The sequence below is a fragment of the Polaromonas sp. P1_F9 genome (assembly GCF_056405615.1).
Genome location: NZ_JBFUBT010000007.1, coordinates 113077 through 168126 on the forward strand (window position 1 = coordinate 113077; position 55050 = coordinate 168126).

The following is a 55050-nucleotide window of genomic DNA, read 5'->3' on the forward strand; positions in this document are numbered from 1 at the left end:
TCAACTACGTCAATCAGGGCGGCTTCTGGTTTTCCTGATCGCATTTTTTGCGCTTTCATGGTTCACTTATGGTTACATCATTTCACCCCGGATGGAAACACTGTGAACAACATGAACAAACTCAGCCGATGGTGCGCCGCCATCGCGATGGTGGCCGTGGCCCAGGCCAGCCATGCACAACTCCTTGTCGGGCAGACCGCGGGATTCACCGGCCCCGTGGGCGCCGGCGTCAAGGAAACCACGGAAGGCGCCAAGCTCTACATCGACGCCGTCAATGCCAAGGGCGGTGTGGGCGGGCAAAAGATTGAGCTGGTGTCGCTCGACGACAAGTTCGATCCCAAGCTGGCAGTCGAAAACGCACGCAAGCTGATCGAAGAACAAAACGTGCTGGCCATGTTCCTCACCCGCGGCACACCGCACACCGAAGCCATCATCCCGCTGCTCGACAAGAACGGCGTGCCGCTGGTTGGCCCCTCTACCGGCGCCATGGTGCTGCACCAGCCCGTCAAAAAAAATGTGTTCAACGTACGCGCCACCTACCAGCGTGAAGCCGAAAAAGCGATCACCCACCTGCATTCCATGGGCATCACGCGTATCGGCATCGTGTATGCCGACGACAGCTTCGGCGCTGACGGCGTAATGGGCGCGCAAAAAGGGCTTGCGACTGCCAAGCTGCAGCCCGCAGTACTGGAAAAATTCGACCGATCCAAACCCGATTTCGGACCCATCGCACCCAAGGTCTACCAGTCCAATGCGCAGGCCGTCATCATGGTGGCCTCGGGGCAGGCGGTGGTCGACGGCATCAAGGCCTTCCGCGCGGGCGGCTCCACGGCGCAGATCGTGACGCTTTCGAACAATGCCTCGGGCGGCTTTGTGAAAAGCCTGGGCGACAATGCACGCGGCGTGATCGTCACGCAGGTGTTTCCGTATGAGCGCTCCATCGCCTTCCCCATGGTGAAGGAGGCGCAGGAGCTGTCCAAGGCCAAGGGGCAAGCCGACGTGAGCCCCGCGATGCTGGAGGGTTTTGCCGCTGCCAAGGTGTTGGTGGAGGGCTTGCGCCGGGCCGGCGCCAAACCCACGCGCGAGAAAATCCAGGCCGCACTGGAAGGCATGCGCAAGCTGGATATCGGCGGGCTTGAGGTGAGCTACAGCCCCGAGGACCATACCGGGCTTGACTTTGCCGATCTGTCCATCATCGGCACCGACGGGAAATTCAAGAGGTAAATAGCACCCCCCTGCCGACGCTCACTTCGTGTAGCGTCACCTCCCCCCAGGGGGACAGGCGCCTTGCGCCCGGCGTAGCCGGATCGCGGCCCCTGCTTGGGAAGAGAATCCCCCCTGCCGACGCCACTTCGTGTAGCGTCACCTCCCCCAAGGGGGACAGGCGCCTCGCGCCCGGCGTAGCCGGATCGCGGCCCCTGCTTGGGAAGAGAATCCCCCCTGCCGACGCCACTTCGTGTAGCGTCACCTCCCCCAAGGGGGACAGGCGCCTTGCGCCCGGCTTAGCCGGATCGCGGCCCCTGCTTGCGAATTCGCAAACCTGCGGCGCCAAGCCGTACGGTTTGCTCAGCCGTAAAGCGCGCTTTCGAGTTCCTTGAACTTCTCGGGGCCGACAGCTTCCTTGATCTTGGGCGCCAGCTCCTTGAGCTTGTCAATGTCGCCTGCGGCTTCCACCGCCAGGTTCAACCTGAAACCCCGAAGGCCCAAGGCGGCCGTCAACCGTGTGGCGATGGGATAGGCCCTTGAATAATGCTCTTGGGCATTCAGGGTGGGACTGCCGTCGGCGTTGTGCGCCGACACCTCAGGGGCTGGCTCGGCAGGCGGCTGCACTGCCAGCGGCGCCAGCAGGCCCAGCGAAATCAAGTGGTTGATGTCTTCTGCGGTTACGCCGAATCCCGAGGTGGCCTTGACCACATCCTCCAGGCTGCGTTTGCCGTCAAACATGATGAAGGCAGAGCGCTGCCGGGGGGTCAATGCGACGGTTCGGTTCTGCACGGCGGTCTGGCCGGCTTCCGTCTTGGTGTAAATCATCGGCTGGTCTCCAAATAAATGCGCGAGGGTGCCACCATGAGGTGCTTGATTTCCAGAGACGCTGTGATCGTTGTTTTTGTCTCTGTTAAATCAATTTAACTCATTTTCACCGGCAACGCACCTTTTCTGGGCATGATCGCGGCGACGTCCTGCACGCGAAAGCGCCACTCGCTGTCAGCCTGACCCCTTCACTCAACCATGCGTACGCGCTTCCAGAGCAGCGACAACAACAGGCGCGGCCAGCCGCGAAGCACCATGCTTTTCACCGCCCAGATCAATATCACCACCCTTGTTCAACAGAAATAATGCCAGCCCGGCAATCACGATAAACCCCACAACAAGTTTCCACATCTTTCTTTCTCCCAAAAAAAAGCCCCCGGCAAATCGATGACGAGGGCCCGAAAAAAACACCAGGCTTTTCAGCCTGAAGAGCCGGTGCGGGCTCCTGGCCCGCACCGGCGCAAATACCCATCAGTCGTTGGCGTAAATATCCACGTCCTTGGTTTCCTTGATGAACAAGGTGCCCACCACCAGCGTCATGCCGGCGATGATGATCGGGTACCAGAGGCCGTTGTACATATTGCCGGTCTGCGCCACGATGGCAAACGCCGTGGTGGGCAGCAGGCCGCCGAACCAGCCGTTACCGATGTGGTACGGCAGGCTCATGGAGGTATAACGGATGCGGGTCGGGAACAACTCCACCAGCATGGCGGCGATCGGGCCGTACACCATGGTGACCAGAACCACCAGATAGAACAGGATGGCCGTGACCATGACCTTGTCAACCTTGGCAGGATCTGCCTTGGTGGGATAACCGGCAGTCTTCAGGTCATCAGCCACCAGCTTCTTGAACTCGGCGTCCTTTTTCTTGGCGTCGTCGGCGCTCAGGCCTTTGGCGGTGTAGCTGGGGATGGCGGTTTCACCGATCTTGATGGTGGCCACGGTGCCGGCGGGTGCGGCGACGTTTTCATAGCTCACCGAAGCGCCTGCCAGCACTTGCTTGGCGATGTCGCAGGAGCTGGTGAACTTGACGGTGCCGGTCGGGTTGAACTGGAACGAGCACTCATTCGGGTCAGCAGTCACCACCACCTTGTTCTTGGCTTGTGCCGCGGCCAGGTCAGGGTTGGCGGCTTTGGTCAGCGCGGTGAACACGGGGAAGTAGGTCACCACAGCCAGCAGGCAGCCGGCCATGATGATGGGCTTGCGGCCGATCTTGTCGGACAGCGTTCCGAAGATCACGAAGAAAGGCGTACCCAGGATCAGCGAATAAGCCACCAGGATGTTGGCCGTGGGGCCGTCGACCTTGAGCGCCTGCGTCAGGAAGAACAGGGCGTAGAACTGGCCGGAATACCACACCACAGCCTGGCCGGCGGTCAGGCCGATCAGCGCCAGGATCACGATCTTCAGATTTTTCCACTGGCCGAAAGATTCGGACAACGGTGCCTTGGAGGTCTTGCCCTCAGCCTTCATTTTCTGGAAGGCAGGAGATTCGTTCATCGACAGCCGGATGTAGACCGACACGGCCAGCAGCAGGATGGACACGATGAAAGGAACGCGCCAGCCCCAGTCGGCAAATGCGACTTCGCCCATGGCGGTACGCACACCCAGGATGACCAGCAGGCTCAGGAACAGGCCCAGCGTGGCTGTGGTCTGGATCCAGGAGGTGTAGGCGCCGCGCTTGCCCTGCGGCGAGTGCTCGGCCACATAGACAGCTGCACCGCCGTATTCACCGCCGAGCGCCAGGCCTTGCAGCATGCGCAGGGCAATCAGGATCACCGGAGCGGCAACACCGATGGATGCGTAGTTGGGCAAGAGGCCCACGATGAAGGTCGACAAGCCCATGATCACGATGGTGACCAGGAAGGTGTACTTGCGGCCGATCATGTCGCCCAGGCGGCCGAACACCAGCGCGCCAAAGGGGCGCACGATGAAACCGGCTGCAAAAGCGAGCAGCGCAAAGATGAAGGCAGAGCCTGCATCCAGTCCGCTGAAGAACTGCTTGGCGATGATGGCGGCCAATGAACCGTAGAGATAGAAGTCGTACCACTCAAATACGGTGCCGAGTGAGGAGGCGAAAATCACCTTCTTCTGCTCGGCTGTCATCGGCCTGTTGTCGACGGCTGTTGCCATGATGTTGTCTCCAAAATAATGAGACTTCCGGTATGGAAGCTACCTTCATTATTTGGGTTGTGCCTGACCTAGCTCTGACGTGAAACTAACAGGAGCTTTCACGAAACTTATGCGTGGCTGACAAGTCAAGGGGAAACCCTTGAAGAACTTTTCAGCATGCGAAGCACCTCAGGGAAAACGCTTAAAACCTTCTTAGGCCCCGCGTCGAATGCCCGTCGCAACCTTACACGCGGCATTCCAGCCATCACCATCAAACCACGGGCTGCCGAGCAGGTACTCGCGCAGCATCGGCAACGCATCCAGGCCCCAGAAAATTTTGCCATCGACCTCAAACGCCGGCACGCCAAAAGCGCCTTTGGCAATCGCCGTTTCGGTATTGCTTTTGAGCTGCGCCTTGACGCTCTCGCCCTGCACATCGCGTGCTGGCGCTAGCTGCTTGACAAGCGCTTCGTAACGGGCCGCATCGCCGGCTTCACCGCCTTCGCCCCAGACATGGCGAAAGATGGTTTCGCACGCATAGCGGTTGGGCGTGCCGCCCTGCCCTTCGGGGCCGCAGGCCACGGCCAGACGCAGCAGGGGCAACGGGTTGAAGGGGTGGCTGGCCGGCATCTTCATTGCGATACCCAGGCTGTGCGCCAGCCACAGCACCTGCCGGTAGGTCCAGTCGCGTTTGGGGGCGATCTCCGCAGGGCCCAGCTGGCCATAGTGCTTGAGCATGCCCGCGAACAGCACCGGCGTGTACGCCACGCTGTAGCTCACACCCTTCAGCGCTTCTGGGAGGCACTCAAAAGCCAAAAAGGCATAGGGCGAAATGACGTCGAAGTAGCATGTGATGTGCTTGATCAGGGGTGCGTCACCGGCTGCCGGCTTCATCGTCGTGTCCTCGCCGGTCATGGCTGCATCGCAGCCATGCGCTGCCCTATGGATGTCCAGATATGGCGCTTTGCGGTGTCGTCGGCCCCACTCCACTGCGCGATTTCATCGCGCGTGCGAAAGCAGCCCTCGCACAGGCCCGAAGCCGCGTTCATGCGGCACACGGAAATGCAGGGCGACGGCGCGTCCGGCTCATCATCGAGTGTGGCCGCGCGCAGAGAGACCAGTTCGATCGCGTGCTTGCGTGCCAGTTTGTCTTCGTCCACATTCACCGCAAAGTCCGCCACCGGCGCGCCCGTCAGCAGCTCAAGCTCCTGTGGCGACAGCTGGAACACCGCATGCGGATGGCCCGCAGCCGCCCACACGGTTTCAAAGCGGAACAGCGAGCGGTCAATCAGCGTCACGGAGGGCGTGGCATGCGCCAGCGGCGACACACCGCCTATGGAGAACCCCGTGCGCGCCTTCACAAATTCCGCATCGGCCCGAGCCAGCCGCTTGCCATCGATACACACCATGGCCTCGACCTTTTTCTCATCGACCCGCTGGTCGCCTGACGTGACCACCAGCACGGCGGCATCGTCAGACTTGCGGCGAAAAATAATGCTCTTGGCAATCTGGCCCACCTGCACACCCAGTGCATCGGCCGCCTGCTGCGCGGTGCGCGCGGCATCGTCGAGCATGACGGGTGCATGCATATGGCCACTGTCCAGCAGCACAGCGGCAACCCGCCGCACACCCTCTGGCAACGTCTTCAATTCGGATCCACACATTTCAATTCATTCGTTTGTTAAGAAGCGCGGTTGCCGCGCGGGAGTTCGGCTTGCGCCCCAGGAAATCGCTGATGAATTTTCCCGCATCAATGAGCTTGTCCAGGTCAATGCCCGTCTCAATGCCCATGCCATGCAGCATGTACACGACATCTTCGGTCGCCACATTGCCGGTAGCGCCCTTGGCAAACGGGCAGCCGCCCAGGCCCGCCGACGAGGTATCGTATTGCCACACGCCCATCTGCAATGCCATCAGCGTATTGCCCAGCGCCTGGCCGTAGGTGTCGTGGAAATGCCCCGAGACATCGTTGATGTCGAAATGTTTGAGCGTCGCCTCCATGGCGCGCCGCACCTTGAGCGGCGTGCCCACACCAATCGTGTCGGCCACACCCACATGCTGCACACCAATGCCCTTCATCAGGCCGGCGAGCATGTCCACACGTTCAGGTGAAATTTCACCTTCATAAGGGCAGCCCACGGTGCAAGACATCGCGCCCCGCACATAAATACCTTTTTCTCGCGCGGCCTCGACCACGGGGCGAAAGCGCTCAATGCTTTCGGCAATCGAGCAGTTGATGTTCTTCTGGCTGAAAGCCTCGCTGGCCGCGCCGAACACCACGATCTCGTCGGGCCACAGCTCGCGCGGCGGCGCAATTGCGGCTTCAAAGCCTTTCATGTTGGGCGTCAGCACCGAATAGCGCACACCCGGCTTGCGCTTGATGCCGGCCATCACCTCGGCGTTGTCGGCCATCTGCGGCACCCACTTGGGCGACACATAACTTGTGACTTCGATCTCGGTCAGCCCCGCGTCCTGCAGGCGGTGCACCAGCTCAATCTTCACCGCGGCCGGCACCTGGGCTTTTTCATTTTGCAAGCCGTCGCGCGGGCCAACATCGACAATTTTGACTTTGGAGGGCAAAGACATGGTTTTTTCCGTATTCGATTTCAAGTGTCAGGCGGCCGCAGGTGCCGCGCCGCGCGGGCGCAACCACAAAAGCAGCCAGCCGGCCAGCACACCCAGCGCACTGAACAACAAAAGAACCCCACCGATAAAGCCCTGCACCAGCACCGACCCCACAATCTGGGCCTGCACCGGGTCTGCCACCGGGTAACGCACCTTCACGGTTTCGCCGACTTTGTGAACGGCGCCGCCCTGGCGCACCAAGGGGTCAGCCACACGCAGGGTACGGCCATCGTGCGCGGAAAATTCAACAATGCTTTTCTGGCCCGTGCTGAGCTTCAGGTGGGAAGCTTCATGTCCCACCACCCGCCCGACTACCGTGCGGGTGTCGCTGCCAAGGCCCAGGCTTGAGGCCAGCAGCCAGAGAGCTCCCAGGGCTGTCAGCCCGCTGGGCACCAGCAACAGCCAGCCAAAAACACTGAGCAGGCGGTGAGATATGGACGATGGCATCAATGAAACTCCGGGGCCTGCGCTTCAACAGCCACTTCAACAACCACTTCAATAGCCACGCAGTGGATCAACAATACCAGCAACCCGCTCCCCGCGTTCGACGGCACGCACCTTGCCCGCAATCTGGGCAATGCTTTCCTCACGCAGCGTGCGGGCCGAGGTGTGCGGGGTTACCGTGACTTTCGGGTGTTTCCAGAAAGGGTGATCTGCCGGTAACGGTTCGGTATGAAACACATCCAGCGTGGCGCCCGCCAGGTGGCCGTTGTCGATCAGCGTGATCAGGTCGCCATCGACCAGGTGGCTGCCGCGCGCCACGTTGATGACATAGCCGCCGGGCCGCAACCGCGACAGGGTGTCCAGGTTCATGATGCCCCGCGTTTCAGACGTCAGCGGCAGCAGGCATACCAGGATGCGGCTGGCCGCCAGGAAATCCTGAAACCCCTGCCCACCCGCATCGCCCGAAAAACACCGCACACCCTCAATCGTCTTGGGCGACCGGCTCCAGCCATTGACCGGAAAGTCGAACTGCGCCAATGCACGTCCGACGCGCTCGCCCAGCACGCCCAGACCCATCACGCCAACGGGATAGTCGGTGCGCAGGCGCGGCTTGCGGTACGACCACTTGCCTTCGGCAATATCGGCCTCATAGCCATCGAGCTCGCGAAAGTGGCGAATGACCGCATGGCACACAAACTCGGCCATCTGCACGGACATGCCGGCATCGTCCAGCCGCACCACCGGTACGCCGGCTGGAAGCCGCAGCTTCATCAGCGCATCGACACCGGCGCCAATGTTGAAGATGCCCTTGAGCTTTGGCTGCTCGTCAAAGAACTGCTGGGGCGGCGCCCAGACCACCGCGTAGTCGGCCGGCGCCGCGCCGGCGGACCACAGCTCCACCTGCGCATCGGGGAACTCGGCTTTCAGGCCGTCTACCCAAGGCTGGGGTTTGATATCGGAACAACAAAAACTGATGCGCATGAAGAAAATCCCGTTTGAATCAAAGCAAAGTAAAAATCAAACGGCTATTTTCAACAATTCCGAGCCCTCGCTCACCTGGTCGCCCGGCGCATACAGCAACTCCTGCACCACGCCATCGGCCGGCGCGGCAATGGTGTGCTCCATCTTCATGGCTTCCATCACTGCCAGCGGCTGGCCCTTGCTCACCTTGTCGCCCGCCTTGACGGCAAACGACACCACCTTGCCGGGCATGGGCGCCGTGAGGCGGCCGCCTTCGGCCTGTGCTTCGCCCGCATGGGCCAACAGGTCGATGGAAAGGATTTGCGTGGCGCCTTTGGCCGTGAACACATGGTCCAGCTCGCCCTGGGCATACACGGCGGCCGTCATGCGCTGGCCTGCAAACTGCACGTCAATGCCCTGGGCGGTTTCAGCAAACACCAGCGGGCCCGATGCCTCGCCAATCGTGAGGTGCAGCGCACCGTCGTGCAGATAGGCAAGCGTTGCCTTGGCGGGTTCGCCGTGAAATTCAAACTCAAAGCGGCGTTCCATCACACCATGCGAGCGCCAGCCGTCGCGGCGGCTGAAAGGGTCTGCGCCCTCCATGGCCCGCTCATCCAGCAACGCCCTGGCCACCGCTGCCGCGCCCGCCATAGCCAGGCCCACCGGCTCCTGCCTGAAGAGCACGGCTTCTTCGCGCTGGATCAGCGCGGTGTCGAGGTTGGCTTTGGCAAACGACGGGCTGCGCACCACATAGCGCAAGAACTGCACATTGGTGCTCAGGCCCACGATGCGGGTCTGCGCCAGCGCATCATCAAGCCGGGCAAGCGCTTCTTCGCGCGTGGCGCCATGCACAATGAGCTTGGCCACCATGGAGTCGTAATAAGGCGAGATCGCATCGCCTTCACGCACGCCGTCATCCACGCGGACCTGTCCTCTTTCAAACGCCGTATGCAGCGGCTTCTTGTAGACGTGCAGCGTGCCGGTGGCGGGCAGGAAGTTGTTGTCGGGCGTTTCGGCGCAGATGCGCGCTTCGATGGCATGGCCGTGGATTCGCAGTTGCTCTTGCGCCAGCGGCAGTTTTTCACCCGAAGCCACGCGCAGTTGCCACTCGACCAGGTCCAGCCCGGTAATCGCTTCGGTCACCGGGTGCTCCACCTGCAGGCGGGTGTTCATCTCCATAAAGAAGAAATTCATGGAACCATCCGCGCGCTGCTCAACAATGAATTCCACGGTGCCTGCGCCCACGTAATTCACGGCACGCGCAGCGGCCACCGCCGCCTCACCCATCTGCTTGCGCATGGCTTCCGTCATGCCGGGGGCAGGCGCCTCTTCCAGCACCTTCTGGTGGCGGCGCTGCACCGAACAGTCGCGCTCAAACAGGTAAACGTAATTGCCGTGCGTGTCGCCAAACACCTGGATCTCGATGTGGCGCGGGCGCTGGGCATACTTTTCAACCAGCACCGCGTCGTCGCCAAAGCTATTGATGGCCTCGCGCTTGCATGAGGCCAGCGCCGCGTCGAAGTCTTCCGTCTTGTCGACCGCGCGCATGCCCTTGCCGCCGCCGCCCGCGCTGGCCTTGATGAGTACCGGGTAACCAATGCGGTCAGCCTCGCGCTTGAGCAATGCCGGGTCCTGGTCGCTGCCGTGGTAGCCGGGCACCAGCGGCACGCCGGCTTTTTCCATCAGCTGTTTGGACTCGGCCTTCAGGCCCATGGCCTTGATGGCAGACGCCGGTGGGCCAATGAACACCAGCCCGGCGTCGGCACAGGCCTGGGCAAATTCCTCGTTCTCGCTCAGGAAACCATAGCCGGGGTGAATCGCCTCGGCGCCGGTGGCTTTGGCGGCTTCGATGATGCGCTCCCAACGCAGATAGCTGTCTTTGGGCGCGCTGCCGCCTATATGAATGGCCTCATCGCAAAAGCCGACATGCTTGGCGCCCGCGTCGGCGTCGGAATACACCGCAACGGATTGAATGGCCATGCGCCTTGCAGTAGCAGCTACCCGGCAGGCGATCTCGCCCCTGTTAGCGATAAGAATTTTTTTAAACATGATCGTTCTTTGAGAAAGGAGACTTCAAGGTAAATGCCGAGGTGGTGCCCGGGTCGGGCCGGCCACTGAAGATGCGGGCCACACGGGTGAACAGCTGGCGCAAAAAACGCCAGCAGATGCGGATCAGCCAGATGCTGAGCGCCAGCACCAGGGCCAGCACCACCACAAACACCAGCGGGTGCGCAATCGCCAGCCACAGGCCGGCCGGCACCAGCGAGTCTTCGACCAGCGAGGCGCCGATGTTGCTGAAAGGCTCGGGCGAGGTGTTGATGGCTGCCCGCGTGGTGGCCTTGGCGGCAAAGCTGGTAGCGGCCAATGTGCCGCCCAGCAGGGCCGCCACCAGCGCGCCCAGGCCGTTGTCGGCGCCAAACACCGCCGCCGCAAGCGCCGCACCCGCGGGGATGCGGATCACGCCGTGCACCACATCCCACAGCGAATCAAGACCCGGAATCTTGTCGGCAAAAAATTCAATGAATACCATGAAGCCGCTGACACCCAGCACCACCGGGTTGGACAGCAGGTGCAGGCCCTGGGGAAGCTCTACCCAGCCCATGAAACCGGCCAGCCCGGTCAGCAGCACCACAAGGTACAGACGCACACCGCTGGCCCAGCCCAGCGCGCCGGCCAGGGCAATCAGTTGTGCGGTGTCCAGACTCATGGAGCCCCCACGCTTTTCACTTCGTGTAATACGCTGCCCCCCGAGGGGGCGCGAGCTTGCTTGGGGCGGCCCGGCGCGGCGCTCATCCGCTGTTCATGCGAGGCACTGCTCAAAAACCAGCGAACGCCGCGGGACCGGCTTTGCCGGACCGCTGGTGTTGCCCCCTCGAGGGGGGAGGCGGCTACACGAAGTGAGCAAGAAACGGGGGGGAGTGTCATATTTGCCACGAGGGTTTGCGTTTTTGCAGGAAGGATTGAACGCCCTCACGCCCTTCCGGGCTCACGCGCACATCGGCAATACTTTCCACCGTCATCTGCACGAGTTCCGGCGTGATGGGCTGGCTGGCCACGTCCTGCACCAGCTGTTTGCAAAGCTTCACGGCTTCAGGCCCTGAATTGACAAGGGCCTTCACTAGCTCGGCCACCTTGGCGTCCAGCGCCTCGGCCGTCACCACTTCATGAACAAAACCAATGCGCAAGGCCTCGGCCGCATCAAAACGTTCAGCCGTGAGGAAGTAGCGATGCGCCGCCCGCGTACCCATCGCGCGAATCACATACGGGCTGATGGTGGCGGGTATCAGGCCCAGCTTCACCTCGCTCAGGCAATACCCTGCCGTGTCCACCGACACAGCCATGTCGCAAGCCGCCACCAGGCCGATGCCGCCGGCATACACGTCGCCCTGTATGCGGGCAATAACGGGCTTGGGGCATTCATAAACGGCCTGCAGCATGGTCGCCAGGCGGCCCGCGTCTTCCAGGTTCTGCGCATGGGTGTAGTCGGCCATGCTGCGCATCCAGTTCAGGTCGGCGCCGGCACAAAAGGCCGGGCCGTTGGCCGCCAGCACAACGCAGCGCACCTCGTCGTGCATGCCCAGCTCGACAAAAGCCTGCGTCATCTCGGCGATGACCTCCTGGTTGAAGGCATTGCGCACGTCAGGCCGGTTCAGCGTGACGGTGGCGAGCGGCCCGCTCAAAGTGATGGTGAGGTGATTCATGGCTGTGTCCAGACGACGTCATCGTCGACGGCGTAAAGTTTGCATTTTTCCGGCGATTTGCGGTTGCAGCTGTCAAGCGCCCGTTTGACCGGGTCGTCGCCGCCCTCGGCCCAGCCCCAGCCGCCGGTGGGCCCTATGGCAAACGCGCGGGGAGCATCCTTGGAAAGAAAAACCTTGTAGCCATTCTTGCCCGACGCCGACAGGAAAGGCAACTTTGGCTCTTCAGTAATCGCGGCGAAATCTGTTTTGGGCGGCCGTTCAGTTTTCGGGCTAGCGCCAAACCGGGCAAAAACCGGTGAGGGCTGGCTGGGCAGGCCGATTTCATCAAGGAAACGCGTCACTTCCGGCTGCCAGATGGTTTGACCTTTGGTGGCGCCGAACATGCTGTGCGAATCACTGCCGAAAGTGCCAAACGCCACCACACGCGCCTTGCCGCCGCCCGCGTTGTAACGCGCAGCCATCTCCTGCCAGGTGGTGGGCGCGAAGTAGCTGTCGTTATCGCCGTAAAACCAGAGCGAAGGAACGCGTGTGTCTGCCGCATAACCGGCAGCGCCCCTGGCGAGCCCCGTTTCCCATCCAGCGCAGGTCTCCTGCCGCAAGCCGCCCGCGAAATTCACGAGCCCCTTCACGCCGGGGTAATTGAGCGCGCCAAAGGCCAGCGTTGTCCAGCCGCCATGCGATTGGCCCACGATCAAAATACGGCTCTTGTCTGCATACGGCTGCTCAAGCGCATAGTCCAGCACGGTCTTGACGTCTTCAGCCTGTGTGCGGCCATTGCTTTCCACATTGCAGCCGCCATTGATATAACTTCCGCTGGATTTCGAAAACCCCTGACGCATGGGAACCAGCACCACGTAGCCGCGCTGCAAAAAATACCGCGCCGCAATGGCCGGCCGATAGCGCGACTGAAAGCGCGGGTCACCATAGGCCTTGCCATGGTTGATGATCACCACCGGAAAAGGCCCGGGGCCGTCGGGCTTGTAGATCGTGGTTTCCAGCTCCGTGCTGCCCACAAAGGCTTTTTTGGACACCAGCACGACGGACTCATTGAGCGCCGCATTCAGCTCGGGCTCCTGTGCATGCACCTGGGGCGCGAAGCTGCCGCAGAGCCCCGCCAACAAAAAGGCCGATGCAGCTCTGCGCCATACGTGCGAAGAAAAGGTGATGTCAGTCATGGCGTTCGCCCCCTTTGTTCGCATGGCTTCTTTCCGCTTGCCAGCCCGATAGAAGCCGGCCCCCTCCGCAATGACTCATGATTGAAGCCCGGTAACTGCTTCATGGCTGAGTCCATACGACTTTGTCATCCACCGCGTACAAGCGGCAGGGATTCTTGAATTTTTCGCAATTGCGGACGGCTCTTTCCATCGCATCGGTACCGTATGCGCGTGCGATTGCGCCTTTGTCAGAGAGGGCAACAGCCCTGGGAAAAGGCTCGGTTAACCATTCAAGGTACAAAGTTCGGCCCCTTGGGCTCACGCGGGGCAAAGCGTCCGCATTGGCCAGGTCCGCAAAGCTCGTGGAAGGTGGAACAGGCCCGGCATGCACACGGGCAACGGGCGACGCACCAGTCACCTCAGAAGCGGCGGTTTCGGCCACCGGTTCAGTTTGCGGTGCTGGCTGCTTTTGCCCAGCAGCACTCGCTGAAAAGACACTTGCCGGATCCGAATACACCTGTTTCGCGCGCCGCGTCACCTCCTGCTCCAGCAGTCTGTCCTCGGCATGGGCAGGGTAGAAGGTCCTGCTCTTGTTCCAGGTATCAACACTTCGCTGCAGTTTTTCCTCACGGTTCAGATCAATTCCACGCGTGCGCCTGTAGGTTGGCGCGCCAAAAGAATCCTCATCCTGAACCAGCTTGCGGATGATGGCCGCGTACGCCGGTACATCAACACCAAACCCGGATGACAAGCGCATGGCAAGCCGGTCTGCCCTGACCAGGTCCGCAGACTTCGGCTCTCTCAGCTCGCTTTCCTGGTTCTCGCCAATACTTGCCAGGCTGCCCACCAGGAGTTGCGCCAGCATCCTGCTTTTTGTCCGGTCACGGCTGAGTTTCAAGGCAACATGCGCGACCTCATGGGCAAGCACCACGACCAGCTCGTCCCTGGAAAGCCTGGCCAGCAGCGGCACCGTCACTATCACGCTGGCGCCCTCTGAATCGGCGTACCGGTAGGTCCCATCCACCACATTCAGTGAGAGCTGGCAAACCGCGACCCGCCTCACCGCAATCTTTGCCGGCTCACCGTTGCGCTTGACTGAAAACTCAACCAGGGGAGCTGCGTCCGGATTTTTCTCCCGCACATGCGGCCCCACTGAATCCGGCTTGGGGGTTCCAAAGAAGCGAAGAAGCTGCCCCTGCTCAGCAAACTCAAATGGCTCGCGCGCCTTGAAGCCGGCGTATCCCCAAGGAGTCCTGTCGATGTCCGCCAGAAAAATACTGGCGCCGGGCCCCATGTTGTAGTGCCTGGCAAGCTCCTCATATTCCGCCAATGATCTCTTGGGCAATTTGTCGTTGGGCAAAGGAGGAATGCTCCTGGGAAATCCCCCCAGGCTCCACGTCCAATCGGCGTCCTCCTTTTGGCAAAGGGGCTGCGCCGCATAGGCCAGCTGAAAAAGAAGCTGCTCAGCAGGCGCGCTGATTTTCTTCACCTCCACCATCCGGGACGGTTGCGTCTCGGGCAACGCCGCACCTGCGTCAGAGGCGCCCCAAAACATCAGGGCCACAAGCCATAAGGGGTGATATTTCAGCATTTGTCTTTTTTTGAGTTGGGTTGCCGGCTATTGAATCACTGGATATGACGCGCAACAACAGCACAACGTAGGTTTTTTGCCCAACTGCCCTTGATGGTCTTACCGGTCACCGATTTACATCCGGAAGACGCCAAACTTCGTATCGGGAATCGGCTGGTTCAGCGTGGCAGAAAGCCCCAGCGCCAGCACACGCCGCGTATCGGCCGGGTCAATCACCCCGTCGTCCCAACCCCGCGCAGTGGAGTAATACGGGTGCGACTGCTGGCCAAACTGGTCCAGCACGGGCTGCTTGAAGGTGGCCTCTTCTTCGGCACTCCAGCTGCCGCCCTTGGCTTCAATCGCGTCGCGCTTCACAGTCGCCAGCACGCCGGCCGCCTGCTCGCCGCCCATCACGCAGATGCGCGCGTTCGGCCACATCCACAAGAAGCGCGGTGAATACGCCCGGCCGCACATGCCGTAGTTGCCGGCGCCGTAGCTGCCGCCAATGATCACGGTGAACTTGGGCACCTGGGCCGTGGCCACGGCTGTCACCATCTTGGCGCCGTGGCGCGCGATGCCTTCGGCTTCGTATTTGCGGCCGATCATGAAGCCGGTGATGTTCTGCAGAAACACCAGCGGCACCTTGCGCTGGCAGCACAGCTCGATAAAGTGCGCGCCCTTCTGGGCTGATTCGCTGAACAGAATGCCGTTGTTGGCGATGATGCCGACAGGCATGCCCTCAATGTGCGCAAAGCCGCAGACCAGCGTGGGGCCAAAGCGCGCCTTGAACTCATGGAACTCGCTGCCGTCGACGATGCGGGCAATCACCTCACGCACGTCGTACGGCTTTTTGGGGTCGACAGGAATCACGCCATGCAGCTCTTGCGGGTTGTAGAGCGGCGGCACCGGCGTGCGCAGGGCCTGGTCGAAGCGCTTGGTTTTGTTCAGGCTGGCCACGGCCTGGCGGGCCAGCGCCAGCGCATGCGCGTCGTTTTGCGCCAGGTGGTCGGCCACGCCCGAAAGCCGCGTGTGCACGTCGCCACCGCCCAGGTCTTCAGCTGAAACGATTTCACCAATGGCCGCCTTTACCAGCGGCGGGCCGCCCAAGAAGATGGTGCCCTGGTTCTTGACGATGATGGTCTCGTCGCTCATGGCCGGCACATACGCGCCGCCGGCCGTGCAGCTGCCCATGACCACGGCAATCTGCGCAATGCCCTGCGCGCTCATGTTGGCTTGGTTAAAGAAGATGCGGCCGAAGTGGTCGCGGTCGGGAAACACGTCGTCTTGATTAGGCAGGTTGGCGCCGCCCGAGTCGACCAGGTAAATGCAGGTGAGGTTGTTTTGCATTGCCACTTCTTGTGCGCGCAAATGCTTCTTCACCGTCATCGGGTAGTAGGTGCCGCCCTTCACGGTGGCGTCGTTGCACACAATCATGCAGTCCACCCCATTGACGCGGCCAATACCGGTGATGACCCCGGCGCAAGGCGCGCTGTCGGTGCCGTCGCGGTCGGGGTACATGTCTTTGGCGGCCAGGGGGCCGAGCTCAAGGAAAGGCGTGCCCGGGTCCAGCAGCATCTGCACACGGTCACGCGGCAGCAGCTTGCCGCGTGATACGTGCCGCGCCCGCGTGGCCTCACCGCCGCCCAGAGCGGCCTTGGCGACTTGCGCGTTCAGGTCGTCTACCTGCGCCTGCATGGCGGCGGCATTGGCCTGAAAGTCGGCAGAGCGGGCGTTGAGTTTTGTCTCCAGAGCGGGCATGGCAATTCCTGAAATACGGATGAAAGGCGCTGAAATGAGGCTGAAATGAGGCTGGTCTTCGCCAGGCCGTCGGGTGCGTGAGCCCCACCTTGGCACCAGATTAGCGCTAAACAGCCAGCTTAGCGAAAACCCGCCCCACAGGCACAGCCAATGAGGTTGCAAATCCTGCCACTCGCACGGAAAATTGCCGCCATGCCCACGAAAGCACCCGCCAAGCCTGTCAGCTCACCCCAAGCCGCCACCCCCATGGCCTTTGCCAGAAGCATTGCTTCTGCCTACAAACGCTACAACCAAAGCCCGGCAGAAGCCCTGAAACTGGCACAGATCACGCCAGCACAGCTCAAACAAGCCAACGCCCACATCACCGCCCGCCAGATGGAGCTTCTTTCAGGCGCCGCCATGCAAGAGCTGGACGACGAAGGCCTGGGCGCCTTCAACCGCAAACTGCCCTGGGGCAGCTACGGCATGCTGGCCCGCGCCTCCATCAGCTCACCCAACCTGGGCGTGGCCCTCAAACGCTGGTGCCGCCACCACGCACTGATTGCCGACGACATCACCTTGCGCCTAAGCACCTCCGGCGACACCGCCGCCATCAGCGTTGAAGAGAAGGTGCCTGGCCAGGTCGGTGAGTTTGCTTTGGTGCATGTGCTGCGCAACATCCACGGCCTGGCCTGCTGGTATGTGGATTCGCGCATTCCACTGCAGGGTGCACGCTTTCCGTTTGCCGCGCCGCCGCATATAGAGGCGTATGGGCTGATGTTCCCCGGGCCGCTGTTGCAATTCAATGCGGCGCAGGCAGAGATCCGGTTTGACGCGCGCTACCTGGCCTTGCCGCTACGGCGTGATGAAAAGGCCTTACAGCAAATGCTGCAGCGGGCTTTGCCGCTGACGGTGCTGCAGTACCGGCGCGACAGGCTGTTGGTAGAGCAGGTGCGTCAGGCCTTGGCGAACCCCGCGGTGGCTTCACACAATGCGGAGACTTTGGCGACAGCGCTGAACATGTCGGCTCGCACACTGCACCGCCAACTGAAAGAGGAAGGCGCCTCACTGCAGACACTCAAAGACGGCGTGCGCTTTCAGCAGGCCGCGGAACTGCTTCACCGCACCAGCCAGCCGGTAAAAAAAGTGGCTGCGGCGGCCGGCTTTGGCAATGAGAAAAGCTTTACCCGGGCATTTCGCGCGTGGTCTGGCGTCAGCCCCGGAGAGTTTCGCAAAAACCTGCAGGGCTGACAGGCCTTGATGCGCGCCTGGCATTGCACCAGACGCGCCCCTTCAGCCCAAGCTGCTGAAAGACCCGATGGGCTGCAGTTCCTGCGTGACGGGCAATTCGTCACAGCGCGCCTTGATGTCTGCCGTGAAGGCCTTGAAGGCCGGCAGCCCCGGCAGCGGGCTTTCCACCACGCCGTCGCCGTACATCGCCACATGCACAAAGCTCACCCCGTCAGCCAGTTTATGTGTCTGGTAGCTCAGGCCGGCAGGCTTGACGGCCTGCAGCTCGGCGTACACGGCGCGAACGAGGCGCTCATTTTCTGCGGCCATTTCGGGCTTGACGCGGTAACGAACGATGACTGCTCTCATACTTTTGCTCCTGTGGGTTGAATGAAAAGGGGTGCCTTGCCGCGCAGCCGAAGGGCTACCGCGGCACCGGCAATTGAAAGAAGGGCGCAGGCCATCAGCGCCTGGGCAAAGCCGCCACTGAACTGTTGCGCGCTGCCATAGCCGCCCGCATGCGCAAACACTGTGGCCGCAACGGCCACGCCCAGCACGCCGCCGAGCTGCCGCAAGGTCTGGAACAAGCCCGAGGCCTTGCCGATGTCACCCGGCTCCACCTCTGCCAGCACCGCGCTTTGCACCGCCGGCATGGCCATGGAAACACCCATGCCCGTCACTACCATGGGCAGCACCCACAGCGCGTAGGCAGTTTGCGGGCCGGCCAGCAGTGCCACCCACGCCACGCCAATGCCCTGCAGGGCCAGGCCAACCACGACCAGTTTGCGTGCGCCAACGCGCGCCACCATGGCCCCGGCCACCGGTCCGACGAAAAACAGGGTGGCCGTCCACGGCAGCATGCTCAGGCCCGCGCCCAGCGGCGTGCGGCCCTGCACCACCTGGAAGAACTGCGCCATGAAAAACAGCGTGCCCATCAACGACGCCGTCATCAAAAACCCCGCCGCGTTACCCGCCGCAAACACCGGCGAGCGAAAAAGCCTGGGCGGCACCATGGCGTCCCACGCCTCTCGGCGCTGCAAGGCAACAAAGGCCGCGCCCAGCACGGCCCCCATGCCCAGCGCGCCCAGCACAGGCACGCTGAGCCACCCGCCATGCGCGCCGCGCATCAGCCCCCACACCAGCCCCAGCAAGGACAGCACCATGAGCACCGCGCCCCGCCAGTCCAGCTGGCCGGGCGTGCCCTTGCTTTCGGGCACCTTGCGCCACACCAGCGCGGCCACCCCCAGCGCAAACGGCACGTTGATCCAGAAGACCCATTGCCACGCCAGGCCGTGCACGACCGCACCGCCTGCCACCGGCCCGGCCAGCACCGCCAGGCCGGTGATGCCGCTGAACAGCCCCAGCGCCTTGCCCCGCTGCGCCGGCGCAAACGTCGCCGCCAGCAAGGCCATGGCCAGCGGCAGCACCATAGCCGCACCCAGGCCCTGTAGTGCCCGCCCGGCAATCAGCCAGCCCATGCCCGGCGCCAGCGCACAAGCCGCCGACGAGGCGGCAAACACCAGCAGCCCGCAGGCGTAAACCCGCTTGCGGCCAAAGCGGTCGCCCAGCGCGGCAGCCGTCATCAAAAGCACGGCAAAGCTCAGGCCGTAGGCATTGACCGTCCACTCCAGCGCCTCGACGGAGGCCGACAGCTCATGCCTCAGGGTGTCCAGCGCCGTGGTCACCACCAGCGCGTCCAGCGCGGCCATAAACGAGCCGGCCGCCGCCAGGCCCAGAACCCAGCGCTGCTGCGCGGTAAAACTTGTTTGATTCATCTGCGTCACTTCATCGCTCCTTGTTGGGAGGCGGCGCACCATATCCAATGCCACATCCGGATAAATGTCCGCCTCCATGCCAAAGACGGCGCCGCCCGGCGAATCGATGCAAAAATATTTTTACGCGGCCGCGCATCGTTTGGGGCCCGCCCAACGTCTCACAAAAGGAAGCCCCCGGTTTGCTGCAGCCTTTCATCGGCAAGCTACCCAAGCCACTCACCTCCGAAGCACAATCACCAAGCCAAGGCCCTTTCAATGAACGCCACACCCCACGCCACCGCCCTGCCTGCCGCACCCGCAGGCACACCCCAGCCGGCCCTGCCGGAGTTCATCACCCTCATGGGCAAGTTGCGGCCCCGGCTGCACCGCTACTGCGCGCGCATGACGGGTTCCATCTTTGACGGCGAAGACATCGTGCAGGACACCCTGGCCAAAGCCGCGCAGGCCTACGACCCGGCCACGGTGCAGCATGCCGAGGGCTGGCTGTTTCGCATTGCGCACAACACCGCCATGGACTTTTTGCGCAGCAAGGCACGCGAAGAAGTGCACCTTGCCGATGAAGAGCCCGACACCACCGCCGACCCCCACGCCAGCGCCGAGCTGCGCCATGCAACCACCGCAGCGCTGCGTACCTTCATGCAGCTGTTGCCGGCCCAGCGCAGCGCGGTGATCCTGGCCGACGTGCTGGGCTACGCGATGGACGAAGCCGCCGAAGTGATGAACGTGAGCCTGCCCGCCATCAAGGCCTCAGTGCACCGCGGCCGCCTGCGCCTGCGCGAGCTGGCCCAGCAACCCCAAGACAAAGCCCCACCGCCAGCCTTGTCGCCGGCAGACCAGGCCCTGCTCACCGAATACGCGGCCCGCTTTAACGCGCGAGACTTTGACGGCCTGCGCGACATGCTGGGCGACCAGGTGCACCTGAACCTGGTGGCACGTTTGCAACTGGACGGCAAGGCCCATGTGGCCGAATACTTTGGCAGGTATTCAGCCGTAACAGGTGTGATGCGCGTCACGCCCACCAACATCGAAGGCCGGCCGGCCATCTGGATACACCAGGAGAGCGATTCCACGGTGAATGGCGACTACATCGTGGGGCTTGAGTGGCGGGACGGGAAGCTCATGACGATTCGCGACTTCAGGTATGCGTTTTACTTTGATGATGGGGTGCTGTTTGATAGTTGAGTGCGGGCTATTGGGCGAGCATCGGCCGGCGAGCAGTTGGCTTCCGGTAGCCCGTTCACATCGCTGCAACGCTGACGGGGCACCCTGCGTTGCCAGCCGGAAAGAAAGGGCTCCGCTGTAGCAGCTCAAGGATGAGGTGCGATTTGGAAGATGAAGGAGTTGTTGCTACGGACCTCAAAGCCCATCAAGCGGGTGGCAGAAGCTTCAGGGTTCTGGAATGAGAAGAGTTTTATTCGGGCGTTTCCGGAATGGGTTGGAACCTCTCCCGGCGATTTTCGAATTGCCACGGGGAACTAATGCACCGAATGACACTGCACAGAAATGAATCCGGCTGCGCCTGTAGCGTGAATTAAAGACCTGCCAGTTTTCGCATGCGCTCTATCACCACTTCAACACGAACTTGACTGGTCGAATCTCCTCGAAAGTGAGCAGGGAGCACGTCCAAAAATGAGTCATCCGTGGTAAGCGCATCAAACTCCTCACGGAGGTAGTTTTTTACCTCACCTGGACAATGGGAGACCTCCTCTACAAGCTCCGCGCGCCCATCCACGAGATTCACGATGTCCTCCATGTCATGCCGGAGATAATCACCTTCGCCTCTGCTATGAAAGGCATCAAATTTCGTAGCAACGAAAAGCGGCGCAGTAATCAATCTAATTTGAAGACCGCTTGGAAGCGCGCATGGCTGTGCAGTTGATACAGCGATGGAGTACCACCGATTTGTTGAGTGCCCGAGAATTTTCTCATCGCTGGGCAGGACGTCCAAAATCAGATTACCGTGCTTCCATCGACACATGTTTTGTTCGTCAGGAGCCTCCCTGAATCCGCAAAGCCTCAGCTGCTCGCTGGTGCTGTAGTAGTCAACTATGGACGCCATCTGCGCCACCATATCAACGTCAACAGTTTCCCTGACCGGAGGACGAGCCGTATCCGAGATCAGTAACCCCACCGAGCAGCCTCCCACCAACACAAACTGTTCGCGCAAAGAGCCAATGGCCTGAACAACCAACTCCAACACCGTAATGTTCGGGTCGGCTGCGTTCATGAAAGCCTTTCCTCTATTGCAGCCGCTGCAAGCTCACGTTCTCGCGCAGCCCCCAGTCGAATCGCATCCAGGAGAGCCATCAAATCATAGAACTCCTTATCTCTGCCGGCGGCACCAGGAACGGAGCTATGCAGCGGGACCACGGTCGGTCCCCACATCTCTCCGTTTGGATCAGGCCACACCGGCGGCAAAACTTTGGTTTGATCGAAGAACTCGACTAAGGCGGGAGCGCCGACGGTTGTGGGCATTCCACGTCCCGTTGATCCGAGAAAGGCGGGAAATGCGTACTTGGCGCCGTGGATTAGGAACTCTTTCACCGCTCCTCTTATGGCCCTGACCGATCCTCCAGACCTCGACAGCAAACGCGCCTGTTCTGCACGTCTTATTGAACCGTGAACGGCCGATATAGCCATGCCCAGTTCTTCTGCCAAGGTGGCCAGGACGAAGTCCCTGTGACGATTTGCTGCCAGCTTGACGGCAACGACCAAATCTTGCGGCTTCAGGCTTAACTGTTTCTCAGCAGAGATCATTTGTTTTCCATTTTCATGAATCTTGAATTTTTACCCTTAATCTCGATAAATACAAGTATTCTATTTTCATGAAAATAGAAAAATCTGGGTATTCTTCTATAACTTGTTGTTTTATATAAGATATTTCAAAAGATCTTGAAATTCGTAGATTAAATACGTTTTCAGTAATTGTTATTCGAATTGACTATCCGTATATGAGATCTTATACTTTTCAATCACCCAGGAGAACATCTTATGGCCGACACTGTCCCCGCAGAAACACGAAAGAAAAGCCCCAGAGCTCCGACAATTGCCTTGGATGAAGCCTTAGAACGCACTCTCAAAATCTACGAAAAGGACAGACTGCACGCGCTTCCAACGGAAATTGCCGCGAAACACATGGGCTACGCGAACGCGAACAACGGCTCAGCGCTTCAATGTTTGGCATCCTTGCGATATTTCGGATTGCTGGAGCGCCCTCGGGACGGCTTCGTGGCCGTGAGCAAGGACGTAGAGGCATACAAGTTTGCCCCGTCGGAAGACATGCGAAAAGCATTTCTACTGCGCTTCATAAGCACGCCGCCACTGTTCGCGGAGTTGCTTGATCGCGCTCAAGCTGGAATGCCGTCTGATGAAAGTCTTAAATACGACCTAATTCAGCGCGGCTTCATACCGGGCACCGCCGCAACTGTTGCCTCCGCCTTCAAGCGCTCAGTCGATTTTGCAGATGCTTTAAGTTTTGATCATCCCGCCACAGTCGGCAGCAGCCAAAGCGAGCCTCTGCAAAAAATAGAAGAGGCCCCCAATGCCCCGGTTGTCCCTAGAGCTCCAGCTTTTGGACCCACCGAGGGGCCATACGTTAATACATCCGATGAAACTGAGCATGATCGAATTCCGGTCAGACTGCCTGGCGGGCGACGCGCGTGGATAGTTGTACCGGCTCTTTTTTACGAGCGAGACAAAGAGCGACTAAAAGCTCAGATTGATCTCCTTCTCACTCAAGACGAAGAAGAGCTTTGAACGTTCGTACTCTGTCTTAAGCCTCTACAGACAAATTAGCCGGCACCAGCAAAGGTGCCTCGACCTTGAAAGTCTGTTTGCCTGAGACGCCACTGCGCACGATGTCGGTGTGAATGCTCTCAATGCTGATGCCGCGCTCGGCAAGCATTTTTGTCAGGTTGTTGCGCTGCCCAGGCGGTCTTCGCCTACCAGTTCCAGTTCTAAACCCTGCTTTCAGGCATATAACTTGCGTTCCGCACGATTGCGGCGGAGCAAGTTTTGCAGAGAGTGAACTGGCGACGCCCCGGCACCCTCTCCAACTCCGAAAGCGACCTATGTCATTCACCCGCACCGCCTGTCTGGCACTTTGCGCCGCGACCAGCCTGGCGCTCGCCACCCCCTCCTTCGCGCAAGAGCCGTACCCCAGCCACCCGGTCAAAGTCATCGTCGCGCTGCCGGCGGGCGGCAGTGTTGACATGGTGGCCCGTCAAGTCAGCCAGCAGCTGACTACCGACCTGGGCCAACCCTTTGTGGTGGACAACCGGGCCGGCGGCTCGGGGCAGATTGGGGTGCCGGTGGTGGCCAAGGCGGCGCCGGATGGCTACACCATCATGGTGTCGCCGGCGTCTTTTCTGACGACAAACAAGAGCATCTTCAAGACGCTGCCCTACAACCCGGAAACCGATTTTGTGGCGGTGACCAAGCTGGTCAACCAGGCCATGGTGCTGGTGGTGAACGACAAGGCGAAGTACGGAACGCCGACGAGCATTCTGGCGGCGGCCAAGGCCAACCCGGGCAAGCTGACGTATGCGTCTTCAGGTGACGGCAGCCCGCAGCACCTGGCGGGGCTGATGTTTGAAAGCCAGACTGGCGCGAAGCTGCTGCATGTTCCCTACAAGGGCGGTGCGCCGGCCATTACCGACCTGATTGGCGGCGTGGTGGACATGCCCTTTGCGCCGCTGCCAGAGGCGCTTCCGCACATCAAGTCGGGCAAGCTGCATGCGGTGGGTGTGCTGAGTGAAAAGCGCGCCATTTCTGCGCCGGACATTCCCACGCTGCGCGAAGGCGGCGTGAACAATGTGGTGCTGTCGGCATGGATAGGCCTGCTGGTTCCCGCCAAAACGCCGCAGCCGGTGATCGACAAGATCAGCAAGTCTGCGAAAGGTTTCCTCAGAGGCGATGCCAAAACCAAACTGCTGGAAATCGGCATGGAGCCGGCACCCGACGAGGCCAAGCCCCTGGCGCAAGTGATTTCAGAAGAGATTCGCATCCACGCCGACCTGGTGAAAGCCGCCGGCCTGGTGCCGCAGTAAAAGCGGAAAGCGCTGGCCGGGCTGGGGCGCATGCCCCAGGCAGCATCAATCAAACGCTAAGTCAAAGCCCCAGCGTTCACGCTTTCAATCACGCTTCGTGCATTGCGCGCCGCCGCAACGCCCATGTTCACGTAGGCGTTGCTCGTGACACCGCCGATGTGGGGGCTCAGGATGAGACCCGGCTCGTTCTGGAAGGGGTGCCCTGGCGCCATGGGTTCCACGCTGAAGCTGTCAAGGCCCGCAGAATGGACTTGTCCGCTGCGAAGGCCTTCTAGCAAAGCGGCCTCGTCTACCAGCCCGCCGCGCGCCGTGTTGACGATGATCACGCCTTGCTTGCACTTTGCCAGCGTGGCGCCATTGAGCAGGTTGCGGTTCTCGTCGGTCAGCGGGCAATGCAGCGAAATCACGTCGGCGTTTTGCCAAAGCGTTTCGAGCTCGACCCGTGTCATGAATTCCGGCAGCTCTTTGGCGTAAGGGTCAAAGCCCAAAACTTCCATGCCCAATGCACTCGCCATGCGTGCAAAGCGCAGCCCGATGGCACCCAGGCCCACCAGCCCGACAGTCTTGCCATACAGTTCCACGCTTTTGTGGGTGGCCTTGTCCCAGTGGCCAGCGCGCATGCGCGCGTCCAGCACGGGAATCGATTTTGCACAGGCGAGCATCAGCGCCAGGGCCTGCTCGGCGACGGCATTGGCGTTGGCGCCGGCCGCGGCACGCACTTCGACACCCCGCGCGGCGGCTGCCACCTTGTCGATGGTGTCGGTGCCGCTGCCGTGCTTGGAGATCACGCGCAGGGAGGGCGCCGCCGCTATCGCGGCAGATCCCACCTTGCTGTAGCGCACGATGATGCCCACCGGGTCGTGTTGTTTGCAGAGGGCGACGATGTCTTCTTCTGTGGGCGTCTTGCCGGCGTAGATGACTTCGTAGCCTTGCAGAAGCGCCAGCGCTTCGGGTGCAAGGTCTGCCGCGGTGACCAGAATGACGGGTTTCATGGCGGGTTTCATGATGGCTTCCCGTTGCTCACAGCGACTCGCCTTCTTTCAACACACCGGCACTGCGCAGCGCTGACTCCAGCCACTTGGCCGCCGTGTCGCCTTTTTTGATCGCCGCTATCCGTGCGTTTTCGTCGGCCACTTTTTTCGCAGCGGCAGGCAGCAGGGATTCGATCTTTTCGCGTTCAACCACGACAACGCCGTCAGCGTCGCCCATCACGAAGTCGCCCGCCTGCACGGTGACGCCGCCCACCGTCACAGCGTGGCCGATGCGCCCCGGGCAGTTTTTGGTGGGGCCGTTGGGGTTGTACCCGGCCGTAAAGACAGGAAAATCCATCTCGTCGATCTCGAGGGTGTCCCGCACTGCGCCGTCGATCACAACACCGACGATACCCAGCTGTTTGCAGGCGGTCATCATGATGGTGCCCATCAGCGCGGCAGTGAGGTCACCCTTGCCGTCAATGACCAGGACATCACCCGGCTGCGCCAGCGACATGGCGGCGTGGATCATCAGGTTGTCGCCGGGACGGACTTCAACGGTGAAGGCCGTTCCGGCAAATTTCATGCGGGGGCGCAGTGCCTTGATGCGCCCGTGCATCGCGCCCCGGCGGCCGGCCACGTCGGCCAGGATGGCGGGCTGGAATGCAGCGGCCTGGCGCACGATGGCGGCGGGCACGCGGTCAAATTTGCGGATGATGTCTTGCTGTGTCATGTCAATCTACTTTCGCGCCGGATTCTTTAACAATCTTGCCCCAGCGGGCGGTTTCTTCGCGGATCTGCGTGCTGAATTGCTCCGGCGTACCGCCCGTCACGTTGGCGCCCTGGTCGCGCAGCTTCTTGCGCAGGTCGGCCGCCTGCAGCGCCTTGTTGATGTCGGCGTTGAGTTTGGCGACGACTTCCTTCGGCAGGTTTGCGGGCCCAGCGATGCCGAACCAGGTCACGGCCTCGAAGCCCTTGTAGCCGGACTCGGCAATGGTCGGCACCTGCGGCAAATCCTCAGTGCGTTTGGCCGACGTGACGGCGATGGCGCGCATTTTTCCGTTCTTGATGTGGCCGATGAGCGTGGGGATGGAAGACACATAAAGCTGCACCTGCCCGCCGATGAGGTCGGTGGCGCCCTGCGCCGCGCCCTTGTACGGCACGTGCGTCAGCTTGACGTCTGCGGCCTTCTGGAACGATTCGGTCGCGAGGTGCGCGACAGTGCCGTTGCCGGAGGTCGCGTAGTTCAGGAAGCCGGGTTTGGCCTTTGACGCCGCAACGATGTCGGCGAGCGTCTTGTATGGCGAATCCGCCGCGACGACGATGACCAGCGGCGCACTCGCCACGAGGCTCACGGGCGTGAGGTCCTTCACGGGGTCGTACGGAAGCTTGGGGTACAGGCTGGTGTTGATCGCCAGGTTGCTGGTCTGGCCGAGCACCAGCGTGTAGCCGTCTGCCGGCGACTTCGCCACGGCGTCCACGCCGAGGTTGCCGCCCGAGCCCGGCTTGTTGTCGACGATGAAGGTGTAGCCCGGGCCCGCGAGCTTGTTCGTGACTTCGCGGGCGATGATGTCGGTGCCGCCGCCGGCCGGGAACGGGACGACGAGGCGAATGGGTTTGGTGGGCCAGGCCTGCGCAAAGGCGCTGGTGGCCAGGGAGCACGCGATGGCAGCGGCCAGCGCGTAACGGCGGGAAAGTTTCATGAATATGTCTCCAAGGCTCCGCTTAAACAATAGCTGCGGTATGGGTGTGACTGTAGGCGCGCGTTGCACACCATACAATACCGTTTCATACAGTGAACCATGGTGCGGCATGCGCAACGATCCAGCAAATGAGCCAGTTGAGACAGGAGGCGGCGTCATCGCGGTGACGCGGGCGCTCTCGCTGATGGAAGCTTTTGAGGTGGGCGAGTCAACGCTTTCGCTGGCGGAATTGAGCCGGCGCTCACACATGCACAAGACGACGGTGCTGCGCCTGGCGCGCACGCTGGCCCTGTCGCAGTACATGGTGCAGGCCGACGACGGCCAGTGGCGGCTGGGGCCGGCCGCCGGCTGGCTGGGGGCGCGCTACCAGGCCGGGTTCGACGTCAACCGTATCGTCGAGCCCACGCTGCACGAGCTCGTCGAGGCAAGCGGCGAGAGCGCGTCGTTCTACGTGCGCGAAGGCGACATTCGCGCCTGCGTGGCGCGCGTCGAAGGGCCGCAATCAGTGCGGCACCACGTGCGTGTCGGCGAGCGGCTGCCGCTGAACAAGGGCGCGCCGGGGCGTGTCATCCTGGCCTTCAGCGGCGCAGCGGGGGAACCGTACGAGTCGATCCGTGAACAGGGGTACCAGATCTCGATGGGCGAACGCGAAGCCGAAGTGGCCAGTGTCGCGGCGCCGGTGTTCGGCCTTAACTGGCGATTGCTGGGGTCTATCTGCATCTCGGGCCCGAGTGCGCGGCTGTCAAAAACCAAACTGATGAAGCACGCAAAGAGTGTCATCCGCGCGGCGAACCAGCTGTCGTATGCGCTCGCCGGAAGCAAGTCGGCTCAGACGCCGCGGGCGGTGTCGCGCTGGCATCCTTGAACTTCTCTGCCACCGCGCCGGGCAGACCGGCCCTCAACTCACTTGCCGGCAACCTGTCGCTCTCCCAGCGCAATATCCAGCATCATCTCGCTGGCCAGGGTGCCCAGCTCTTTCTGCAACGCCTCTACCGACAAATTAGCCGGCACCAGCAAATGCGCCTCGACCTTGAAGGTCTGCTTGCCTGAGACACCGCTGCGCACGATATCCGTGTGAATGCTCTCGATGCTGATGCCGCGCTCGGCGAGCATCTTGGTGAGGTTGCTGACGATGCCCAGGCGGTCTTCGCCTACCAGCTCCAGCTCAAACACGCGCAGCGCGGCGGGGGTGTTGGCGCCGTCACTTTTGGCCACGACCACTTGCAGGCCGCTGGACTGCAGGCCGCGCAGTGAGGTGGCCAGGTTGTCAGCGTTCTCGCGGGGCACTTCGAAGTGGACCATGCCGGCGAACTCACCGGCCAGGCGCGTCATGCGGCTGGCGGCCCAGTTGGCGCCGAAGCGTTGGGCTTTGTCGGCCAATGCGCTGACGATGCCTTGCCGGTCTGTGCCGACGATGGAGACGACCAGCGATGTGTTGGCGGGGGAGGTTTCTTCCTTCAGCACCACGGCTTTGCGCAGCATGGGTGCGCGGGTGGCGAAGGCGGGGTCTTGCACGTTAGCGGGCAGGCTGCCCTGCAGGCGGGCGTGGTGCACGACTTTGCTGAGCAGCGCCAGACCCATGGGTGCCAGGGCGCGCTCCCACAGTTCGCGGGCAGTTTCGCCTTTTTTGACAAAGCACCAGTCTTGCGCGGCGACGGCGCCGGCGTCCCAGCCGTCGGCCAGGTGGTAGACGGAGCCGCCAGCGATCGGGTCACCTTCGAGGATCGTCCACTCAACGGCCGCGATACCGCGATGGCGTGGCAGCAGCGAGGGGTGGTAGCCGATGCCGCCCAGGCGGGAGCGGGCGAGCGCGTCGTCGCTCACGCGGGCATGCGTGTGCGCGGCGATGATGAGTTCGGTGCCTTCGGCAATCGCCTCGCCGGGCACGATCTTGGGATTGGCCAGCACATGCACAGGGATGCCGGCGGCGCGGCCGGCAATGGCCAGCCGGTCGTCTTCAGCCGGGGCGACGATGCTGGTGAACTCAATGCCTTCTTCTTTGCGAAGCGCCTCAAACACCGAGGCTGCGAAAAAACGGGAACCGACCAAAGCGCATTTCATGGACACGTCTCTTTAGGAATGAATAGATGAAGGGATGGATTAAAACAAAAGCGGACATAAAAAAGGGAGCCGAAGCTCCCGATGGGAAACAGCCGCTCAGGCCGCGACAGCCTGGCGCGCCTTCTCGGTCAGGCCGATTGCGTCGAGTGCGGCGGCGAGCTGGCCGACGGTGCGGTCAGACTGGTGCCACTTCTCGAGGCCAAACAGGCCGACGCGGAAGGTCTTGAAGTCGGCAGTCTCGTCGCACTGCAGCGGTACACCGGCGGCGGTTTGCAAACCTTGCGCAAGAAATTTTTTGCCGGACTGGATGTCGGGGTCTGTGGTGTAGCTGACGACCACGCCCGGGGCCTTGAAGCCTTCGGCGGCCACGCTGGGCAGGCCGCGGCTTTCAAACAGTTTGCGCACCTTGGCGCCCAGGGCCTCCTGCTCGGCTTTGACTTTGGCAAAGCCGTAGTCTTGCGTTTCTTTCATGGCGGCGCGCAGGCGCGTCAGGGCGTCGGTGGGCAAGGTGGCGTGGTAGGCATGGCCGCCGTTTTCATACGTTTCCATGATCTGCATCCACTTCTTCAGGTCGCAGGCAAAGCTGGAGCTGGCGGTGCTATCTATGGCGGCGCGGGCGCGCTCGCTGAGCATGACCATGGCGCAGCAGGGTGAGCTGCTCCAGCCTTTTTGCGGGGCAGAGATGAGCAGGTCAACGCCGGTGGCTTTCATGTCGACCCACATGGCGCCGGAGGCAATGCAGTCGAGCACAAAAAGGCCGCCCACGGCATGCACCGCCGCGGCCACGGCCTGGAGGTAGCTGTCGGGCAGGATCATGCCGGAAGCGGTTTCTACGTGCGGGGCAAAGACAAGTGCGGGCTTTTCCTTGGCGATGGCGGCAACGACATCGGCGATAGGTGCGGGCGCCCAGGGGGCTTGCGCGCCGGGGCCGGTCTGTTTGGCCTTGAGCACGGTGTGCGACGCGGGGATGTGGCCCATGTCAAAAATTTGCGTCCAGCGGTAGCTGAACCAGCCGTTGCGGATGACCATAACGTGTTTGCCGCCCGCAAACTGGCGGGCCACGGCTTCCATGCCGTAGGTGCCGCTGCCGGGCACCAGGGCCACGGCGTGCGCCTTGTACACGTCTTTCAAGATGCGGGAGATGTCGCTCATCACGCCCTGGAAGCTTTTTGACATGTGGTTGAGCGCGCGGTCGGTGTAGACCACCGAAAATTCGAGCAGGCCGTCAGGGTCAACGTTGGGGAGGAGTCCGGGCATGGTGTTGTCTCTCAAATCGTTATTAAAAGTCGGGCAGCCAGCTTAACAGGATGGGGCGATTTTGGCAGTGGGGTTATGGGTGGCGGCGGGAGGCTGTAAGGAGTGCGAGGGGCGTGGGAGGGCCGTGCGGCGGGCGCTCCGGGTGTGCCGCATGCTATTTATTTGATAGCTGCTTGCGCTCGTCCTTATTGGGCTGCAGGCACTTTTTATAGGTAAAAGTTGATACAGATCAAGAATTTGGGCGGTTTGGGGTGCCCTGGGGCGCGCCATACCGCCGCCGCACCCTGCCAGGCCTTCCTGATGCAATCCTGATGCGGCCGATGGTACGCTGGGCTTCTGATGATGAAAGCTGCCCTACCCACCCCCGCCACACCCGTCACCGGCACAAATTTTCGCCACTGGGCCATCGTGGCGCTGCTGCTGGCGGCCGCCACCGGCGGCGGGCTGCTGCTCGACAGGCAAGTGACGATTGCCAGCCAGGCCATGCTGTATGTGCTGGTCGTGGTGGTGGTGTCTTACACCATGGGCTGGAAGGAATCTGTGGCCTCGGCGCTGGTGGCTGTGACGGCGCTGAACTTCTTTTTTGTGCCGCCGCGCTTTACCTTTGAGGTCGAAAACCAGGAACACCTGATTGCGCTCTTCAGCATGCTGCTGGTGGCGCTGGCCATCAGCCACCTGTCTGCGCGGCTGCGGCGCGAGACGGCCGTGGCGCAGCTGAACGAACAGCGCGCGCGCCAGCTGCAGGGCCTGGCCACGCAGCTTTCGACCGCGGCAACGGCACACGACATTGCAGCCCTGGGCCAGGCCGCACTGGACGAGGCCTTTGCAGGCCCCTGCCTGCTGGGCACGCTGGACGCCGCGGGCGAGCTCTCGAACGCGGCGGTGCTGGAGCCTTCGGTGCTGGACGGCATGAAATGCTGCATGCGCGAAGCGGCCACGCTGGGCCCCGGCACCGGGCGCTGGCCGGGGCTGAACGCCTGGTACCTGCCGCTGGGCGACAAGGCGCAGATGCACGGCGCCGCGCGGGTAGAGCCTGCACCGGCGCACGACACCGGCGGGCGCGAACATGCCGAGGCGCTGTGCGCGCTGCTGGGCCAGGCGCTGTGGCGGCTGCGGCTCAGCCAGTCGATGCAGGCGGCGCAGGGCGAAGCGCAACGCCAGCAGGTGCAAAGCACTTTTCTGGCGGCCATTTCACATGACCTGCGCACGCCGCTGGCGGCCGTGGTGGGCGCTGCATCAGCGCTGCAGACGCAGGGTGACAAGCTGGCCCCGGCCGAGCAGGCGCGTCTGCTGGGCAGCATTGTGAGCGAGGCGGCTTACCTTTCAACCGTGACGGAGAACACGCTGCAACTGGTGCAGCTGTCCAACACCGCGCAGCCGCCGGCGCGGCAATGGGAATCGCCCGAAGAAATTGTGGGCACCGTGCTGGCACGCGTGCGCAAGCGCGACCCGCAGCGCCGCATCACATCGACCGTGGAGGCCGGGCTGCCGCTGATCAAGGCCGACCCGGTGCTGCTGGCGCAGCTGGTCGACAACCTGCTGGACAACGCGCTGAAGTACAGCACCGGCGCGATTTCGCTGTCGGTGGAGGCCCAGGGCAACACGCTGCGGCTGGCGGTAAAGGACGGCGGGCCGCAAATTGCAAAAGACAGGTACGAGGCCATCTTTGCACCCTACGCGCGTGGTGACCAGTCTGGCCCGCGCGGCGCGGGCCTCGGCCTGGCGCTGTGCCGCGCCATTGCAGGGGCGCACCAGGGCCGGCTCACTTTATCGTCGCGCAGTGATGACGCGGGCGAAGCGGGTGAAGGCAATGTCTTCACGTTGACGCTGCCCATCGCCACGCAACAACCGGGCGGGATGCAGCCATGAGCCTGCGCATCCTGGTGGTGGAAGACGACCGCGACCTGCGCGAGCTGATGCGCGCCTCGCTGTCGGTGGAAGGGTTTGACGTACAGACAGCCGTGTCGCTGAGCGAAGCCGCCGCGCTGGTGCGCAACGACCCGCCCGACGTGATCTTGCTGGACCTGGGCCTGCCCGACGGTGACGGCGCCGAGCTGGTGCAGGAAGTGCGCCGCAAGCATTCGCTGCCCATCCTCGTGGTGTCGGCCCGGCACCAGGAGGCGCAAAAAATCAAGCTGCTGGACGCGGGTGCCGACGATTACCTGACCAAGCCCTTCAGCGTGAGCGAGCTGCTGGCGCGCATACGCGTGGCGCTGCGCCACCGCGGCACGGCCCTGGCCGCAGCCGTGACTGTGCACGAGCTGGACGGCCTGCGCGTGGACCTGACGCTGCACACCGCGCAGCTGCACGGCGAAACCCTGCACCTGACGCCCACCGAGTTCAAGCTGCTGGCGCGGCTGGTGCGCAGCGCCGGCCGCGTGGTGACGCACCGGCAGCTGCTGGCCGATGTGTGGGGGCCCGAATACACCGAGCATGTGCATTACCTGCGCCTGTACATGGCGCAGCTGCGCGCCAAGATTGAGCAGGAACCGGCCGAGCCCCGGCATTTGCTGACCGAAACCGGCGTGGGCTACCGGCTGGCGACGGACTGAAACCGGTCTGAACGGCGACTTCCTTACGCCCACTTATGCTTTCCTGATGCTGTCCCGCCGACAGTGAAACCTTGTTCACTGAGGGATGGAATGTATGGGAAATGTCGCAACGACTGCGAATGCTGCTGCAGAGGGCCAGGCCACAGCCGCCAACAACACAACGCGTAAAAAAGGCCACCGCGAAGGCGTGGCAGCGCTGACGCTGGGCGCGCTGGGTGTGGTGTACGGTGACATCGGCACCAGCCCGCTCTACACCATGAAGGAAATCTTCAGCCCGGCCACAGGCGTGCCGCTGGATGCCCAGCACCTCATCGGCGCGGTGTCGGTGATCTTCTGGGGCCTGATGATGATCGTCACGCTCAAGTACATCCTGCTGATCTTGCGGGCCGACAACAACGGCGAAGGCGGCATCATGGCGCTGACCGCGCTGGCGGCCAAGGCGGCGGGGCACAACCCGAAAGCACGCACAGCCCTGCTGCTGACGGGCGTGCTGGGCGCTTCGCTGTTTTACGGCGACAGCGTGATCACGCCGGCGATCTCGGTGCTCAGCGCGGTTGAAGGGCTGGAGGTGGTGACACCCGCGCTCAAGCCCTATGTGCTGCCGGTGTGCATGGCGGTGCTGGTGGTGCTGTTCGGGGTACAGCGTTTTGGCACAGGCCTGGTGGGCAAGCTGTTTGGCCCGGTCATCGTGCTGTGGTTTGGCGTGCTGGCCTTTACCGGCGCGCTGGAGATTGCGCAGCAGCCCGGCATACTGGCCGCGCTGAACCCGCTGAACGCCATTCGCTTTTTAAGCGCGCAGGGCTGGCACATGTTTGTGGCGGTGGGCGCCATCGTGCTGGCCTTTACCGGCGCCGAGGCGCTGTACGCCGACATGGGCCACTTCGGCAAGCGGCCCATCCAGTTTGCCTGGGGCGGCCTGGTGCTGCCGGCGCTGGCCATCAACTACATGGGCCAGGGCGCGCTGCTGATGCGCGACCCGGCGGCGCTGGAGAACCCTTTCTACCGGCTGTTTGCTGAAGCGTGGCTGATTCCGGCCGTGGTGCTGGCCACGCTGGCCACCGTGATTGCATCGCAGGCCGTCATTTCGGGCGCCTATTCAATGACGCGGCAGGCCATACAGCTGGGCCTGCTGCCGCGCATGAGCGTGCTGCACACCTCGGCGCGCGAGGCCGGGCAAATCTACATGCCGGGCGTGAACTGGCTGCTGCTGGCAGCGGTGCTGGTGACGGTGGTCGGGTTTGGCAGCTCGTCTGCCATGGCGGCGGCCTACGGCATTGCGGTAACGATCACCATGCTGATCACCACCTTGCTGACCTTCTTTGTCATACGCCAGGGCTGGCGCTACCCCTTGCCGCTGGCGATTGCCGCAACAGTGACTTTTGTGGCGGTTGACCTGCTGCTGGTGGTGTCCTGCATGCTGAAGTTCATGCAGGGCGGCTGGTTTCCGCTGGTGCTGGGTGTGGCGATCTTCACCGTGATGGCGACGTGGCGGCGCGGACGCGAGCTGCTGGTGGAGAGCATCCGCCATGACGACCCGGAGCTGTTGCCCTTTGTGACGGCCCTGTCGGCCGACAGCGTGAACCGGGTGCAGCGCACCGCCGTGTATGCGGTGGCCAACCCCGACACAGTGCCGCAGGCGCTGATGCACAACCTCAAGCACAACCAGGTGCTGCATGAACGCAACCTGATATTGACGGTGGTGTTTCATGACGTGCCGTGGATACCGTTTGCCGAGCGGGTGCAGGTGCAGCCGCTGGCGCCCGGCTTCTGGCGGGTGGAGGTGAACTACGGCTTCAAGAACACGCCCGACATCCCGAAAGCGCTGGAACTGTGCAAGGCCCAGGGCCTGCCCATCAACCTGTTCGAGACCTCGTACTTTTTGAGCCGCGAAATCGTGGTGCCCACCCGCGGCTCGGGCATGGTGCACTGGCGCGAGGCGCTGTTTGCGCTGATGTCGCGCAACGCAGGCAGTGTGGCGGGGTTTTTCAGGCTGCCCAACAACTGCGTGATTGAACTGGGAACGCGGGTGCAGATTTGAGGGAGCCAGCAAGTGCGCGAAGTTACTATCAAATTGATAGCTGGTCGCGCAGATTCTCATTGGGCCGCAGGCACTTTTAATGCCTGAAAATGCCTGTTTTACTGGTTTTTGGCCGCTCCAGGGCATTTCAACCGGCTTCAGGCACATCCGAACGCTATCAAAACAATAGCTGGCTGTGCATATCCTTATTGGGCCAGAGGCCTGTTTGATGCCTGAAAACGGCCCCAGAAGGTCTGCAGACGCCAGCCAGCCACCTCAGGCTTTGCCGTCGTACTGCTCAAAGAAATCGATGGGGTGCATGTCGATGCGCCAGCCAGCCTGCTCGCCCAGCGTGGCCGCGGGGTGCAGCGAGGCGGTTTTCACGGCTTCGTCCGGGTTGGCAGCGTCGATGATGAAGAAGCCGCCCACCAGCTCCTTGGCTTCGGTGAACGGGCCGTCGATCTTCTGCGTTTTGCTGCCGCGCGGCTGCAGGCGGATGGCGGGCTCGCCCAGCGAGGCGCTGACGCGCAGCTGGCCGGTGGCCTTGAGCTGGGCGTCTTTGGGCGGGCACTGGCTGACCAGGGCCTGCATGTCGGCGGGTGGCATGGCGGCGAATTCGGCGGGGTTGTAATAGGCGAGGCAAAGGTATTTCACGGTGTTTCCTTCAAAAAGTGGTTGCTGACACCTCTACGACGAATGGCTTCGACCGGAATCGACCGGAATCGACATCTTTTTGGAAAAAAAAGCGGCGCATCAGCCCAGCAGCGCCGGCAGGTCGGCCATGGCCGTGAACACATGTACCGCACCGGCAGCGCGCAGGGCTGCGGGCGCGTCGTGGCCCAGCTCGGGCGGGCTGTAGCCAAACACCGTGCAGCCGGCTGCCACGCCGGCCGTGACGCCGGTGACGGTGTCTTCGACCACGGCGCAGCGCTTCGGGTCTACGCCCAGCGCCGCGGCGGCGGCCAGGTACACATCCGGGAAAGGCTTGGAGCGCGGCAGCTCGTGGCCGCTGAAGATGTTGCCCTCAAAGAAAGGCATCAGGCCGCACTTTTCCAGCTGCAGCTCGACCTTGAAACGGTCGGCGCCGGACGCGCAGGCGATGCGGCCCTGGTAGGCCGTGTGGATCTGGCTGACAGCCTCCACCGCGCCATGCACGGCCAGCAGCGACTCGACCAGGGCCTCGTTGCGGCGGGCGCGAAACTCCAGCATCCACGCTTCGGTCAGCGGCTTGCCGGTGTGGGCTTCGATGGTGGCGGCTTCGTCCTTGACGGCCTTGCCGACAAACAGGGCCATGCATTCGGCCGATCCGAGCTTCCAGCCGAGCTCTTCGAGCATGTCGCGGAGCACGCCGTTGGTCAGCGGCTCGCTGTCGACCAGCACGCCATCACAGTCAAATAACACGGCATCGAACTTCATCTGTCTACTTTCTTTTCTATGGGGTTGGCCAGCTTCGTCACAGGCTGATGTCCGGCTCTTGGCTCTGTTGGCCGCCTTGGCCGTACACCGCGTTCATCACGCCGGTGCTGTGTGGCGCCAGACCGTAGGCGCGCAGGTTTTTGCGCAGCTCGACGGTATCGACTTCGTTCCAGGCCAGCCCGCAGTCCAGGCAGGCATGTGCATACGGGTTCTGCAAGAACACCGGCTTGCCCACAAGGGAGCGCAGCAAGCCACGCAAGGGATAGAACCGCTCCGCTTCGAAATTTCCGCGTACCACCTTGCGGCTGCTGCAGCGCAGGCAATACATGCCGCGCACGGTTTGATTGAACATTGGTGCTCCCCGCCCAGTTAAGGCTACCGCTCACATGGTACCAACGGCCTGCCGTGCGAACGGGGCCGGAACTCCTGGCGGGCGGTTCATTGCAACTGGCCAGGTGTGGAGCCGAAACGGCGCACGGGAATGGAATCGCCATCGGCTTCGGGCGGACTCAGGAAACGGATCGCGCGTTGGGCCTGGTCATCCTCCGCCATCAGGCCCAGCAACGCTGCGTCGAGCGCCGCAAAGTCTGCGACCTCGCTACGGCGGCTACCCACCGCCACGGTGAACCGCAGCGCCATGGAGGTGGGGTCGTCGGCATCACGCATCAGCCCCAGGGCCACCAGCCGGGACAGACGGGCCCTGAACGCTTCACCCGGCATCACGCCCTCCATCACAATGCCCAGCATGTTGCGGCCAAGCCGCCCCACGGTGTCGAAGTCGCGCGTGATGGTGCGTACCAGCCGCACGCTGCGGGCCAGCAGTTCTTCAGCCTCAACGATGTTCAGCCTGTCCGGGTCGGCCGGCTCCACAGAAACATAGATGATGGCCAGGTCACGCTTGAGCTCTGGCGCGGCGTTCCAGATGCGGGCTGCGCGGTCGCGAAAGGTTTTCCTGTTAAGGAAACCGGTGAGCGGATCGTGCTCTTTGGCCGCCTGCTCGCGCACTGTATCGGCGTGGCGCAGACGGCTCCAGGCGTTGATGCACAGCATCATGACCACCACCTCCACCAGGGCGGCGGCGACCGGAGTTTCGCCGGGCAGCCAGGGTGCGCTGATAAGCCCCGAGCTTTCGGCAAGGGCGAGGGCCACGCAAACAAGGTAGGGCAGGTACACCAGCAGCCAGTAGCCGCCGAAGGCCACACCACGCCGCCAGGCACGCCAGGCGCAGGTGATGGTGAAGGCAAAGACGCTGAGTGTGATGGCGTGAAACATCGGCACCATGCGGTCGTACTGCTCAACGAAGGGGCTGGCCGTCATGTACACGAGGCACAGCGCAACCAGCGCGCGCGCCATGCGGTGAAAGTTCCGCCCCTGCAGACCGCCGAAGATGGACCGGGTGAACTGGAGGTTGAAGGCCAGGGCGCCCATCACGGACAACACAATCGCGTGGCTGGCAAAGGTTGTGGCGTGGGGCCACAGGTAACGCTGGGCCGCGCCGGTGTAGCAAAGGGTGGCCATGACGGTAAACACAAGGTAGCCGGCATACCAGGCATAGGTGCGGTCGCGGTAGGCCAGCGCCATCTGGGCGCAGGAGAGAGCCAGCGTGATGATCACCCCCAGCTGCAGGCCCACCCACAACATCTGCACCACATCTCGCCGGGACGCCTCTGCCGTACCTACCAGCACGGGACTCAGATTGACGGGCAAGCGGTGTACCACACGGACAAAAATATCCTGCGCGTCCGCGCCGGGCTGCGGCAACGGAAAACGCGGCCGCAGCGAATCGACCGGCCACCGCACATGCGCCACAAAATCGCCGGCCACAGCCATGCGCCATGCACCGCCCGCATCGCGCTGAAAGAACTCATACCGATCCACGATCACGGTGGGAAATTCCAGCAGCCAATCGCTGCCATTCACCACGCCCCCCGGCGCCAGCGTCATGCGCAGCCAAAGCGGCGAGGCCGCACTCACGGCATAACGCTTGCCGCTCACCAGGGGCTTGAAGAGCGCGGCATCCATGGCCGCAACCTGCGCAACGGTGGCGCTTGCGGGCAAGCCTTCAAGCACCTGCAGCGGGGCGGGGTAGGACGCCGGACTGCCGGCAGCGGCAGGCGGGGAATTCAGCCCGAGCAGAAACACCAGCCCCAACACACCGGTCCAGAGCAGCGGATTGCACTGCCGCCACGAAGCCGAACGGGTTGCGCGCTGTTCTTTCATGAAGTCCATTCTTTACCCCAGATGCTATTAATACAGGAGCAACGAGAACCCGTCAATTAAGGGTTTACAACACCTTTTATAGCTCATCACAGGTGGTCGCCGTCGACGTAGTACCAACGGCCTAACTCGAGAACAAAGCGGCTGCGTTCGTGCAGCCGCACGGCCGGGCTGCCGGGGGTTTTCTGGCGGGCGACGAATTCGACCTCGGCGTGGATGTCATCGATCTGGTGATGGCTGCGCACTTCGAGGCCCAGCCATTTCACATCGGGACCGAATTCAATCGATGCCGGCCGATGGGTGGTATGCCAGGTAGCGAGCAGGTAGTCGGCACGTTCGGCCACAAAGGCGGTGTAGCGCGAACGCATGAGGGACCCGGCGTCGGGCGCGGGCACAGTGTCGAAGTGACCAAGGTAGCGGCCACAGCAATTTGCGAACGGCAACGGCTTTTTGGCCGGGCCTGTGCGGCCGCAGGGGCACGGCTGAGATGACGATGGGCTCGGCATCACCCGCGCATCAGCCGCAGGCGTTGTTGTTGGCGCGGGCCTTGCGCTCTTCCAGCGTTTCGGTGGGGGCGCCCTGCTTCACCCATTCAGCGTAACCGCCGTCGATGTGGGCCACGTTGCGCATGCCCATGTCCTGCAGGGTTTTGGTGGCCAGCGCGCTGCGCCAGCCGGCTCCGCAAAAGAGAATGAACTCTTTGCCCTCATCGGCAAACAGGGGCTTGTGGTACGGCGACTCCGGGTCTACCCAGAACTCCAGCATGCCGCGCGGTGCGTGAAAGCTATCCACCACGGTGCCGGCTGCCAGCTCGCGCACATCGCGGATGTCGACGATCTGTACCTTGGGGTCGTTGAGTTTTGACCTGGCCTCTGCCACGGAATAAGTCTTGACCTGCGCCATGGCCTCGTCGACCAGTGCGCGGAATCCTTTGGTGATGGGCATGCTCTGTCTCCTGCTGTGGATAGCAACTGAATCAGCAAGTTTACGGTTTGCTGCGCGCAGTTGAACCAGATCCCTGACCAAAACCCAGCAGGGGCCGCGGGACTGGCTTTGCCAGACCGCAGGCGCAGCGGCCCCCTCGGGGGGCAGGGAGCGACACGAAGTGCGCGACCGTGGGGGCTAAAGTGTTCGTTGAATGATGATCTTTTGCACGTCCGAGGTGCCCTCATAAATTTGGCACACCCGCACATCGCGGTAGATGCGCTCCACCGGAAAATCGCTCACATAGCCATAGCCGCCCAGCGTCTGGATGGCGGCGCTGCAAACCTCTTCGGCCATTTCGCTGGCAAAAAGCTTGGCCATGGCGGCTTCCTTCAGGCAGGGCAAGCCGGCGTCGCGCAGGCTGGCGGCGTGCCAGATCAACTGACGGGCCGCTTCAATCTTCGTCGCGCAGTCGGCCAGGCGAAAGCCCACTGCCTGGTGGTTGAAGATGGCGGTGCCGAAGCTCTGGCGTTCTTTGGCATAGCTGAGCGCAAACTCAAACGCGCTGCGCGCCATGCCCACGCTTTGCGCGGCGATGCCGATGCGCCCGCCTTCGAGCGCGCCCAGCGCGATCTTGTAGCCTTCGCCTTCGCTGCCGATCAGGTTGTCGGCCGGGATGCGGCAGTTGTCAAAATTGATTTGCGCGGTGTCGCTGGAATGCTGGCCCAGCTTGTCTTCGAGCCGCGCCACCACATAGCCCGGTGCGCTGGTGGGCACGATGAAGGCACTCATGCCTTTTTTGCCGGCGCCCTTGTCGGTGACCGCAATCACGATGGCCGCATGGCCATTTTTTCCGCTGGTGATGAACTGCTTGACGCCGTTGATCACATATTCGTCGCCATCTTTGACGGCCGTGGTTCGCAATGAAGAGGCATCGCTGCCCACATGCGGCTCGGTCAGGCAGAAAACGCCGAGCATTTCGCCCTGCGCGAGTTTTGTCAGCCACTGCTTTTTCTGCTGCGCATTGCCGTAGCGCATGAGGATGGCATTGACCGGGCAGTTGGTGACGCTGATGGCGGTGCTGGTGCCGCCGTCGCCCGCCGCGATTTCTTCGAGCACCAGTGCAAGCGTGAGGTAGTCCAGGTTCGCGCCGCCGAACTCTTCGGGCACGCAGATGCCGTAAGCGCCCAGCGCGGCCAGGCCTTTGTGCGCCTCGACGGGGAAGTGGTGTTCCTTGTCCCAGCGTGCGGCGTGGGGCCAGAGCTCGGCCTGCGCGAAGTCGCGCACCGCGTCGCGGATCATCGTTTGGTCTTGGGTCAGGATCATCGAAATCTTTCAGTGGAGTGCAAAGCTCACCATGTGCTGAAGCGGCGGCCGTCGTAGTCAAGAAAGGCACCCTTGTGCGCGGCGGTCAGCCCAGCCAGGGTCTTGCGCATGGCCGAGACGCTTTGAACCGTGGTGAGCGGCGCATCCTGGCCGCCCATGTCGGTTTGAACCCAGCCGGGCGACAAGGCCACCATGATGGCGCGCGGGTAGTCATGCTGGGCAGACGCCACGGCCATGTTCAGCGCAGCCTTGCTGACGCGGTAGGTCCAGCTGCTGCTGGACGGTACCTCGCCAATGCAACCCATGCCGCTGGTGATGAAGGCAAAGCAGCCACCCTTGCCTCCGCGTGCGGCCTCGACCATGGGCGCGACCTGCGGAATGGCCTGCATGGCGCCCAGCACGTTGGTGTGCAGGGTGTGGTCAAACGCCTCGCGGGTCGGCGGCGACAGTGCATCGCCCTGCGGAAAGACGCCCGCCACGTAGAGGGCGATGTCGATCTCTTCGCCGTCCAGCAGCCAGGCCAGGCCGCTGATGCTGGCAGGCTGGGCAACGTCAAGCCGCAAGGCCTTGGCACCCAGGGCCTTGAGGTGCTGCAGGCCTTCGTCGTTGCGTGCGGTGGCAATGACGTTGGCACCGTCCGCCAGGTACTGCCTGACGAATTCGAGGCCTATGCCGCGTGATGCGCCGATGACGAGGACTTTCATGGATCAGGGCCTGTTAACACTGTGTTTGCAGGACCTAAGCCGCAAAATTGAAGTACTTCGACCACGACGGGTCGAACGCATTGCTCAGCTCAACGTCGGCGAACGATGCGCCGCGCAGGCTGGTGTCAATCACGCCGAGTGCGGCAGGCAGGTCGCCCACGTAATAGTTGGCCAGGCGCCGGCCGTTCCTGACCACGGTGTGGGACAGGATGCCGGCATGCTGAAGCTCCAGGCGGGTGGCGATCTGCTCCTGGATTTCGCGGGCACGCTCCAGCGCCGCATGGTCATCGACGGGCAGGCGCAGCTCGATCGCGTGGCCCAGGTCAGGCCGCGCTGCAATCGCATTAGCGCTCTGGTTGACCGCCACGATCGCCTTGTCGCCTTCCTGGCTGCCCTCTTCGTCGTCTTCTTCGTCGCCGCCTTCGTCGCCGTCCTGGTTGTTGCCAAAGACGACCGTCATGACAGACCACTGATGCTCTCCGCTCGGGAACAAGCCTGTGTGCCCCAGTTCATTCGTCCAGAACGCGTCGAGCACAGCGCCGAACTTGTCGAGCGTCGTGGAGCCGGCCACTTCGTCCGAAAACGCGTCGACGAAATCCACAAAGCCCACCTTGACCGCAAAGTCGTACTCGCCCAGCACATGGTCGAGCATGATGAAGGTCATGTTGCGCGCATGGTCCTGCATGTCGCTGGGCAGTTCACGCGCAAACATCACTTCGATGCCCACCTGCCCTTCATCGGCGACGTGGCCGATGAGCACGTCGGAGGTGGCCAGTTCAAAGTTGTCCATCCGCATGGGGAAGTCGGGGCTCTCCGTGCGCGCGCGAAAAGCGGTGAGGCTGTAGTGCTTCAGCGGCGGTGCGCGCTTGACGAAGTCCAGCAGCAGCGGAAAGGTTTCGGTACTGCCGTGCGCGGTGGCGATCAGTTCGACCTGCTGGTCACCGTCGTCAGCCGACATTTCCAGCGCCAGCCCCTCCAGGTACTCCTCGAGAACTTCATTGATGTTCTCGACCTGGTCGCGTACCGGCTGGCGGACAAGCTCCGCCTCGCCCTCCTGGAATTTCAGCCAGAAGGCATCGATGCGCTGGGCGAGCTCAGCGGGTGAAAGCGTTTGTGGTGCTTCTTGCGTCATACCAGCTCGATCGCCATGGCTGTGCCTTCACCGCCGCCGATGCACAAGGTGGCAACGCCTTTCTTCAGGCCGCGGGCCTTGAGCGCGTGGATCAGCGTAACCAGGATACGGGCACCGGACGCGCCGATGGGATGGCCCAGCGCACAGGCACCACCGTTGACGTTGACGATGTCGTGGCTGATGCCGAGCTCTTTCATGGCCGCCATGGGCACCACGGCGAAGGCTTCATTGACTTCCCACAGGTCCACGTCTTTGGCGCTCCAGCCGATTTTCTTGAGCAGCTTGTTGACGGCGCCGACAGGGGCGGTGGTGAACCATTCAGGGTCTTGCGCAAACGTGGCGTGGCCTAGGATGCGCGCAATGGGCGTGGCGCCCAGTTCTTTGGCGGTCGATTCGCGCGCCAGCACCAGGGCGGCGGCGCCGTCGTTGATGGACGAGCTGGAGGCGGCGGTGATGGTGCCGTCTTTCTTGAAGGCCGGTTTGAGCGTGGGTATCTTGTCGAGCTTGACCTTGCCCGGGCCTTCGTCGATGGAGATCACCGTTTCACCGCTGCGGCCCTTGACGGTGATGGGCGTGATTTCGGCCTTGAAGGCACCGGATTCGGTGGCGGCCTTGGCGCGGTTGACGCTGGCGGTGGCAAAAGCGTCCTGCGCTTCGCGGGTGAACTTGTACTTGTCGGCGCACTGCTCGCCGAAGGTGCCCATGGCGCGGCCGGGTTCATAAGCGTCTTCCAGGCCGTCGAGCATCATGTGGTCATAAATGCGGTCGTGCCCGATGCGGATGCCGCTGCGGCCCTTGAGCAGCAGGTGGGGTGCGTTGGTCATGCTTTCCATGCCGCCGGAAACCATCACGTCGCGGCTGCCGGCGATGAGCTGGTCGTGCGCGAGCATGGTGGCTTCCATGCCGGAGCCGCACATTTTGGACAGCGTGACGGCACCCACGCTGGCAGGCAGCCCGCCCTTGAAACCGGCCTGGCGTGCAGGCGCCTGGCCCTGGCCGGCCATCAGACAGTTGCCGAACAGCACTTCGTCGACCTTTTCAGGCGCAATGCCGGAACGCTCGATGGCGGCCTTGATGGCGTAGCCGCCCAGGTCATGGGCCGACAGGCTGGCGAAGTCGCCCTGGAAGCCGCCCATGGGGGTGCGGGCTGCGCCGAGGATGACGATGGAATCAGACATGAGGAGGTCCTTTCAATTGATGAAAAAAATTCAGAACAAGCCCGCAACAGACCCAGGGTGAGCAGCAAGGCCAGCCGGGGCCGCGGAACCGGCTTTGGCGGGCCGCAGGCGCAGCGCCACCGAGGGGCTGGAGCCCGCGGCTCCAAGCCTGCCTGCGCAGGCTTGGACGGGCGACAGAGGCGAAGCGTCTCGCGAGCCGCGGCCTGCAAGGCCTCGCGCATTACACGGAGCCGAAGGCGAAGTGAAAAACGTGGGGGCCAACATCTTCTAGGGCGTCAGGCCGCTGAGGCCTGTGAGCACGGGCTCGGGCGGCAGTTGCATGAAGACTTCGTCGTGGGGAGCGCCGGGGCTGTGCAGCGCGACAAAACGTTTCTCGCGTTCATAAGGAAATACGTCGTGCACGTGGCCGGCCTGGATGCGTGCCTGGTGGCTTTGCCAGAAATGGGCGTCGAGCAGGTCGCCATGGTGCTTCATGAAGACTTCGCGCACGGCGTCATTGCCGAGCAGGAAGGGGCCGAAAGTTTCGGGGAACACGTCCTTGGGGCCTACGGTATACCAAACCTCGCCACTCATCTCTTCTTCCTCGTTGCGCGCGGCGGGCACCTTGCGGAAGTTGCAGTCGGTGATGTATTCGATCTCGTCGTAGTCGTAGAACACGACCTTGCCGTGGCGCGTGATGCCGAAGTTCTTCCAGAGCATGTCGCCGGGGAAGATGTTGGCGGCCACCAGGTCCTTGATGGCGTTGCCGTATTCGACGACGGCGCGCTCGATCTGGTCCTTGGCGGCGGGCTCTTTCACGCCGGCGTCAAAGGCTTCCTGCAGGTAGATGTTGAGCGGGATCATGCGCCGCTCGATGTAGACGTGCTTGATGATGACTTCGGTGGCACCGTCGCCGTCACGGTCGCTGATCTCAAGCTGGCTGGGCGCGAATTTCTCGATTTCGGCGATCAGCTCATCATCAAAGCGCTCGCGCGGGAAGGCCACTTCGCTGTATTCCTGCGTGTCGGCCATGCGGCCCACGCGATCATGCTGCTTGACCAGCAGGTACTTGCCCTTGATCTGCTCGCGCGTGGTGTCTTTTTGCGGCGGGTAGTAGTCCTTGATGACCTTGAACACGTAGGGGAACGAGGGCAAGTCGAACACCAGCATGACCATGCCCTTGATGCCGGGCGCGATGCGGAACTTGTCGGTGGAATGCCGCAAGTGGTACAGAAAGTCGCGGTAAAAAAGCGTCTTGCCCTGCTTGGCCAGGCCCAGCGCGTTGTAGATTTCAGCGCGCGGCATGTGCGGCATCATGCTGCGCAAAAACTGCACGTAGGCCGATGGGATGCCCATGTCGACCATGAAGTAGGCGCGGGCAAAGCTGAACAAGATGAGCAGGTCGTCTTCACCAAACAGCGCGGCGTCGATGACCAATTTACCGGCCTTGTTGTGCAGCACCGGCAGTGCAAACGGCACTTCGTTGAAGCCGTTGATGATCTTGCCGACGACGTACGCGCCCTTGTTGCGGAAAAACAGGCTGGTGAGCACCTGGATCTGGAAGTTGGCGCGCAGCTTGACGTCGGTGAGCCGCCCGCTGATGGCTTCAAGCACGTAACCCGCGTCGCGCTCAAGGTCGTCAAACGGCAGGCGCAGGTCGAAGTCACGCACCAGCTGCAGCAGCACCTCGCGCATGTTGTCACGGGTGGGGTAGTAAGCGCGGTAGGTCGGCTGCGAAGCCAGCTCGTCGTTCTCGATGTATTCGGTGCTGACGGCGGGCCGCACGAAGATGAAGTCGTTCTGGAAGTAGCTGCGGTGCAGGATCTTGGTGGTGACCGAATTGAAAAACGTTTCGGCCAGCTCGGGCTGGTGGTGGTTGACGAGCAGGCCGATGTAATGGAGTTTGACCTGCTGCCAGACGTCCATGGGCTGCTCGCCGGCCTTGAACTCGCGCTCCAGGCGCATGGACGCTTCGCGCACGCGCAGGTCGTAGAACTCGATGCGTTCGCGCTGCGCGCGCTGCTGGCCATGCCAGTCTGCCGTTTCAAAGCGGTGCTTGGCGCGCGCGGACTCGGTGCGAAAAAGCTGGTAGTGGCGGTTGAAGCCGTCCATCATCGCCTTGGCGATGTCGTAGGCAATGCTCGAGTCCAGGCGCTGGGGAAACATGGCTTGCTTTGCGCCGTTCAGACCAGCTGCTGCTGTTCACCGCCGCCGACGCGGGCGTTCCAGGTGTCCCACACACGGTCGATGGCCTTGCCGTAGAACTTGTTGAGCTCCTCGGGCGCCGATACGCTCATCTGCAGGTCCTGCAGCAGGCCGTCATGCACACCGAAGGCCCAGCCGTGCACGGTGACCTCCTGGCCGCGCGCCCAGGCATCAACCATCACGGTGCTGACGGAAACATTGACCACCTGCTCGATGACGTTGATATCGCACAGGGCTTTGGCGCGCACCTCTTCGGGCAGGCTGTCGAGGAGCTGGCGGTGGCGGTGGCGCACGTCTTGGATGTGGCGGAGCCAGTTGTCGGCCAGGCCAATGCGAGCACCTTCCAGCGCCGCCTGCACGCCCGAGCAGCCGTAGTGCCCGACCACCATGATGTCCTTGACTTTGAGGCGCTCGACGGCGAACTGGATGGCCGAGAGTGCGTTGAGGTCGGAGTGCACGACGATGTTGGCGACGTTGCGGTGAACGAACACCTCGCCGGGCTCCAGGCCGGTGATCTGGTTGGCGGGCACGCGGCTGTCAGAGCAGCCTATCCACATATACCTGGGCGTCTGCTGCTTGACAAGGCTGGTGAAGAAGCCTGGGCGCTCGGCTTCCATCTGCGCGGCCCAGGCGCGGTTATGGGCGAAGAGGTCTTGGAGCGAAGTGGTCATGGTCGTATTTTCACCTGCCCGCGGGGATGCCGTCCGGCAAGCGGCAGAAAGTCATGTTTCATCGATCGCCCTCGCCTTCAGCAGCGCCTTTTCGGCCAGGCATTTGTCGGTAAATACGGCCGTTGCCCTGGCGCTTTCCTCCGGGCTCGATGGGGTGGGATTCGGCCCGGATTTCACGACGGACGCGTCAATCAGCAAAGGGCCTTCTCCGGAAAAATCGCAGACAAAACGATACCCCCCGTCAGGGAGCGAGCCTCTCAGCATCTTTCTGGTCTGGTACAGCTTGCCGCTCTGATAGCACCACCGTTCTACCTCACCGTCACCCTGGACAGAGCCGGTCAGGCAGCGGTCCCCTTCGCGTTCATAGAATGCCAGCTTGCTGCCCCCCGCGAGAAGCTGGCGCAGGTTCTTGAAGTCGGGCGTCGGGCCGTGCGAATACATCAACTGCTGCGCGGGATAAGGATTTCCGGCGCCATGGGCGTATTCAAACAGTGTGAGGTTTCCCATGCTTGCCCACTTGAACTGCTCACATCCCGTGTGATGCGCCAGGCCCTTGGCGGTAAAACCCATGGGTTCGTCAAGGTCGATGCTGACGGTGGTGCCGTCCCGCAGGGTGAGGCCGACGGCGTAGGCCGCGAAACGCCCCTTCAGGGCGAGCACAGCTTCCTCGGAGACCTCCCCCACCCTTGAGGCATCCAGAAAGACGTTCACGGCCTTTCCCCGCAGCGATTCGGGGACGCCGCATTCGAACGTCGCGTCGGCTTGCGGCACTGCTGCGTAGGGCGGGGGCTCATCTTTTTCGCACGCACCGAGAAGCGCGGCAAGCACGAGCACAAGGAACCATCTCGCCGTCTGATGTATCACTGGCATGGGTACTGGCCTTACATGGTCTCGGCGAACAATTCGCGCCCGATCAGCATGCGGCGGATTTCGCTGGTGCCGGCGCCGATTTCATAGAGTTTGGCGTCGCGCCAGAGGCGGCCCAGCGGGTATTCATTGATATAGCCGTTGCCGCCGTAGATCTGCACGCCCTCGCCGGCCATCCAGGTGGCTTTTTCTGCGCACCAGAGGATGACGGAGGCGCAGTCCTTGCGGACCTGGCGCACGTGGTCGGTGCCGAGCATGTCGAGGTTTTTGGCCACGGTGTAGGCAAACGAGCGGCCGGCCTGCAGCACGGTGTACATGTCGGCGACCTTGCCCTGGATCAGCTGGAACTCACCAATGCTCTGGCCGAACTGCTTGCGGTCGTGGATGTAGGGAACGACGTTGTCCATGACGGACTGCATGATGCCCAGCGGACCGCCGGTGAGCACGGCACGTTCGTAGTCGAGCCCGCTCATCAACACCTTGGCGCCGCTGTTGAGGCCGCCGAGGATCTGGCTGGCCGGGACTTCGACGTTGTTGAAGACGAGCTCGCCGGTGTGACTGCCGCGCATGCCGAGCTTGTCGAGCTTTTGCGCGACGGAAAAGCCCTTCATGCCTTTTTCGATCAGGAAGGCGGTGACGCCGCGCGCGCCAAGCTCGGGTTCGGTCTTGGCATAGACCACCAGGGTGTCGGCGTCGGGGCCGTTGGTGATCCACATCTTGCTGCCGTTGAGCAGGTAGTAGCCGCCCTTGTCTTCGGCTTTGAGCTTCATCGAAATGACGTCGCTGCCGGCGCCGGGCTCACTCATGGCAAGCGCCCCCACATGTTCGCCGGTGATGAGTTTGGGCAAATATTTTTTGCGCTGCTCATCGGTGCCATTGCGCTTGATCTGGTTGACGCAGAGGTTGCTGTGCGCGCCGTAGGACAGCCCCACCGAGGCGCTGGCGCGGCTGATTTCTTCCATGGCGATCATGTGGGCCAGGTAGCCCATGTTGGCGCCGCCGTATTCCTCACCGACGGTGATGCCGAGCACGCCGAGCGCGCCCATTTTTTGCCACAGGTCCATCGGGAACTGGTCGTTGCGGTCGACTTCGGCGGCACGCGGGGCGATTTCGGCCTGCGCGAATTCGCGCACGGCGTCGCGCAGGGCGTCGATGTCTTCACCGAGCATGAAGTTGAGTCCGGGCATGTTGGTCATGGTGGGCTTTCTGTAGACGAAATGATGATTAGTAGGTCTTGGGCACGGGCACCAGGGTCTGTTGCATCAGTGCGCAGGCGCTTTCTTTTCCATCGGCGTTGACATGCGTCACTTCTGCGGTGGTCACGGTGATGCGTTTTCCGGCCTTGACGACGCGGCCCAGGGCGCGCAGCTCGCCGCCCCTGAAACCGGCCATGAAGTTGATCTTGTATTCAACCGTGGTGACCTCGGAATCTTCCGCAGCCATGGTCAGCGCGGCGTAACCGCCAGCGATATCGGCCAGCGCCCCCATCGCGCCGCCGTGAAAGCTGCCCTGCTGCTGCGTCACGCGCTCCGAATACGGCAGGGCCACCTCGCACAGGCCGGGCTCCACGCGCAGCAGGCGCGCACCGAGGTGCTGCATCAGGCCCTGGCGCAAAAAGCTGGCTTCGATGCGCTGGAACAATGCTGACGGTGCGGCGGGTGCATCCATGAAAAATCCCTTTTTGAAGCGTATGGGGAGGCGGCTTCCGCTGAGTTTGCGGAGTTGACGTTTACGTAAACGTCAATTATGCCTGCTGACGGAAGCACTGTCCAAGGGTGGTGAAAGCTTCGCGCGCGACCTGAGCGTCCGTGCGATCGCGTCCCGAAGGGGAAAGAGATGCGCATCGCCGGCAAATTGCGCTTCCCGTGAATTGCCCGTATGGACAATCACCATGCGGGCGACGGGGTCGACGAAGATGTTCTGGCCGCCGACGCCCCAGAAGAACGACCGGCCGCCAGCCGCCTGCGGAATCCAGACGTGCAGCCCATAGAACGGAGCCCCTTTGGGCTGCGGCTTGTCGGGCCGCAGCATGACCATCTCGTCGATCCAGGCCGCAGGCACGACCTGCCCGCCTGCCACCTGGCCCCGGTTCAGCACCAGCGCCCCCAGCCGCCCATAGTCGCGCAGACGCGCGACGAATTGGCCCTGAACACCCTCCTCGCCGTGGAAGTTCTTGATCCAGAAGCCGCTGCCCTCGGCCCCGAGGCGCGACCATATCCTGTCCTCCAGATACGCGGTGTTGCTCATGCCGGTACGTTCGCTCAGCATGAGGCCGAGCAGCGCGGTCACCGCGCCGTTGTAGCTGAAGGTCTTGCCGGTGGGTGACCGGTCCGTCTTCTCCCTCAGGTAGCGTCGCATATTCTGGCGTGGTGAGACGGTAGGGTCAGTCGCTCGGTTGTCCGATATCGCACCCGCCTCGTAGGCGGCATGAAGCTGGACCCCAGTGCTCATCCGCAAAAGATCCTCGACTGTGTCGTCGGCAAATGCGCTGGCCCCGAAGTCGGGCAGTACCTGTCTGACGGTGGTGTCCAGGGTCAGCTTGCCTTCCGCGACCACCACACCGACCAGAAGCGAGAGGATCGTCTTCGACATGGAAGCGGAAAGCAAAGCGTCCTGGCTTCCGGTTCCCTGGAGGTATCGCTCGTAGACGATCCGATCCTCATGAAGGACGAGAAATCCCGTCGTGCAAAAACGCGTCAGGTACTCCTCGAGCGAATGGGCTTGCGGATCCCCGGTAACGCGATACGTCACATTCTCCAATGGCAGGCCATGGCCGAACACCGCCGGCGCAGCGGCCGCCCGCGCTTCGTTGAATGGAAATCGTTGCTGGGGGTTGAGGAATGAGCCGGTGCATCCCTGTTGGGCCGCCGCGAGGGCGGGCAGGCCCACCGCGAACAGAACCAGGGCCGCGCGGCGCAGGGAATCGATCGTCATGGGACTAGTCGCAAAGCAGGTCACCGCTACGCCGCCTGCTTCGCCTTCTCAAGTTTCGCCAGCAGTGCCTTGGCCTCGCGCTCATGCGTCTGCACCTCCTCGAGGTTGCTCTGCAACTCGGTCATCTGCTCCTCCAGCTGCTTGCGATGCTGTGCCAGGATGGCAAGGAACTTGCGCAGCTGCGGCCCGGTGTCGCGCGGGCTGTCGTACATGTCGATGATGTCCTTGGCCTCGGTCAGCGACAGGCCCAGGCGCTTGGCGCGCAGGGTGAGCTTGAGGCGGGTGCGGTCACGCGCGGTGTACACGCGGTTGCGTCCGCCCGCCCCTTCGCGCTGGGGCTGCAACAGGCCCATGTCTTCGTAAAAACGCATGGCGCGCGTCGTCAGGTCAAACTCTTTTGCCAGGTCGCTGATGGTGTAGGTGGTGGCCATGATGTGATCTTTGCAAACGCGGGCGACAGCGCGAAACAGGTGCGGTCCCTACAATGGTTGTGTATGACGTTTACGTAAACGTCAAATATACCGCGAATGATGACATGAACCTCCTTGAACAGCAACTGGATTACCCCTTCGGAGACACCCTGCCCGAGTCGGGCATGACCATGGAGGTGGCGCCGGGCGTCAAGTGGATACGCATGGCCCTGCCTTTTGCGCTGAACCACATCAACCTGTGGCTGCTGCGCGACGAGATGGACGACCCGGACCGGGCGGGCGCGAAGATCCAGGGCTGGACCATCGTGGACTGCTGCATCAGCCGGGAAGAGTCGAAAGCGCAGTGGGAAGCGGTTTTTGCCACCCGGCTTGAGGGCCTGCCGGTGCTGCGCGTCATCGTGACGCACATGCACCCCGACCATGTCGGCCTGGCGCACTGGCTCTGCGAGCGCTGGACCACACCCAAACACGTGTGCATGTTGTGGATCAGTGCGACCGACTACCTTTCGGCCCGCATCGGCTCGCAAAGCACCACCGGCTTCGGCGGCGAGAGCGCAGCGCGCTTTTTTGCTGCGCACGGGCTGGTTGACCCGGAATCCGTCGAGAAAATACGCGGCCGGGCCAGCTACTACCCCGGTATGGTGCCGGCCGTGCCGGCCAGCTACGTCCGCATCATGGACGGCATGGCGGTTCGGATCGGTGGGCGCGACTGGCGCTGCATCAGCGGCTACGGCCACGCACCCGAACACATCGCGCTGCACTGCGAAGCGCTGGATACCCTCATCAGCGGCGATATGGTGTTGCCGCGCATTTCAACCAATGTCAGCGTGTACGACATGGAGCCGGAATCGAACGCGCTCACGCTGTTTCTCGAGTCCATCGACAAATTCCTGCCGCTGCCTGAGGACACGCTGGTGCTGCCCTCGCACGGCAAACCCTTTCGCGGCCTGCACACACGCATAGGCCAGTTGCACGACCACCACCGAGACCGCCTGGCCGAAGTGATGGCTGCCTGCACCGCCGCCCCCTGCAGCGCGGCCGACATCCTGCCCATCATGTTCCCCCGCAAGCTGGACCTGCACCAGACCACCTTCGCCATGGGCGAAGCGGTGGCGCACCTGCATGCGTTGTGGTTTGGCGGCAAGCTCACGCGCCGGCTGGACGCCGACGGGATTTACCGTTTCAGTAGCGTTAGTCCGTAAGCGGGCTACGCCGGGCGCTATGTTTTTAGTAGCTGCTCGCGCTCGCTAGGATTGGTCCACAGCCCGATTAAGCACATAAGAATGCAATGGATGGCTGTGGGGCCCCTTCTTTACCAGCAGGGGCCGCGGGACTGGCTTTGCCAGACCGCAGGCGCAGCGCCCCCTCGGGGGGCAGCGCATTACACAAAGCCGAAGGCGAAGTGAAAAGCGTGGGGGCTCAAGCCCTCCACTTCCGGTTAGCCGTCACCAAAGCGGTGAGGTAACCGTGCAGCCATTCAAAATTGACAGGTTTTTTCAGCAAATGGGCGTGCTGGGGCAAGCCTCCGCGTGCTGCAATGGCGTCGGGAGGCAAGCCGCTGATGACAACGATCTGCATGTCGGCCAGTTGCACGTTGCGTTTGAGTGTCTTGAGCATCTCAATGCCGTCCACGCCGGGCATGGAAAGGTCGGTGATCAGCAGGTCGGGCCGCATGCTGGCGATATCCATCATGGCCTCCAGGGCAGATGGCATCCAGGTGCAGTCAACCGGCAGGTCCCAGTCTTCAAACTGGCAGCGGTACAGCTCGCGGGTGTCTTCGTCGTCTTCCACCATCAGTACCCGCAGGCGGCTTTTGGGGTCGGTGTCGACGCGGGACAGCTGTGGGCTGTTTTTGGCCAGGTAGGCGTTGATGGACTGCAGCGCAATGCGGCGGTGCCCACCCAGCGTCTTCCACGCCTCGATTTCCCCTTTTTCAACCAGGGACTGCACCGTCGCAACGGAGAGCCCCAGAAGCTTGGCTGCATAGCTGGTGCCGCAGTAATCCTCGCTGGAGAAATCCGCAGCCGTGATCGCGGCCTCGAAGGACTTGGGTTCACGCGCCATGGCAGACCGAACGGGGATTGGAGTGTTTCATTTTGGGCATTTTAATCAATTCGACTCAATCGCTTCATAGAAAATGATAGTAAGCATCAACTAACACCAACTGGCATTGCCAGCGTCAGGGAGACAGCGGTGCTGTGGGCAGGGTGAAGAAGAACGTTGCCCCCTTGCCGGGCGCCGCCTCGGCCCACAACCTGCCGCCATGCCGCTTGATCACGCGGCTGACGGTGGCCAGCCCGATGCCCGTGCCCGGAAACTCCGCGACAGCATGCAGGCGCTGAAACGGCTTGAAGAGCTTGTCGGCATAAGCCATGTCAAAGCCGGCACCGTTGTCCCTGACGAAAAACTCCGGCAGCCCCGCGGCATCAAGCTGGCAGCCTACCGTGATTTCGCTGAGGGGTTGCTGGGCGCTGAACTTCCAGGCGTTGCCGATCAGGTTCTCCATCACCACCCGGACCAGCCGGCTGTCGCCATGCGCCTTCAGCCCTTTTTCGATGTTCACCGCAACCTTGCGCTCGGGGTCGCGCACCTGCCATTCGTCCAGGATGATGCGGGCAAGCTCCGACAGGTCCACCACCTTGTTGTTCAGGGGGGTGCGCGACACCTGCGCCAGCGACAGCAGGTCTTCGATCAGCTGCCCCATCTGCGCCACGCCGGCCTGGATGCGTGCCAGGTAGTGCGTCACCTTCTCGCCGGCATCGGCCCCCAGATGCTTGCCCAGCAGGCGGCTGAAGCCGTCCACGGTGTTCAACGGCGAGCGAAGGTCGTGCGACACGGAGTATGAAAACGCTTCGAGTTCCTGGTTGGACAGGCGCAGGGCGGCTTCAATGGCCTTGATCTCGGTGATGTCCGCGTCGATGCCCACCCAAAAAGCCACTTCACCGCGTTCGTCCAGCACGGGCGATGCGCGGTAGGACATGGTGTGCACGCCGTCCCTGGCCAGCACGCGGCGTATGCCCGAATATTGCGACCGCGTCTCCCGGGCGACCTGCCAGCGGGCCCTGATATCGGGGAGGTCGTCCGGATGAATGGCCGTAAACCACTGCGTGCCGGTCCAGTCCTCCATCTTGCCGCCTGCCAGGTCAAACCAGGCGCGGTTGAAGTAGGTGGCCGCGCCGTCCGGGTCGCTGGTCCATACCACCTGGGGCGCCTGTTCGGCCAGCGCCCGGAAGAGCGCCTCTTGCCGCTCCAGCGCCAGTGTGCGCTCGGCGACTTTCTGCTCCAGTCCGGTGTTGAGCTGGCTGACCTCCTCGATCAGGCGGGAGTTCTGGATGGCGATGGACGCGAGCTGGGCCAGTTCGAGCGCCACATATTCGTCCTCCTGCGTGAACTCGCCCTCGTATTTGTCGGACAGCTGGAGCAGCCCGATGTTCTTGCCGTCGCGGCCCGTCAGTGGCACGGCCAGCCAGCCGCGCATGGCCGGATGCTTGTCGGCATAACTGCCGAAGCCGCGCCAGCGCGGATGCGCCTCCAACTCGGCCTGTGTCATGCGCATGGACCGGTTGGTCTGGCAGACCAGGGCGTAAATGCCGGTGCCGTCGGGCGCCTCGATCATGTCCCGGTATTTCGCATATTTTTCGGAAAGCGACAGGGCGTTGATGGCCTGCCCCCAGTCGCTGTTCACGGTGAGGCTGACGATCGCCTGGTGCGCGCCTATCACCCCCCGGGCCTGTTCGGCCGCCTCGTGCATGGTGCTTTCAAGCGTCTGGTGCCAGGTGATGGCCTGGGCCGCGTCAGCGGCGCGCTGCAAGGTGTACAGGTGTTCCTGGACCTCATTTTCAACCTTGACCTGGGCCGAGATATCCAGTGCCAGGACAAAACGCGCCGGCCGGCCGGCATACCGCACTGAGGTTGAAAAAGGGCGGGCGGTGAAAAACGACCCGTCCTTGCGGCGATGCTCCCAGCGCTCCTTGACGATCAAAGGCGAGGCGGCGTGCTGGGCCCGCAGGTTTTGGGCCTCCGCTTCGCTGCGAATGTCGTAGATCGTCATCGACAGAAACTCTTCCATCGTATAGCCATAACTCTTGACGGCGGCTTCGTTGACCGTGAGGAAGCGATAG

At 62.5% G+C, this 55050-nt stretch carries 53 protein-coding genes and 2 pseudogenes (1 of these 55 only partly in view); 11 read left to right on the forward strand and 44 right to left on the reverse strand.

The window, feature by feature from the left end:
• The first annotated feature begins 111 nt into the window (after positions 1-111).
• A complete protein-coding gene (locus tag AC1DYR_RS19460) occupies positions 112-1224 on the forward strand; it encodes an ABC transporter substrate-binding protein (RefSeq protein ID WP_477706548.1) in 1113 nt (370 codons plus the stop codon).
• A 342-nt stretch (positions 1225-1566) separates the two neighbouring features.
• Here the strand turns inward: AC1DYR_RS19460 and AC1DYR_RS19465 are convergent, their stop codons facing one another.
• The 15 genes and pseudogenes from AC1DYR_RS19465 to AC1DYR_RS19535 form a co-directional block, all read right to left on the reverse strand.
• A complete protein-coding gene (locus AC1DYR_RS19465; protein ID WP_477706549.1) occupies positions 1567-2031 on the reverse strand; it encodes a hypothetical protein in 465 nt (154 codons plus the stop codon).
• A gap of 192 nt (positions 2032-2223) precedes the next feature.
• Positions 2224-2382 carry a hypothetical protein gene (locus tag AC1DYR_RS19470; RefSeq protein WP_477706550.1) on the reverse strand — a complete coding sequence of 53 codons (159 nt, stop codon included), beginning with the start codon at positions 2380-2382 and terminating at the stop codon, positions 2224-2226.
• A gap of 120 nt (positions 2383-2502) precedes the next feature.
• Entirely contained in the window at positions 2503-4161 is a 1659-nt protein-coding gene (locus AC1DYR_RS19475) for an MFS transporter (protein WP_477706551.1), read from the reverse strand.
• 192 nt (positions 4162-4353) lie between these two features.
• Positions 4354-5004 carry a 2-hydroxychromene-2-carboxylate isomerase gene (locus tag AC1DYR_RS19480; RefSeq protein WP_477706621.1) on the reverse strand — a complete coding sequence of 217 codons (651 nt, stop codon included), beginning with the start codon at positions 5002-5004 and terminating at the stop codon, positions 4354-4356.
• A gap of 47 nt (positions 5005-5051) precedes the next feature.
• Positions 5052-5321: a DUF1289 domain-containing protein gene (locus AC1DYR_RS19485; protein ID WP_477648230.1), complete on the reverse strand. Its 270-nt coding sequence runs from the start codon at positions 5319-5321 to the stop codon at positions 5052-5054.
• Positions 5313-5804, reverse strand: a pseudogene (locus AC1DYR_RS19490) (YbaK/EbsC family protein); the annotation flags it as partial. The gene AC1DYR_RS19485 and the pseudogene AC1DYR_RS19490, both read right to left, overlap by 9 nt.
• A gap of 1 nt (position 5805) precedes the next feature.
• Complete coding sequence (locus tag AC1DYR_RS19495) at positions 5806-6726, reverse strand: hydroxymethylglutaryl-CoA lyase (RefSeq protein WP_477706552.1); 921 nt, start codon at positions 6724-6726, stop codon at positions 5806-5808.
• 27 nt (positions 6727-6753) lie between these two features.
• The gene (locus AC1DYR_RS19500) at positions 6754-7212 is read right to left on the reverse strand and encodes a DUF3592 domain-containing protein (protein ID WP_477706553.1); all 459 of its coding nucleotides are present in this window, start codon (positions 7210-7212) and stop codon (positions 6754-6756) included.
• 48 nt (positions 7213-7260) lie between these two features.
• Positions 7261-8190 carry a 2-hydroxyacid dehydrogenase gene (locus AC1DYR_RS19505; protein WP_477706554.1) on the reverse strand — a complete coding sequence of 310 codons (930 nt, stop codon included), beginning with the start codon at positions 8188-8190 and terminating at the stop codon, positions 7261-7263.
• A gap of 36 nt (positions 8191-8226) precedes the next feature.
• Positions 8227-10218 (reverse strand): acetyl/propionyl/methylcrotonyl-CoA carboxylase subunit alpha, encoded by a 1992-nt coding sequence (locus tag AC1DYR_RS19510; RefSeq protein WP_477706555.1) that lies wholly within the window; start codon positions 10216-10218, stop codon positions 8227-8229.
• Positions 10211-10876 carry a DUF4126 domain-containing protein gene (locus AC1DYR_RS19515; protein ID WP_477706556.1) on the reverse strand — a complete coding sequence of 222 codons (666 nt, stop codon included), beginning with the start codon at positions 10874-10876 and terminating at the stop codon, positions 10211-10213. The genes AC1DYR_RS19510 and AC1DYR_RS19515 overlap by 8 nt, the downstream gene beginning before the upstream one ends.
• Positions 10877-11090: 214 nt before the next feature.
• A complete protein-coding gene (locus AC1DYR_RS19520) occupies positions 11091-11870 on the reverse strand; it encodes an enoyl-CoA hydratase/isomerase family protein (protein WP_477706557.1) in 780 nt (259 codons plus the stop codon).
• Positions 11867-13045, reverse strand: coding sequence for a dienelactone hydrolase family protein (locus tag AC1DYR_RS19525; protein WP_477706558.1), 1179 nt, complete (start codon positions 13043-13045; stop codon positions 11867-11869). Before AC1DYR_RS19525 ends, AC1DYR_RS19520 begins: the two co-directional genes overlap by 4 nt.
• A 100-nt stretch (positions 13046-13145) precedes the next feature.
• Positions 13146-14615: a M48 family metalloprotease gene (locus AC1DYR_RS19530; RefSeq protein WP_477706559.1), complete on the reverse strand. Its 1470-nt coding sequence runs from the start codon at positions 14613-14615 to the stop codon at positions 13146-13148.
• A gap of 114 nt (positions 14616-14729) precedes the next feature.
• On the reverse strand, positions 14730-16352 hold the full coding sequence (locus AC1DYR_RS19535; protein WP_477706560.1) for a carboxyl transferase domain-containing protein: 1623 nt from the start codon (positions 16350-16352) through the stop codon (positions 14730-14732).
• 192 nt (positions 16353-16544) lie between these two features.
• Here AC1DYR_RS19535 and AC1DYR_RS19540 point away from each other — a divergent pair, with 192 nt between their 5' ends.
• Positions 16545-17582: an AraC family transcriptional regulator gene (locus tag AC1DYR_RS19540; RefSeq protein WP_477706561.1), complete on the forward strand. Its 1038-nt coding sequence runs from the start codon at positions 16545-16547 to the stop codon at positions 17580-17582.
• 42 nt (positions 17583-17624) lie between these two features.
• On the opposite strand, the gene AC1DYR_RS19545 is transcribed toward AC1DYR_RS19540, so the two are convergent.
• Complete coding sequence (locus tag AC1DYR_RS19545) at positions 17625-17930, reverse strand: hypothetical protein (RefSeq protein ID WP_477706562.1); 306 nt, start codon at positions 17928-17930, stop codon at positions 17625-17627.
• Complete coding sequence (locus tag AC1DYR_RS19550; RefSeq protein WP_477706622.1) at positions 17927-19336, reverse strand: MFS transporter; 1410 nt, start codon at positions 19334-19336, stop codon at positions 17927-17929. The genes AC1DYR_RS19545 and AC1DYR_RS19550 overlap by 4 nt, the downstream gene beginning before the upstream one ends.
• Positions 19337-19591: 255 nt before the next feature.
• Between AC1DYR_RS19550 and AC1DYR_RS19555 the strand changes: the two genes are divergently transcribed.
• Together AC1DYR_RS19555 and AC1DYR_RS19560 are read left to right on the forward strand one after the other, a co-directional pair.
• The gene (locus tag AC1DYR_RS19555) at positions 19592-20518 is read left to right on the forward strand and encodes a sigma-70 family RNA polymerase sigma factor (protein WP_477706563.1); all 927 of its coding nucleotides are present in this window, start codon (positions 19592-19594) and stop codon (positions 20516-20518) included.
• A 124-nt stretch (positions 20519-20642) separates the two neighbouring features.
• Positions 20643-20815: pseudogene (locus AC1DYR_RS19560) on the forward strand (helix-turn-helix domain-containing protein); the annotation flags it as partial.
• Positions 20816-20867: 52 nt separating this feature from the next.
• On the opposite strand, the gene AC1DYR_RS19565 reads toward AC1DYR_RS19560, so the two are convergent.
• On the reverse strand, positions 20868-21563 hold the full coding sequence (locus AC1DYR_RS19565) for a hypothetical protein (protein WP_477706564.1): 696 nt from the start codon (positions 21561-21563) through the stop codon (positions 20868-20870).
• Positions 21560-22093, reverse strand: a complete 534-nt coding sequence (locus AC1DYR_RS19570; protein WP_477706565.1) for a helix-turn-helix domain-containing protein — start codon at positions 22091-22093, stop codon at positions 21560-21562. The genes AC1DYR_RS19565 and AC1DYR_RS19570 overlap by 4 nt, the downstream gene beginning before the upstream one ends.
• Before the next feature lie 234 nt (positions 22094-22327).
• On the opposite strand from AC1DYR_RS19570, the gene AC1DYR_RS19575 reads away from it, so the two are divergent.
• Positions 22328-23092 (forward strand): hypothetical protein, encoded by a 765-nt coding sequence (locus AC1DYR_RS19575; protein WP_477706566.1) that lies wholly within the window; start codon positions 22328-22330, stop codon positions 23090-23092.
• Positions 23093-23108: 16 nt separating this feature from the next.
• Here AC1DYR_RS19575 and AC1DYR_RS19580 read toward each other — a convergent pair whose 3' ends face one another.
• The gene (locus AC1DYR_RS19580) at positions 23109-23240 is read right to left on the reverse strand and encodes a hypothetical protein (RefSeq protein WP_477706567.1); all 132 of its coding nucleotides are present in this window, start codon (positions 23238-23240) and stop codon (positions 23109-23111) included.
• A 166-nt stretch (positions 23241-23406) separates the two neighbouring features.
• Here AC1DYR_RS19580 and AC1DYR_RS19585 point away from each other — a divergent pair, with 166 nt between their 5' ends.
• On the forward strand, positions 23407-24384 hold the full coding sequence (locus tag AC1DYR_RS19585; protein WP_477706568.1) for a Bug family tripartite tricarboxylate transporter substrate binding protein: 978 nt from the start codon (positions 23407-23409) through the stop codon (positions 24382-24384).
• Between the two features lie 56 nt (positions 24385-24440).
• Here AC1DYR_RS19585 and AC1DYR_RS19590 read toward each other — a convergent pair whose 3' ends face one another.
• Genes AC1DYR_RS19590 through AC1DYR_RS19600 form a run of 3 tightly spaced genes read right to left on the reverse strand, consistent with a single transcriptional unit; the run spans position 24441 to position 27058 of the window.
• Positions 24441-25388 (reverse strand): hydroxyacid dehydrogenase, encoded by a 948-nt coding sequence (locus tag AC1DYR_RS19590; RefSeq protein WP_477706569.1) that lies wholly within the window; start codon positions 25386-25388, stop codon positions 24441-24443.
• 16 nt (positions 25389-25404) lie between these two features.
• A complete protein-coding gene (locus AC1DYR_RS19595) occupies positions 25405-26088 on the reverse strand; it encodes an RraA family protein (protein ID WP_477706570.1) in 684 nt (227 codons plus the stop codon).
• A gap of 1 nt (position 26089) precedes the next feature.
• A complete protein-coding gene (locus AC1DYR_RS19600) occupies positions 26090-27058 on the reverse strand; it encodes a Bug family tripartite tricarboxylate transporter substrate binding protein (RefSeq protein ID WP_477706571.1) in 969 nt (322 codons plus the stop codon).
• 109 nt (positions 27059-27167) lie between these two features.
• Here AC1DYR_RS19600 and AC1DYR_RS19605 point away from each other — a divergent pair, with 109 nt between their 5' ends.
• Positions 27168-27923 (forward strand): IclR family transcriptional regulator, encoded by a 756-nt coding sequence (locus AC1DYR_RS19605; RefSeq protein ID WP_477706572.1) that lies wholly within the window; start codon positions 27168-27170, stop codon positions 27921-27923.
• A 38-nt stretch (positions 27924-27961) separates the two neighbouring features.
• Here the strand turns inward: AC1DYR_RS19605 and AC1DYR_RS19610 are convergent, their stop codons facing one another.
• Positions 27962-29119, reverse strand: coding sequence for a formyltransferase family protein (locus tag AC1DYR_RS19610; RefSeq protein WP_477706573.1), 1158 nt, complete (start codon positions 29117-29119; stop codon positions 27962-27964).
• A gap of 96 nt (positions 29120-29215) precedes the next feature.
• A complete protein-coding gene (locus tag AC1DYR_RS19615) occupies positions 29216-30376 on the reverse strand; it encodes an aminotransferase class V-fold PLP-dependent enzyme (protein WP_477706574.1) in 1161 nt (386 codons plus the stop codon).
• A gap of 339 nt (positions 30377-30715) precedes the next feature.
• Between AC1DYR_RS19615 and AC1DYR_RS19620 the strand changes: the two genes are divergently transcribed.
• The 3 genes from AC1DYR_RS19620 (at position 30716) to AC1DYR_RS19630 (ending at position 34966) form a co-directional block, all read left to right on the forward strand.
• Positions 30716-32245 (forward strand): sensor histidine kinase, encoded by a 1530-nt coding sequence (locus tag AC1DYR_RS19620; RefSeq protein WP_477706575.1) that lies wholly within the window; start codon positions 30716-30718, stop codon positions 32243-32245.
• Entirely contained in the window at positions 32242-32928 is a 687-nt protein-coding gene (locus AC1DYR_RS19625; RefSeq protein WP_477706576.1) for a response regulator, read from the forward strand. Before AC1DYR_RS19620 ends, AC1DYR_RS19625 begins: the two co-directional genes overlap by 4 nt.
• Before the next feature lie 94 nt (positions 32929-33022).
• Positions 33023-34966: a potassium transporter Kup gene (locus tag AC1DYR_RS19630; RefSeq protein WP_477706577.1), complete on the forward strand. Its 1944-nt coding sequence runs from the start codon at positions 33023-33025 to the stop codon at positions 34964-34966.
• 255 nt (positions 34967-35221) lie between these two features.
• Here the strand turns inward: AC1DYR_RS19630 and AC1DYR_RS19635 are convergent, their stop codons facing one another.
• The 17 genes from AC1DYR_RS19635 to AC1DYR_RS19715 form a co-directional block, all read right to left on the reverse strand.
• Positions 35222-35599, reverse strand: coding sequence for a YciI family protein (locus AC1DYR_RS19635; protein ID WP_457282846.1), 378 nt, complete (start codon positions 35597-35599; stop codon positions 35222-35224).
• A gap of 99 nt (positions 35600-35698) precedes the next feature.
• On the reverse strand, positions 35699-36361 hold the full coding sequence (locus tag AC1DYR_RS19640; protein WP_477706578.1) for an HAD family hydrolase: 663 nt from the start codon (positions 36359-36361) through the stop codon (positions 35699-35701).
• 37 nt (positions 36362-36398) lie between these two features.
• The gene (locus tag AC1DYR_RS19645) at positions 36399-36713 is read right to left on the reverse strand and encodes a hypothetical protein (protein ID WP_477706579.1); all 315 of its coding nucleotides are present in this window, start codon (positions 36711-36713) and stop codon (positions 36399-36401) included.
• Positions 36714-36799: 86 nt separating this feature from the next.
• Positions 36800-38581 (reverse strand): 7TM diverse intracellular signaling domain-containing protein, encoded by a 1782-nt coding sequence (locus AC1DYR_RS19650; protein ID WP_477706580.1) that lies wholly within the window; start codon positions 38579-38581, stop codon positions 36800-36802.
• An 86-nt stretch (positions 38582-38667) separates the two neighbouring features.
• Entirely contained in the window at positions 38668-39084 is a 417-nt protein-coding gene (locus AC1DYR_RS19655) for a YchJ family protein (RefSeq protein WP_477706581.1), read from the reverse strand.
• Positions 39085-39094: 10 nt separating this feature from the next.
• Entirely contained in the window at positions 39095-39523 is a 429-nt protein-coding gene (locus AC1DYR_RS19660; RefSeq protein WP_477706582.1) for a rhodanese-like domain-containing protein, read from the reverse strand.
• 177 nt (positions 39524-39700) lie between these two features.
• Positions 39701-40828 carry an acyl-CoA dehydrogenase family protein gene (locus AC1DYR_RS19665; protein WP_477706583.1) on the reverse strand — a complete coding sequence of 376 codons (1128 nt, stop codon included), beginning with the start codon at positions 40826-40828 and terminating at the stop codon, positions 39701-39703.
• A 26-nt stretch (positions 40829-40854) separates the two neighbouring features.
• The gene (locus tag AC1DYR_RS19670) at positions 40855-41532 is read right to left on the reverse strand and encodes an SDR family oxidoreductase (RefSeq protein WP_477706584.1); all 678 of its coding nucleotides are present in this window, start codon (positions 41530-41532) and stop codon (positions 40855-40857) included.
• Positions 41533-41566: 34 nt separating this feature from the next.
• On the reverse strand, positions 41567-42664 hold the full coding sequence (locus tag AC1DYR_RS19675) for a DUF695 domain-containing protein (RefSeq protein WP_477706585.1): 1098 nt from the start codon (positions 42662-42664) through the stop codon (positions 41567-41569).
• Entirely contained in the window at positions 42661-43842 is a 1182-nt protein-coding gene (locus AC1DYR_RS19680; protein WP_477649773.1) for an acetyl-CoA C-acyltransferase, read from the reverse strand. The genes AC1DYR_RS19675 and AC1DYR_RS19680 overlap by 4 nt, the downstream gene beginning before the upstream one ends.
• A 267-nt stretch (positions 43843-44109) precedes the next feature.
• The gene (aceK, locus tag AC1DYR_RS19685) at positions 44110-45987 is read right to left on the reverse strand and encodes a bifunctional isocitrate dehydrogenase kinase/phosphatase (RefSeq protein WP_477706586.1); all 1878 of its coding nucleotides are present in this window, start codon (positions 45985-45987) and stop codon (positions 44110-44112) included.
• 17 nt (positions 45988-46004) lie between these two features.
• Positions 46005-46697 carry a carbonate dehydratase gene (gene can / locus AC1DYR_RS19690; RefSeq protein WP_457282831.1) on the reverse strand — a complete coding sequence of 231 codons (693 nt, stop codon included), beginning with the start codon at positions 46695-46697 and terminating at the stop codon, positions 46005-46007.
• A gap of 51 nt (positions 46698-46748) precedes the next feature.
• Positions 46749-47567, reverse strand: coding sequence for a hypothetical protein (locus tag AC1DYR_RS19695; protein ID WP_477706587.1), 819 nt, complete (start codon positions 47565-47567; stop codon positions 46749-46751).
• A gap of 11 nt (positions 47568-47578) precedes the next feature.
• A complete protein-coding gene (locus AC1DYR_RS19700; protein WP_477706588.1) occupies positions 47579-48760 on the reverse strand; it encodes an isovaleryl-CoA dehydrogenase in 1182 nt (393 codons plus the stop codon).
• A 28-nt stretch (positions 48761-48788) separates the two neighbouring features.
• The gene (locus AC1DYR_RS19705; RefSeq protein WP_477706589.1) at positions 48789-49232 is read right to left on the reverse strand and encodes a PaaI family thioesterase; all 444 of its coding nucleotides are present in this window, start codon (positions 49230-49232) and stop codon (positions 48789-48791) included.
• A 72-nt stretch (positions 49233-49304) separates the two neighbouring features.
• Positions 49305-50498, reverse strand: a complete 1194-nt coding sequence (locus tag AC1DYR_RS19710; RefSeq protein WP_477706590.1) for a serine hydrolase domain-containing protein — start codon at positions 50496-50498, stop codon at positions 49305-49307.
• A gap of 26 nt (positions 50499-50524) precedes the next feature.
• On the reverse strand, positions 50525-50929 hold the full coding sequence (locus AC1DYR_RS19715; protein WP_477706591.1) for a MerR family transcriptional regulator: 405 nt from the start codon (positions 50927-50929) through the stop codon (positions 50525-50527).
• Positions 50930-51033: 104 nt separating this feature from the next.
• Here AC1DYR_RS19715 and AC1DYR_RS19720 point away from each other — a divergent pair, with 104 nt between their 5' ends.
• A complete protein-coding gene (locus tag AC1DYR_RS19720; RefSeq protein WP_477706592.1) occupies positions 51034-52131 on the forward strand; it encodes an MBL fold metallo-hydrolase in 1098 nt (365 codons plus the stop codon).
• 217 nt (positions 52132-52348) lie between these two features.
• Here AC1DYR_RS19720 and AC1DYR_RS19725 read toward each other — a convergent pair whose 3' ends face one another.
• Both AC1DYR_RS19725 and AC1DYR_RS19730 read right to left on the reverse strand, forming a co-directional pair.
• Entirely contained in the window at positions 52349-52993 is a 645-nt protein-coding gene (locus tag AC1DYR_RS19725; RefSeq protein ID WP_477649333.1) for a response regulator, read from the reverse strand.
• A 115-nt stretch (positions 52994-53108) separates the two neighbouring features.
• On the reverse strand, positions 53109-55050 hold the 3' end of the coding sequence (locus tag AC1DYR_RS19730; protein WP_477706593.1) for a PAS domain S-box protein. Its footprint extends 2363 nt past the window's final position; only the last 1942 of its 4305 coding nucleotides appear in the window; its start codon lies off the right edge, out of view; its stop codon occupies positions 53109-53111.

What these genes read in the sequence shown, in the direction of transcription:
- AC1DYR_RS19650 (WP_477706580.1), bottom strand. Translation starts at nt 38,581, where the DNA reads ATGAAAGAACAGCGCGCAACCCGTTCGGCTTCGTGGCGGCAGTGCAAT.
- AC1DYR_RS19585 (WP_477706568.1), top strand. Translation starts at nt 23,407, where the DNA reads ATGTCATTCACCCGCACCGCCTGTCTGGCACTTTGCGCCGCGACCAGC.
- AC1DYR_RS19660 (WP_477706582.1), bottom strand. Translation starts at nt 39,523, where the DNA reads ATGCCCATCACCAAAGGATTCCGCGCACTGGTCGACGAGGCCATGGCG.
- AC1DYR_RS19500 (WP_477706553.1), bottom strand. Translation starts at nt 7,212, where the DNA reads ATGCCATCGTCCATATCTCACCGCCTGCTCAGTGTTTTTGGCTGGCTG.
- AC1DYR_RS19510 (WP_477706555.1), bottom strand. Translation starts at nt 10,218, where the DNA reads ATGTTTAAAAAAATTCTTATCGCTAACAGGGGCGAGATCGCCTGCCGG.
- AC1DYR_RS19570 (WP_477706565.1), bottom strand. Translation starts at nt 22,093, where the DNA reads ATGATCTCTGCTGAGAAACAGTTAAGCCTGAAGCCGCAAGATTTGGTC.
- AC1DYR_RS19615 (WP_477706574.1), bottom strand. Translation starts at nt 30,376, where the DNA reads ATGCCCGGACTCCTCCCCAACGTTGACCCTGACGGCCTGCTCGAATTT.
- AC1DYR_RS19710 (WP_477706590.1), bottom strand. Translation starts at nt 50,498, where the DNA reads ATGACGATCGATTCCCTGCGCCGCGCGGCCCTGGTTCTGTTCGCGGTG.
- AC1DYR_RS19505 (WP_477706554.1), bottom strand. Translation starts at nt 8,190, where the DNA reads ATGCGCATCAGTTTTTGTTGTTCCGATATCAAACCCCAGCCTTGGGTA.
- aceK (WP_477706586.1), bottom strand. Translation starts at nt 45,987, where the DNA reads ATGTTTCCCCAGCGCCTGGACTCGAGCATTGCCTACGACATCGCCAAG.
- AC1DYR_RS19725 (WP_477649333.1), bottom strand. Translation starts at nt 52,993, where the DNA reads ATGGCGCGTGAACCCAAGTCCTTCGAGGCCGCGATCACGGCTGCGGAT.
- AC1DYR_RS19705 (WP_477706589.1), bottom strand. Translation starts at nt 49,232, where the DNA reads ATGGATGCACCCGCCGCACCGTCAGCATTGTTCCAGCGCATCGAAGCC.
- AC1DYR_RS19515 (WP_477706556.1), bottom strand. Translation starts at nt 10,876, where the DNA reads ATGAGTCTGGACACCGCACAACTGATTGCCCTGGCCGGCGCGCTGGGC.
- AC1DYR_RS19535 (WP_477706560.1), bottom strand. Translation starts at nt 16,352, where the DNA reads ATGCCCGCTCTGGAGACAAAACTCAACGCCCGCTCTGCCGACTTTCAG.
- AC1DYR_RS19590 (WP_477706569.1), bottom strand. Translation starts at nt 25,388, where the DNA reads ATGAAACCCGCCATGAAACCCGTCATTCTGGTCACCGCGGCAGACCTT.
- AC1DYR_RS19715 (WP_477706591.1), bottom strand. Translation starts at nt 50,929, where the DNA reads ATGGCCACCACCTACACCATCAGCGACCTGGCAAAAGAGTTTGACCTG.
- AC1DYR_RS19630 (WP_477706577.1), top strand. Translation starts at nt 33,023, where the DNA reads ATGGGAAATGTCGCAACGACTGCGAATGCTGCTGCAGAGGGCCAGGCC.
- AC1DYR_RS19580 (WP_477706567.1), bottom strand. Translation starts at nt 23,240, where the DNA reads ATGCTTGCCGAGCGCGGCATCAGCATTGAGAGCATTCACACCGACATC.
- AC1DYR_RS19545 (WP_477706562.1), bottom strand. Translation starts at nt 17,930, where the DNA reads ATGAGAGCAGTCATCGTTCGTTACCGCGTCAAGCCCGAAATGGCCGCA.
- AC1DYR_RS19600 (WP_477706571.1), bottom strand. Translation starts at nt 27,058, where the DNA reads ATGAAACTTTCCCGCCGTTACGCGCTGGCCGCTGCCATCGCGTGCTCC.
- AC1DYR_RS19475 (WP_477706551.1), bottom strand. Translation starts at nt 4,161, where the DNA reads ATGGCAACAGCCGTCGACAACAGGCCGATGACAGCCGAGCAGAAGAAG.
- AC1DYR_RS19695 (WP_477706587.1), bottom strand. Translation starts at nt 47,567, where the DNA reads ATGCCAGTGATACATCAGACGGCGAGATGGTTCCTTGTGCTCGTGCTT.
- AC1DYR_RS19605 (WP_477706572.1), top strand. Translation starts at nt 27,168, where the DNA reads ATGCGCAACGATCCAGCAAATGAGCCAGTTGAGACAGGAGGCGGCGTC.
- AC1DYR_RS19655 (WP_477706581.1), bottom strand. Translation starts at nt 39,084, where the DNA reads ATGCCGAGCCCATCGTCATCTCAGCCGTGCCCCTGCGGCCGCACAGGC.
- AC1DYR_RS19595 (WP_477706570.1), bottom strand. Translation starts at nt 26,088, where the DNA reads ATGACACAGCAAGACATCATCCGCAAATTTGACCGCGTGCCCGCCGCC.
- AC1DYR_RS19610 (WP_477706573.1), bottom strand. Translation starts at nt 29,119, where the DNA reads ATGAAATGCGCTTTGGTCGGTTCCCGTTTTTTCGCAGCCTCGGTGTTT.
- AC1DYR_RS19495 (WP_477706552.1), bottom strand. Translation starts at nt 6,726, where the DNA reads ATGTCTTTGCCCTCCAAAGTCAAAATTGTCGATGTTGGCCCGCGCGAC.
- AC1DYR_RS19680 (WP_477649773.1), bottom strand. Translation starts at nt 43,842, where the DNA reads ATGTCTGATTCCATCGTCATCCTCGGCGCAGCCCGCACCCCCATGGGC.
- AC1DYR_RS19465 (WP_477706549.1), bottom strand. Translation starts at nt 2,031, where the DNA reads ATGATTTACACCAAGACGGAAGCCGGCCAGACCGCCGTGCAGAACCGA.
- AC1DYR_RS19640 (WP_477706578.1), bottom strand. Translation starts at nt 36,361, where the DNA reads ATGAAGTTCGATGCCGTGTTATTTGACTGTGATGGCGTGCTGGTCGAC.
- AC1DYR_RS19625 (WP_477706576.1), top strand. Translation starts at nt 32,242, where the DNA reads ATGAGCCTGCGCATCCTGGTGGTGGAAGACGACCGCGACCTGCGCGAG.
- AC1DYR_RS19700 (WP_477706588.1), bottom strand. Translation starts at nt 48,760, where the DNA reads ATGACCAACATGCCCGGACTCAACTTCATGCTCGGTGAAGACATCGAC.
- AC1DYR_RS19470 (WP_477706550.1), bottom strand. Translation starts at nt 2,382, where the DNA reads ATGTGGAAACTTGTTGTGGGGTTTATCGTGATTGCCGGGCTGGCATTA.
- AC1DYR_RS19675 (WP_477706585.1), bottom strand. Translation starts at nt 42,664, where the DNA reads ATGACGCAAGAAGCACCACAAACGCTTTCACCCGCTGAGCTCGCCCAG.
- AC1DYR_RS19670 (WP_477706584.1), bottom strand. Translation starts at nt 41,532, where the DNA reads ATGAAAGTCCTCGTCATCGGCGCATCACGCGGCATAGGCCTCGAATTC.
- AC1DYR_RS19565 (WP_477706564.1), bottom strand. Translation starts at nt 21,563, where the DNA reads ATGAACGCAGCCGACCCGAACATTACGGTGTTGGAGTTGGTTGTTCAG.
- AC1DYR_RS19665 (WP_477706583.1), bottom strand. Translation starts at nt 40,828, where the DNA reads ATGATCCTGACCCAAGACCAAACGATGATCCGCGACGCGGTGCGCGAC.
- AC1DYR_RS19645 (WP_477706579.1), bottom strand. Translation starts at nt 36,713, where the DNA reads ATGTTCAATCAAACCGTGCGCGGCATGTATTGCCTGCGCTGCAGCAGC.
- AC1DYR_RS19550 (WP_477706622.1), bottom strand. Translation starts at nt 19,336, where the DNA reads ATGAATCAAACAAGTTTTACCGCGCAGCAGCGCTGGGTTCTGGGCCTG.
- AC1DYR_RS19575 (WP_477706566.1), top strand. Translation starts at nt 22,328, where the DNA reads ATGGCCGACACTGTCCCCGCAGAAACACGAAAGAAAAGCCCCAGAGCT.
- AC1DYR_RS19525 (WP_477706558.1), bottom strand. Translation starts at nt 13,045, where the DNA reads ATGACTGACATCACCTTTTCTTCGCACGTATGGCGCAGAGCTGCATCG.
- AC1DYR_RS19720 (WP_477706592.1), top strand. Translation starts at nt 51,034, where the DNA reads ATGAACCTCCTTGAACAGCAACTGGATTACCCCTTCGGAGACACCCTG.
- AC1DYR_RS19460 (WP_477706548.1), top strand. Translation starts at nt 112, where the DNA reads ATGAACAAACTCAGCCGATGGTGCGCCGCCATCGCGATGGTGGCCGTG.
- AC1DYR_RS19520 (WP_477706557.1), bottom strand. Translation starts at nt 11,870, where the DNA reads ATGAATCACCTCACCATCACTTTGAGCGGGCCGCTCGCCACCGTCACG.
- AC1DYR_RS19555 (WP_477706563.1), top strand. Translation starts at nt 19,592, where the DNA reads ATGAACGCCACACCCCACGCCACCGCCCTGCCTGCCGCACCCGCAGGC.
- AC1DYR_RS19530 (WP_477706559.1), bottom strand. Translation starts at nt 14,615, where the DNA reads ATGCTGAAATATCACCCCTTATGGCTTGTGGCCCTGATGTTTTGGGGC.
- can (WP_457282831.1), bottom strand. Translation starts at nt 46,697, where the DNA reads ATGACCACTTCGCTCCAAGACCTCTTCGCCCATAACCGCGCCTGGGCC.
- AC1DYR_RS19540 (WP_477706561.1), top strand. Translation starts at nt 16,545, where the DNA reads ATGCCCACGAAAGCACCCGCCAAGCCTGTCAGCTCACCCCAAGCCGCC.
- AC1DYR_RS19620 (WP_477706575.1), top strand. Translation starts at nt 30,716, where the DNA reads ATGATGAAAGCTGCCCTACCCACCCCCGCCACACCCGTCACCGGCACA.